This is a genomic window from Saccharibacillus deserti (assembly GCF_013618475.1).
In the GTDB taxonomy this organism is placed as follows: Bacteria; Bacillota; Bacilli; order Paenibacillales; family Paenibacillaceae; genus Saccharibacillus; species Saccharibacillus deserti.
In genome coordinates, this window is record NZ_JABJVN010000001.1 from 461,086 (window position 1) to 518,756 (window position 57,671).

Consider the following 57,671-nt stretch of genomic DNA (forward strand, 5'->3'; position numbering starts at 1 on the left):
AAGGGAGAACGCAATGAATAACCGCCTGGATCAAATCCCGGTAAAAGAAGTCAACGGTGTGGGCGCCCGCAAGGTAGAGGAGCTTCACGCCGTTGGCGTTTTTACCGTCAAGGATCTTATCGAATATTTCCCGTTCCGCTATGAAGATTACCGGCAGAAGCCGCTCGGCGACGTAAAGGACGGAGACAAAGCGACCGTACGGGCGAAGATCGTCGGCATGCCTATCGTGCAGCGGTTCGGCAAGAAAACTAAGCTGAGCTGCAAAGTGCTGGCGGATTATTCGATGTTTACGGCCGTGTGGTTCAACCGGAATTACCTCAAAGACCAGCTGGAGCTGGACCGCGAGATTATTCTGACCGGCAAATGGGACGGACGCCGTCTGCAGATGAATGTCACGCAGTCCGAATTTCCGGATCGGGGCACGATTCGCAGCGGCTCGCTCCAGCCCGTCTACTCGGTCGGCGGCGATCTGACCCAGAACTCGCTGCGCAAAGCCATCGCCAGCGCGCTCGACCAATACGGCGACGCTCTGGAAGAGGTGCTGCCGGAAGATCTGGTATCCAAGTATGACCTGATGCCCCGGCCGCAGGCGATCCGCCTGCTGCACCAGCCCGGCGATCTGGCCGAAGGTCAGGAAGCGCGCAAGCGCATGGTCTACGAAGAACTGTTCCTGTTCCAGCTCAAGCTTCAGGCTTACCGTTCGCTGAACCGCGATCGGCGCGACGGCGTGCTGCATACGACGCCCAACGCCGTTATTCGGGAATTCGTGCGCAGCCTGCCGTTCGAGCTGACCGACGCGCAGAAGAACGTTGAACTGGAGATTCTCAAAGACATGCGTTCGGAAGCATGCATGAACCGTCTGCTGCAGGGAGACGTCGGTTCGGGCAAAACGGCTGTCGCCGCGATTGCCCTGTTCACTACCGTACGTTCCGGTTTCCAGGGAGCGCTTATGGTTCCGACCGAAATTCTGGCGGAGCAGCATTCGCGCTCGCTGACCAAGATGTTCGAGCCGTTCGGCATGACCGTCGGACTGCTGACCAGCAGCGTAACCGGACGCAAACGCAAAGACCTGCTTGCCGGCCTTCAGATGGGATTGATCGATATTCTGGTCGGCACGCACGCGCTTATCCAGGATGAAGTCAATTTCCGTTCGCTTGGCCTCGTCGTGACCGACGAGCAGCATCGCTTCGGCGTCAATCAGCGCAGCGTGCTGCGCCGCAAAGGCTATAACCCGGACGTGCTGACCATGACCGCAACGCCGATTCCGCGTACGCTTGCGATCACGGCGTTCGGCGATATGGATGTATCGACGATTGCCGAGCGGCCCAAAGGCCGGGTGCCGATCGAAACGTATTGGGTCAAGCACGAGATGATGGAGCGAGTGCTCGGCTTCATTCGCCGCGAGGTAAGTCAGGGCCGCCAGGCCTACATGATCTGTCCTCTGATCGAAGAATCCGAGAAGCTCGACGTGCAGAATGCGATCGATCTGCATATGCAGATGAGCCAGGCGCTGCCTGAGTATAAGGTAGGGCTGCTGCACGGACGGATGACCGCGGCGGAGAAAGAAGAGATGATGCGCCAGTTCTATGCCGGCGAGACGCATCTGCTCGTATCGACGACCGTCGTCGAAGTCGGCGTCGATGTGCCGAATGCCACGCTTATGGTGATTATGGACGCGGACCGCTTCGGTCTGTCGCAGCTGCATCAGCTGCGCGGCCGCGTCGGCCGGGGCGAACATGCGTCGTACTGCGTACTGATCGCCGATCCCAAATCGGAGCTCGGCCGTCAGCGCATGGGCGTCATGACCGATACGAACGACGGTTTTGAAGTGTCCCGTCGGGATCTCGAGCTGCGGGGACCGGGTGACTTTTTCGGTACCAAGCAGAGCGGCCTGCCGGAGTTCAAAGTCGCGGATATGGTCGCCGATTTCAAAGTGCTGGAGCAGGCGCGCGACGACGCGGCGAAGCTGGTCGAAGATCCGTTCTTCTGGACTTCGCCGAGCTACGAGAGTCTGCGCAGCGGCCTGGAGAAAGAAGAAACGTTCCGCGGCGAATTGATCGACTAGCATGTTTGCCGAAGGTTCGGGTTTCGATAACGGGACGAATTCGATCGGCGCAGGGAAGGACAGCTGTCCGCCCGGGACGGATTCGTTTGAAACAGCGGGCTTATGGATGGCCCGGCCGTCGGCGATTATGCCGGCGGTTTTCTTTTTGCATACAACGGATAGGCTTGACCGGTAACGGTATGGCGAGAAAGGAGCGAAAGACCCGATGAACCCTTCCCATCCATTGACGATCTTTTTGCAGCTGTTCGAACGAGGTTCGCTGCTGCTGATGTGCCTGTTTGTGCTGACCCGGATTCCGCGTGTCAAAACCGTGTTCCAAAAAGAAGAATATCGGCCGCAGGATCTTATAACCGTCACGGTGATCTTCGGTCTGTTTGCCATTTTCGGCACCTATATGGGCATCAGCGTGGAAGGTTCGCTTGTCAATGTGCGGATCGTGGCGATTATGTCGGGCGGTCTGCTGTTCGGTCCCTGGGTCGGCATCGTGACGGGACTCGTATCCGGCGTTCATCGGTATCTGATCGATATCGGCGGCGTGACGGCGATCCCGTGTCTGATTACGAGTATCGTGGCGGGCATCGTTTCGGGGATGATCCATCTGCGCGTGCCCAAGACCAAACGCTGGTTCTACGGGATCGCGGCCGGTATGCTGTGCGAGGTGCTGACGATGGGACTCATTCTGCTGCTGGCGGAGCCGTATGCACTGGGAGCGGACATTGTCTCCAAGATCGCCGTGCCGATGATCCTGGCGCAGGTGATGATCGGTCTGATTGTCATGCTGGTGCAGAGCGTCGAAGACGAGAAAGAGAACGTTGCAGCCAAGCAGGCCAAGCTCGCGCTCGACATCGCCAACGAAACGCTGCCCTATTTCCGCAAAGTGGACAGCGTGTCGCTGCTGCGCATCTGCGAGATTATCGAAAAGAAAATCGGGGCGGATGCGGTGGCGATTACGGATACGAACCATATTTTGGCCTATTCGGGCTTTGGGCAGGAGCGTTACAATATCGGGCACGAGATCATGACCGAGGAAACGAAAGAAACGATCCGCAGCGGAAATATCACCATTCGCAACAACGACGCCGACCATCGCAACGACTGGATCAAGTCGATGATCATTATTCCGCTGCAGGAAAAAGGAGTCGTCACCGGCGCGCTCAAAATATACTATCTTCATGCCCATCAGATTACGTATTCGCTGCGGGAACTGGCGGTCGGCTTGTCGCAGATCATCTCCACGCTGATGGAAGTGTCACGGGTGGAACAGATCAAGGCGATGGCGGACAAAGCCGAGATCAAGGCGCTTCAGACGAAGATCAGCCCGCATTTCCTGTTCAACGCACTGAATGCAATCGCTTCGTCGATCCGCCTGAATCCCGACAAAGCGCGTGAGCTGATTATCAATTTGTCCGGGTATCTGCGCTACAATCTGGAACTCAACGACGAGCTGATCGATGTGCATCGGGAACTTCAGCAGGTCAAAGACTACGTCGAAATCGAGAAAGCGCGCTTCGGCAGCCGACTGCAGGTGGAATACGAGATCGACGACGAGACGAATGTGAAGATTCCGAGTCTGATTATCCAGCCGCTCGTCGAGAATGCGATCGTGCACGGTATTTTGAAAGAAAAAGGCAAAGGGACCGTAAGCATCCGCGTCAAAAACGAGGGTGACGTCGTACGCTTCGAAATCGCCGATACCGGAGCCGGCATCGACGAATCGATTATCGAGAATATCCGCAGCGGCAGTATGCCTTCGAACAAGATCGGCTTGTCGAATGTGCACGAGCGGCTCAAGCTTATCTACGGACAAGGTCTGGGTATTCGTAGAGCGGACAAAGGGACCGTGATCACGTTCGCGGTCAGAAAGGAGGACCAGGCATGAATATGAAAGGGATTATCGTGGAAGACGAGTTTTTGGCGATGGAGGAACTGGATTATTTGATTGGCAAAAACAGTTCGGTCGAGATCGTCGGCAAATTCGAGGACGGCATCGATGTACTGAAATTTTTGCAGGGCAGCGATGTGGACGTTATTTTTCTCGATATCAATATTCCGTCGCTCGACGGGGTGCTGCTCGCCCAAAGTATCAGCAAGTTCGCGAACAAGCCGTATATCGTGTTTACGACGGCGTACAAGGAACATGCGGCGGAAGCGTTCGAGATCGAGGCTTTCGATTACATTCTCAAGCCTTATCACGAACCGCGGATCGCGGCGATGCTGAACAAACTCGAACGTGCTTTTGCAGCCAAAAAAGAACGGGAAAACGGCGGCACGGGAAATTCCGGAGCGCCGCTGCCGGCAGCCGGGGCAGCCTCTGGGATCTCCGGCGAACCCCCGGGATTTTCTTCGGACAGCAGACCGGTCAACCGCCGGATCAATCTGCACAAGGACGACAAGATCATCGTGGTCGACGCAGACGATATTTATTATGCGTCCGCGCAGGAGAAAACGACGCTCGTCTATACGCGCAAAGACGAATACACGATGCATATGAGCATTTCCGACTTTCAGGCGGGGCTTCCGCCGGAGCGGTTTTTCCGCTGCCATCGTTCGTACGCGGTCAATCTGTCGAAGATCCGCGAGATCGTGCCGTGGTTCAATAACACGTATCTGTTGAGACTGCGCGATATCGATGCCGAGATTCCGGTTAGCCGCAGCAAAGTCAAAGAATTCCGGCAGCTTATGCGGATCTAGAAGATTCCGGCCGAGTCCCAAACGCTCATGGCGGCACGGATGCGTTTCATTCCGCCTGCGCGGCATCTCATTCCAAAAACGCTTTCATAAAGGCTGAAATGCTTATACTGAAGCCATAAGGAAACGAAAACGAATGAGAGAAGGAATCGACATGAAAATCGCACCCGATCAAACCCTGCCGAAAGTGAACCGCCTGTGGATCGTGATCGGCACGGTCATCGTCCAGATGGGCCTCGGCACCATCTATACGTGGAGCCTGTTCAACCAGCCGCTCGCCGACAAATTCGGCTGGGAACTGGGCAGTACCGCGATGACGTTCTCGATCACCAGCTTCGCGCTTGCGTTCGCAACGCTGTTCTCCGGCAAACTGCAGGACAAGTTCGGCATCCGCGGATTGATCGCCGCTTCCGGTATCCTGCTCGGCATCGGGCTCATGCTCTCCTCGCAGGTTACGTCGCTCGGTCTGCTGTATGTGGTGGCCGGCGTTATCGTCGGCTACGCCGACGGTACGGCTTATATGACCTCGCTGTCCAACCTGATCAAATGGTTTCCGAAGCATAAAGGCCTCATGTCCGGCGTCTCGGTCGGCGCTTACGGTACAGGCAGCCTGATCTTTAAGTATATCAACGGTGCCATGATCGAATCGCGCGGCGTCTCGCAGGCTTTCCTGATCTGGGGAATCATCGTACTTGCGATGGTGGTATTCGGCTCGCTGCTGGTCCGCGAAGCTTCGAACACCGCATCGCCGTTATCCGCTTCCGGCGTGCGTGCCAAAGACTACACCGTCAAAGAAATGCTCAAGACCAAGCAGGCTTATCTGCTGTTCGTCGTCTTCTTCACCGCCTGCATGAGCGGGCTGTACCTGATCGGCAGCGTCAAGGATATCGGCGTACGCCTGGCCGGTCTTGATGTCGCCACCGCAGCCAATGCCGTCGCCATGATCGCGATCTTCAACACGGCGGGCCGCCTCATTCTCGGCCCTCTGTCCGACAAGGTCGGACGTCTAAGAGTCGTCTCCGGCGCGCTGTTGGTTACGTTCGCGGCCGTTATGGTGCTCAGCTTCGCGACGCTGACCTATCCGCTGTTCTTCACAAGCGTGGCGGCGATCGCCTTCTGCTTCGGCGGCAACATCACCGTGTTCCCGGCGATCGTCAGCGATTTCTTCGGCCTGAAGAACCAAGGCAAGAATTACGGCGTGATCTATCAGGGCTTCGGCCTCGGCGCTTTGTCTGCTTCGTTTATCGCGGCGCTGCTCGGCGGATTCAAACCGACCTTCCTCGTGATCGGCGCCCTGTGTGTGATCTCGTTCCTGATCGCGGTGCTGGTCAAAGCGCCGAAGGCAGACGTGCAGACCGCGGCGGCGGAAGAATCTTCTGCGGAAGCGATTGCCAGGCAAGAAGCAGCCGGCAAAGAAACGCAGACCAAAGGCCCGCATGGCAAAGACAGCAAGGGCATGCGGCTCAATCCGCAGACCAAAGGGATGTGATTCGGGGCCATGCGGCCGCCATCGGACCTACGGATTCCTGGGTCGTTCAATTCTGGGATCAAAAGACTTCGGCGGTATTTTCGTCGAAGTCTTTTTGGTATGTCTTAACAAACGAATCAGCGAGAATTCCGTAGGAATCCGCCACTGAGAAAGAAATCCCGGCTATGATTGCGAAGTATGGCGGGTACAGCGTAAATTCGAATAGACGGGAAAGCGAGTATATGGACGTCCTCCCTGAGTTTTTCGAGTCGGTGGCAAGAAAGATTCGATGGCGTTCCATTTCTCGTCGGTTAAATCGTATCGTCGTTTCATATCTTTAACTTAACAGATTTGAGCGCATCCTTGAAGTTTGCGTACACGCCCTAGCAAAGATCCAGACAGTGATCACGGAGCGAAAGTCAAAGTCCAAAGACAAGATTAAAAGAAAAAGAACGAAAGAGGCAAAACACATAAAAAGCCGCTGCAGAAGCTGCAGCGGCTGGAAAATGACAATTTGTTTTAGTTAAATGCGACCATGAGGGTGTTATTAACCGGAAGATTAGTTGGCCCGCCCGTAAAGTTGAAGATAGCCAGTAGGAGGCTTGAATAAAACAGCACGCTGCTCGCAAGGAGCAGGGTGCTGAGTCCGACAAGCGTGAACCGTTTCTTTCGTTGTCGGTTTTCGTTCATTATTGAAGACCTCGCAGTACGAGCAGGTCAGTTTCGCTAAACCGTGACCCGCTTGTTGGGGTTTGCAGCGTGATGGTCATATCGAACATACCTTGGACGGTTCCACTTTTTGGTACGATGATCGCAGGTACGTCTCCCACCGCATTGCGATAGATGTCCGATGCTCGATTCAGTTTCCCTGCGGCTTGTGCGGCACCGTCGTTGCTAGTGAATCCACGGACACTGAATTGGGCAAAGGGGCGGTTCAGATATTTGCTTTCATCTTTGTTAAATACTTGTTTACTTTTGAAGTACATGACATAGGTGTTGGTGTTACCTTTGACTGGGATTTTCATCCATGGATTACCGTTGTACCATTTCAGCGTGTTGATATCCCCCAGCAGCGAACGGTTCGGGTCATTCGGGTCGGCCATGTCGATCGCCACAAGGGCGTCAAGCTTGGCTTGATACAGCCCGTCTTTCGACGTGATGGTCATTGCCTTTTCGTTCCACATTTCTTCGACCGACGACTTGCCTTTGTTTTTCCAATCCGACTCTGGCGTCACGAACATTTCCGGCATGACCGTGAAGATGTTGGTTCCGTGCCACAGGATTTCGGCTGCACCCACCGCGTAACGGTCAACAGGCAGGGTTACGCCTGTATTTTTCGACAGGATACGTTCGATGATCACAACGGCCTGCGCGCGTGTGGTCAGTCCTTTTGGTGCGACTTGACCTGCGGCTACGCCTTGGATCAATCCGGACTTTGTAGCAAGGTACATCCACTTGTCATTTTCGGTCGTTTTGTCACCGACCGCGCGGGCGGCGACGCGGGCCATGTCGTCCCGTGTCATGGTTTTGTTCCAAGCGGCTTCCGAATTTGCGAAGTCAGCCGCTGCGTACAGACCTTGATTGACCGCCACGTCTACGTAGGGGCTGTACCAGCGGCCCGCTGCGTCTTTAACATCAAGTTTCATGGCCACCACGACCATTTTGACGAATTCCGCGCGAGTAACGCTTGCTTCGGGTTTAAACGTGCCGTTGGTGTAGCCGTCAACATAGCCCTTAGCTACCGCGTTATGGATGGCACCAGCTGCCCAGTGTGTCGAGGTTACGTCCGAGAATTTGGGAGATGCGGCCGACGCGGTTTGTGTGGTGCTTCCTATCGATCCAAGGGTAAGAGCGGCGGACAGTGCTACACTTGCCCATTTAGTCATGGTTTTCATGTTCAGTTCTCCTTAGTGGTTATAAATGGCCGTTACGCACGATATTGATCGTACGAGTTACACCGATAGATTCACGCAGCAGGTCATTGGATCACGCAGCCTCTTTTTCCTGACGCGATTGATCATAAAGAAATTCGGCATAGGCTGCAAGTTGTTTCGCCATCTGTTCTTTGTCTGTGCGACCGTCGAGCGCTTCGGTTAAGACTTTTCGCAAATACTTAGGTCGGTTTCCGTTGGCTTGATCATCAAAACGTTCCCAGTCTTCATCGGTGAGCGTGAGCGAGACTTTCCGGGTGACGCCGATCGACGGACGTCCAGTGACGCCAAGTTCGTGAATATAAAATACCTGATCAGGGAGCATCATTTGGTAAAGTTTGATCTGGTCTTCAGCTTCCTTGCGAGAGTCGTATTCAAGCTCTTGATCGTTTCGATCGTTCCACATTGTATTCATGAATCGTAATCCGGATTTAGTGCGGATAGTAAACATTGTGTAATATTTCCTTATTTTTAGGTTGCTTTAATTGTATGATAAAAGTAACTCAAAGAAAAGAGGGGAATTATTGTATGCTGGCTGGATCCCGGACGCTCCACTTAAGTATGCTTGTTTCACGTATACAAAAAAAGAACGGCTCGTAGTTGAGCCGTTCTTTTAATCCTGCTTATAACACCAAATATACGGATTGATTTCTTCAGGATCAGTGACTTCAAAATATTTTGGTATATACATAACAAGTGCCTTTTGCAGAATTTTATTAGAGTGTTTTTGTCAGGATCAAGTCTACTTGTTCATCATCGCCCATAAAGAAAGAATGAGAGCCGGTTTGAATAAACCCTTTTTTCCGATAGAAAGAAATGGCGTTTTTATTGTCTTCCCAGACGCCTAACCAAATTTTCTTTTTCTGCTGTTCCAGCGCAATTTCTATTGCTTTGTTTATTAAGAGTTTTCCAAGCCCAAGTTTCTGGAATTTTTTCTTCACATAAATCCGCTCGACTTCAAGCGAGTCATTGTCCATTTTTTCTGACTGGGCCTCATCAGTATTGATTTTCAGATAGCCGGCTAGTTCCTGACTAAAATAAATAAAATAGAATTGCGAACAAGGGTCGGCTATCTCTTGGGTGAGCTGGTTCAGATTGTAGGCTTTTTTTAAGTAGGCATTCAAGTGCTCTGGTGAATTCTGTTCCTGAAAAGTTTCCCGAAAAGTGTCCGTGCTAATTGCTTGCAGGGTCTGTACATCATTTAAAGTACACTTCGTTATCGTTATCGTCATTTGAATAACTTTCTCCTTTTGCTTATTAATAGTTCCGCTTGTTTCCTTTTTTTACGGCTTGCCAATCCTTCTCAACATTTTTTCGAATTCGCTGCAAAAGAGCGAACGCGATTTCCGCTTCTTTTTCGGAAAATCCATCTAGTGCCATAAGATCGGAATGTTGGTTTTCCCTTTTAATAAAAGGGTAAACCATGCTTCCTTTTTCGGTGGGGAAAAGTTTTTTGATCTTCTTATTGTGTAAATCTTCTTTCTTTTCAATAAAGTCATTCATTACTAGTTTTTGAAGGGCACGAGTAGCTGTAGAACGGTCTACTTTGATCATATCCACGAGCTGTTCTTGAATAATTCCAGGGTTCTCGCAAATCCGAACCAAGTACAAATACTGTCCTTTAGTTAAATCAAATTCTTTGAATTCGATATTGCTGATCGAATCCAGGGCCCGCGCAATCATGCCGATTTCCCGTAGAATTTCTTTCATAGCAGCCTCCTCATCAAAAAAATTAGTTGCATACGCAACAATGAAAGTCTATATTCAATATAAAATACGTTTATTGCAAATGCAATAAACGTATCAAAATATATTAACTTAAAAGGACTGAAGAGGATGCATGCCAGCTACATAAGTTAATAGGGGGCCAAATCATATGAAGTATGCTTTCTATATCATCGGAATTTTACTGCTGACCCTTGGAATCTCGCTTACAATCCAATCTGATCTTGGAACGTCGCCTTTTGATGCTATGTTGGTAGGGTTATCAAGAAGCGTAGGGCTTACCGTAGGAAGCTGGGAAATCATACTGGCCGGACTGATGATGGGTTGCAATTCGGTTTTAATCAAAAAAAAGCCCGAAGTGTTGGGGTTGGTAACAGCTATTGTCACGGGAATCGGTATTGATTTATGGCTTTTCCTTTTAGACCGTTTGATTACACCCGAGTTATGGCAAAACAAAGCCGTTTGCTTTTCTATGGGTTTAATCGTTACAGGGATCGGAACAGCCACATATCTCCACACCAATTTTGCGCCAATCCCGGTGGATCGTCTCACATTGATTCTAAAGGAATTAATCGGAACCAATCTATTCTTTTCAAGAACGCTTATTTATCTCTTTTTCTTGATTTTAGCCATAATGCTAAATGGACCTATTGGCATTGGAACTATACTAACCGTTTGTTTAGGAGGCCTAATACTTAATTTCTTCATGCCCCCTCTTGGGAGAGTATTGGACAGTCTAACAATAAATTTAAGTAAATCGCATCATAATCTAAAAAAGTAGAATTAGAAATTATAAGGTAACCTATCATCATGACTAATCAGAATAATGAATCAATTTTATTATCGTAAACAGATAGCTAGGAGGAAATAAAATTGAAATCACCATTTATTGCGTACATAGCTTTATTCGTGGGCGTCTTTGCGTTATCGACTTCAGCCATTTTTGTAAAGGTAGCAAATGCACCTGCGGAAATCACGGCATTTTATCGAATGTTTTTTGCAGCAGCAATGCTTTTGCCTTTCTTAGTGCTTAATAAAAAAAACCGCAAAGAATTACGTTCATTGTCAAAAAAACAATGGGGACTCGGATTATTATCAGGCGTATTTTTAGCCGCTCATTATGTGTTATGGTTTGAATCCTTAAATTACACCTCTGTAGCAAGTTCAACGGTCATCGTTACCTTGCAGCCGCTCTTTTCGGTAGTCGGCGGTTATTTTCTATTCAAAGAACGCTTCAACAAAGGAGCTATAACGGGCTGTCTCGTCGCGATTGCCGGAAGTATTGTCATTGGCTGGCAGGACTTTCAAATCAGCGGCCTAGCGTTATTTGGCGATCTACTAGCTTTTATTGCGGCCGGCATCATAACCGCCTACTTTTTCGTTGGCCAGCATGTTCGGAAAAAACTATCTCTTATCCCCTATGCAGTTATTGGGTATGGGAGCAGTGCAGTGTTTTTAGGGATTTTTTCCTTTAGTCAGCAAACACCCTTCTTCACTTATTCTGCACCCACCTGGTGGTCCTTTATTGGATTAGCGTTTATTGCCACAATTTTAGGGCAAACCGTTTTTAATTATCTTTTGAAATGGTTAAGTACCTCAATTATTTCAATGGCAATATTAGGCGAGATCATTGGAACATGCTTACTCGCGTATTTGATCTTGGATGAAGTCATTTCATTGCAACAAGGTTTGGGCATCGGATTTGTTTTGATTGGATTAACATTATTTTTACTGCAGCAAAGAACTAAGGATCCAGCAGCATAAAGACTGAAGTAACCGTCTATTTAGGAAATTTATCTCTAATACAGATATTCAAAATTAAAATAAGGAGCTGTACGAGTCATGGATTTTTATATTGTAGATGTCTTCGCGGAAGAGAAATATCAAGGCAACCCGTTAGCAGTACTTATTCCTACAAGAGCAATATCTACCGAAGAAATGCAAAAGATTGCGCGCGAGATCAACTTTAGTGAAACCGCCTTTATTCTTTCCGGCAAACAAGACAATGGAGGGTACGATGTCCGGATATTTACTCCGGATGTAGAGATTCCTTTTGCCGGCCACCCCACACTGGGGACAGCATTTATCATTCAGAAAGTTCTAGAAAACAATGAAAGTAAGCAAATAACATTAAACCTTGAAGTCGGACAGATCCCTGTAACCCTTGAAGGCGAACAGTTGATCATGAAGCAAAACCCGCCTGAGTTGGGAGCAGTTCTTCTTAATCAAGATGTTTTTTCCGAAATGTTACAAATTTCAACTAAAGATATAGATTCCCGTTTCCCTATTCAAATCGTATCAACTGGCTTGCCGGCAGTAATAGTTCCACTTCGTTCATTGGAAGCTGTAAATCGCTGCAGGATTCATCATGATCGGTACCGGAATTTCATTAATACCGTTATAAAAGCGAATATTTTGGTCTTTGCCCCTGAAACCGAACGCGAAGAAAATGATTTGAGTGTCAGGGTGTTTTTGGATGACCCGGGATTCCCTGAAGACCCGGCGACTGGGAGTGCAAACGGAAATCTTGCAGGATACCTGGTTACCCATAACTACTTGGATAATAAAAATATAGCCTATAGAGTTGAACAAGGTTTCCAAATGAGAAGGCCGTCTATTTTAACCGTACAAGCCGAACGGCACCAAAATTCCATTAAAATTCTGGTGGGTGGAAAAGTGTTTTTAATCGCAAAAGGAAAATGGTATTGATGGACAGCTGCCGCCACATATTCCGGAAAAATAATATGGCCGTTTTTTGTTTCCGCGGCGGGACTGGCTTATATGGCGCGGAGAAAGGAAGTGCGGAGGGGAAGATGGTGATCCGTAAGAAGAAGGGAGCGGCCCTATAAGCTGTAAGGGCCGCTCTTTTTTGTCTCGTTTGCGCACGTCGATCACGCTTCTTTTCCCGCTATGAAGCTGCCCTTTATGCGACATCAAGCCATACGTTTTCGGTTATCAGGCTCCCACTGACGGAACGTGGCGGCGCTTGGAACCGAAAAAGAAAGTGATTCCGGTCGCCATAGTTCCGCCCTGTTCCTTGCTCGCCCAATAGGCGACAATGGCTTCAGATCCCAAGCAGGGATTCGCGAACGCCTTCCCCATAAGGCCTGGACTTCAATAGGGTCCGGCGGTGCCGGGCGCGCTGCGCCGCGGTATGCCGGAAGAAGCGTTCGTAGAGGCAAACGCGAGTATTCGGGGTTCGAATCCCCACTTGCTTAGGCGCAAGCTCTTGGTAGAGCACTCCGCTTCTAACGGAGCTCCAACAAATCATGATCTTTGGGGAAGGAAGTTCCGGCGGGCCGCCTACTCGGGGCCCGGCGCCCGAACGCGCTTTGCAGATCCGGCGGATTTCGCCGGCCGAAGCCGCGGCGAGCAAGCGAAGAACGACGGAGACAAGATCGGTCCGAAGCCGGGACCGGCCTTGCCCAGCCGCTCGACTCCCGCTTGCCGCGCGCAGCCGAAGCCGGCTCAAGCCGGGCTCCGCGCATACGGGCGTGTGAACTTCCGCCGCAAAGATTCCAAGGAGGAACCATCCATGAATCCAAATTCAAATCAATCGAATATAAACGTACCGCACGGCCGCAAAATTCCGGGGATGCCCGGTTCCAACGTCCGTCCGGGAGAGCTGAAAAACGAACCTCCTTTTATCCCCGGCGTGCTCGAACTCGGTAAGGGTCTGCGCACCGTCGAAGTCCAAGACGGCCAGCGCGCCCTGCTGTTCGAACATACCTGCTACGTCCGTCTGCTGATGCCGGGCCGCCACCGCTTTTGGAGCTGGACGGACCGCGCCCGCAAAGTGGTCTTCAAAAGCCTGGCCGAGCCGTTCGAACATCATCCTACGGACAGTTGGGTGACCGGCTGGCTTACCGCCAACGGTGTTCCCGATATGGACGTGCGCTTGTATGCGGGAGATGCAGAGCTGATGAAGCAGCTCAGCACGGTCGAAGTCGGCGACGGCGAATATGCGCTGCATCTGGAGAACGGACGGTTCAAAAACCTGCTGTCGACCGGACGCTACGCTTACTGGAACGAATCGCGCGAGCATACCTTTATTCGCGTCGATCTTCGTACCCCGGAGATCGGGCCGGAAATGGGACGCGCCATGCTGGAAAAGATCGGGCCGAACCATGTGCAGACGGTCGAAGTGGCGAGCCACGAGACCGGCCTGCTGTACTTCGATAACCGGTTTCAGCGGCAGCTGTCTCCGGGGCGGAGCTTTTTCTGGAACGGTTCGGCTGCCGTGACGGTCAAGAAGTTCGATCTGCGCCGCCAGCAGCTCGATATGACCGGCCAGGAGATTCTGACGGAAGACAAAGTCTCGCTGCGCCTGAACTTCGTCTGCCAGTACCGGATCGTCGATCCGCTGCGGGCGGCGGAGATCAAGAACTTCGAAGATCAGGTGTACGTCCAGCTGCAGCTCCTGCTGCGCGAATACGTCGGCACGCTCAAGCTGGACGATCTGCTGCGCATGAAACAGGAGATCGGCGACTTCGTATTGGGCCGGCTGAAGGCAAGCGGCGCGGACTACGGGGTGGAATTCCTCGCGGCCGGACTCAAAGACGTTATTCTGCCGGGCGAAATCCGCGCCATTCTGAATACGGTGCTGCTGGCCGAGAAGAAAGCGCAGGCCAACATGATTACCCGGCGGGAGGAAACGGCATCGACCCGAAGCCTGATGAACACCGCCAAGCTGATGGACGAGAACGCGACGCTGTACCGGCTTAAGGAACTGGAATTCGTGGAGAAAATCTGCGAAAAGATCGGCACGATCTCGCTCGGCGGAGGCAGCAGTCTGCTCGAGCAGATGAACGGACTGCTGGGACTGCGGCAGGGGGAAGAACGCAGGGAGATCGGCCGGGAATAAACCCGGTCGATGCGCCGTAAGCCGTTTTTTTGGCAAAGTCGAATTTTTTGCGAACAACTTCCGGTTTGGAAACGTCTTTATAGGAGAGCTCTTTTGAAAGGAGAATAACCTATGAAGAAACAGATCCTGATCGCTGCCGCTGCGGCCCTGCTTCTAAGTTCGGGGAGCGCGTATGCCGCAGAAGCGCCGAACGCCGGTGCGCGGCTGTAACCGGTTACGCTGAATCCGGTTGCGGACGCACCGAATATTGTCGTAATCGATGACAGACCCGAAAAAGAAATTCTGGCTGCGCTCAAAAAAGGAGAATGGCCCGACGAATTCGTCATCGTCGGCATGATGCAGACACTCTCCGGCACAAAACTCAAGCCGGGATCGACGCCCATTTTCCTATCGTCCAAGTGGCGGTTGAATTTGTTTCACCAAATGATCGACGGCGGTCAAAAGCGCGGAATCTATAACAACGCCGAACTGCTTCAGGAGATCATCGCGCGCTGGGAAGACGGCGATGATTCCCAGTTGGAGCGCGACAACTGGCTGCTGAAGAAAATGCTCGATCTGCACCACGAATCCTTTTACAATTAGCCCGCGGAACCGCGCATTAAACCGTCTTTTCGAAGACGGTTTTTTGTCGTTGGCTTATAAATAAGACTGCTGCCAACCTGGCCGCGGTGACACTGGTCAAGCTCGTAGGAGTCCTGAATCCTGAATCCTACGTATGGAAACGAGCTAAGGTCTGAGGTATGCCGCAGGTTTTTTCTCGTTGTGCTGCGCCGGCAGATTTTTAAAAAGAGCGTTGACAAAATCGGATATTACCTTTATGGTTAGTTACATGACTAACAAACCAGAAGGGTGGTTGCGATGCCGATTCCATTCGACGAAAACCGGCCTATTTTTCAACAGATTGCAGATCGAATCGAAGACGACATTCTCAACGACACCTATGCGGAGGAAGACCAGATTATCTCGACAACGCAGTTTTCGCGCATGTTCCAGATCAATCCCGCTACGGTCGTCAAAGGATTCGGACTGCTGGTGAATGAAGGCATTATTTACAAAAAGCGAGGGCTTGGCATGTACGTGTCCGCCGGAGCGAAGGAGAAGATCATGGGCAAACGCCGGGAACGGTTTTACAGCGATTTGGTCGTCAAATTGTTGGAGGAAGCGGAGAAGCTGGGCATGACCATGGAAGACGTGATTGAAATGATCAAACGGGAGAAAAGAGGAGATCGTACATGAATTCGGTATTGAAAGTCAATCATTTGAGCAAATCGTACGGCCGCATGGAAGCGGTCGACAGCCTGAGTCTTGAACTGGCCGAGCACACGATCTATGGTCTGCTGGGACGCAACGGCGCGGGCAAAACGACATTGTTGAACATGATCACGGGCGGAATGTTCCCGGACGGCGGCGAAGTCGTCGTACACGGACGCCCGCTTCATAAAGGAGAAGTTCCGACTCAAGTCTGCTACATACGCGAGAAAAACTTTTATCCGAACGGGGCGCGTGTTCGCGATGTGCTGCAGATGGCGTCTGCTTTTCATCCGGATTGGGACTCCGGGCTGGCTTCGAGGCTGCTGGGAACATTCAAGCTGAATCCGCGCAAAAAAATGCGTCAGCTGTCGCGCGGTATGGAATCGATGGTCGGCAATATCATCGGGCTTGCGAGCCGGGCGCCGCTCACGATCTTTGACGAGCCCGTGCTGGGATTGGATGTGCTGATGCGTGAGAAATTTTATCGCACCCTGCTTGAAGATTATACGGAGCATCCGCGTACCATCCTCCTCTCCACCCATTTGATCGACGAGATTGCGACCGTCGTGGAGCAGGTCTTCATCATGGAAAACGGCAGTATCCTGATGAGTGAAGAAGTGGAACAGATTCGCGAACGCGCCTATACGGTCAGCGGCAGCAGCGCTGTAATTGCTTCCTTCGTTGAAGGCCGGCGCGTCATTCACAGTGAAGGCTACGGCCAAGTAGGCGTCGCAGTTCTTTACGGGGTTTTATCGGAACAAGAACGAAGCGAAGCGGAAAGTCGGGGACTTTTGATTGACGGGGTACCGCTGCAGAAATTTTTTGCTTATCTGATCGAGGAGGGACAAGGCAATGAATAAGATGGGAGTTCAAATGCGGGTATCGGTGCTTCGAATGAGATTGGCGATTCTGCTTGTTATCGGGGCAATCGCAGTGTCGACGATTGCAAATTACACCATTAATGCGGCCCTGCAGGGAGATCCTCAGCGCGATGCACAGGAAGTTGCGGCGGCGGTCGGAGAGCTGAATGAACTGGCGGGGAAAGATGCCATTAAGATCGAAGCGCCATCGGAGATCGAGAACATCAACATCTCTTCCGCCAACCTGCTGCTGATCCTGCTCCCGGTGCTGGCAATCATTCTGCCGCTGCGAACATTCCGGACGATGCTGAATTTCGGCGATTCCCGCGGGCGCTATTTTATCGGTCTGCTGCTGATTTATGCCGCTGCCGCGCTGGTGCTGGCTTTGTGCAACAGTCTCTGGTGGCCGTTCGAGCAGGGCGTGATCCGGGAGCACAGCCAGACGATTAACCTGATCGAAGTCTTCGGTTGGGATCGGATGGGCATTATCGGAGCTTTTCTGTATCAGGCGGCGTTCTACTTTTTCGTATTGAGCTTGTTCAATCTGCTGTTCTCCCGAATGAAATCCCCAGTCACATGGATCTTGTGGGCGGTATTGATCGCGGCGATTCCGATCGGGACGTCCATCGCTTCGCTCCGCGTCCATGTAGCCGATTTCTTCCTGGCCCTGCTGTTCAACGACTCGCTGCTTGCGGGGATGGGCCTCAATCTGGCGTTGAGCGCGGTATTCATTGCGGGAGCCTGGCTGTTTACGCGGCATCGGACGATATAAGAGCAGAAGAAGGGAATTGAGAAAAAAAGATCATCTACGCAAAAAAAAGATTAAACCAATCTTTTCGATCATGCGAAGGCCCAGGCCTTCGCATTTTTTCTTGTTCCACCTCCTTTTTCTGCTAAATTTTCTGCCTGTTTTGTCGATAAATATCGAAACAACTCCTCAGTCGACGCATAAGCAGCATTCATAAGCCGTATTCATAAGCCGAAAGCCTGAGATAGGCTGAATTGTTTGACCCCATAAGGAGGGCTTCAAGATGAACCTGAAAATGAAATTGGCCGCACTGCTCGTGATTGTCACTCTTGTCGGTACGGGAAGTATCAGTGTGGCTGCGTTGAGTACGATGAAAACCGATGCGCAGAAGTCCATCGACAGCAAACTGCAGGCAGCCGCGCTCAATACGGCCGAACAAATTGGCGGTTGGGTCGGCAAAAATGCAAAAGTGATCGAAACGACCGCCCAGATAATCGAATCGTCGGTTCCGCTGGACCGGATCGCGGAAAGCCAACTTCAGGCTTATCAGGCCGAATCCAACAAAAACAATCTGTCGGATATCTACGTGGGCATGGACGACGGGCGCATGATCGACGGTTCCGGCTGGGTGCCCGAAGCGGGTTACGATGTCAAAGCCCGCCCTTGGTACACCGAAGGAAAAGCGGCCAACGCGCTGAACTTCAGCAACCCGTATCTCGATCTCATCAGCGGAGAATACGCCGTTTCGATCACTTATCCGCTGCATGAGCAAGACGGGAAATTTGCCGGAGTCGTAGCCGGCGATATGAAACTCTCGACTCTGACCGAGAACATCAACACTATCAAGATTGACGGCGGTTTTGCCTTCATGACCGATAAGACAGGCGTGGTATTGGCTCACCCGGATTCGGATAATGTCAACAAGCCGTTGGGAGAAGTGGCCGATTATACGGGTATTGCCAAAGAGATGCTGGCCAATGAATCAGGCAGTTTCGAATACGAATACAAAGGTGAAAAGCAGCTGCTCTATTACCAAAAAGTCGCAGGCACGGGTTGGATCGTTGCCGCTTCCGTCTCGAAAGATTTCGCGTTTGCGGATTACGTCCGGATGCGCAATATTTTCTTCGTCGGGATCGCGGCTCTGGTGATCGTCCTGACGCTTGTCGCGGTATTCGCCGCCGCCCGCTTGATCAAACCGCTGGTTCTGCTGCAGCAAAGTGCACAGCGGATGTCCGAAGGCGACCTGACGGTGACGGTGGATGTGAAAGGCAAAGACGAAATCGGCAAACTCGGCACGGCGTTCAACGACATGTCCGCCAGTCTGCGCGAACTGATCCATGCGGCGGCCAACTCGGCCGAAGGCGTGGAGAACTCCGCCAAGCATATGAACGGACAGGCCGAAGGCGCGAAGCGTATTTCCGACCAGATCGCGGTCGTGATCGAAGAACTGGCGAGAGGCGCGACGGATCAGGCATCCTCGATTCAGTCGGGCGTCGAGCAGTTGGGCGATATGAACGCTTCGATCGACGCGATCGCAAGCAGCGCGGGGCGGGCTTCCGCCGGTGCGGACGATGTAACGGAAGCGATGAAAGGAGGCCTGCAGGCCGTCGCTTCGCAGGGCAATCTGACCGAAGCGAGCCGCAGTTCGGCGGGACGGGTCGAAGAAGCGAACCGCCGTCTGGGCGATCAGACGGTTAAGATCGGCGAAGCGGTCAGCCTGATCCACACGGTTGCCAAACAGACAAACCTGCTGGCACTGAACGCGGCGATCGAAGCGGCGCGGGCCGGGGAACACGGCAAAGGCTTCAGCGTCGTGGCGGACGAAGTGCGCAAACTCGCCGAACAGACCCGGGCTTCGGCTGCGGATATCGACACGCTGCTGGCGGGCGTCCAGGAAGCGGGACGCCAGAGTATCGACGAGATCCAGGAATTCCAGGCGATGGTCGACAGACAGATCGAAGCGTCGGCCTCCACACGCGGAGCCTTCGACGTGATCCGCAGTTCGGTTGACGGCATCACGAGCCGGATCCGCGAAGTCTCGACCGCGTCTGAAGAACTGAAACACAGTTCGGACCATGTGTCGGCGATCATGACGGATATCGCGGCCGTCGCGGAGCAGAGCGCCGCGAGCACGGAAGAAGCGGCTTCTTCGACGCAGGAGCAGGCGCAGGCGATTGCCAGCATCTCCGATCTGTCGGGCGAAGTGTCGGTCAGCGCGGACGAACTGCGCGCCCGGATCGCCAAGTTCAAGACGCAGTAATCCGGCAGGATTCTCCACTTCTGCCCGGACTCCAAAGCCGGCTATTCCTTTCGAAGGGAAGCCGGCTTTTTGCTCGGGCATTTTCAAAGGAGCTTCCATTCGGGTAAACTAGGAGCATACAGGTAAGCGAAGCTGCGGACGATCCGTTCCGCGTCGAACCAGGGAGAGGAGCACCCACGATGAACGAAGAAGAACCGCGAAGCGGGGAAGCACGGGAGGAGTCGCCGGGCTGGGAAGCCATCGACACCGCATTGAACCGGCTCTATCCGGGAATCGAACCTTTTCATTACGGAACCATGATTCCGTACCGGCTGGGCGGACCCGATCCGCTTGACGGCGTCAGCGTGTACAAGCGGCAGGACCCTGTTCCGCATTGGCATTACGTAACGTACGGATTTACCGAGCTGCACGAAAAAGAATCGGAGAATACGCAGTACAGCGGCTTTGGCTTCGAATTGACGCTGCGGTTAGCTGTCGAAGGAGAAGAAGAGCCGCCGGTATGGGCCATCAACTTTTTGCAGAATCTGGCCCGTTATGTCTTCAGCAGTGGGAATCCGTTTCTGCCCGGTCATCATATGGATGCGAACGGACCGATCGAATCGGACCGGGAAACGGCCATTACGGCGATCGCTTTTGTGGAAGATCCCGAGTTGGGATTGATCGAATCGCCTTTCGGCGAATGCCGCTTCGTTCAGGTTGTCGGGATTACGCAGGATGAACTGGATCTGATCAAAGTATGGAATACGCGCAGTTTTCTTGAACTGGTCAAAGCGCGTCTTCCTCTGTATCTGACGGACTTGAGGCGGGAGTCGCTGCTTGGCGATTCGGAACTGAGGGCTGCCGCCGAACTTGGCGTACGGACGGAAGGGTCGAGTACGGGGCATTTGTATTTCGAAAGTCTGCTCTGGGAAGAACATCGGAATCTGCTGAAAGGCAATTCGTATGTCCTCCAGCTTGGAGCCAAGCAGGCGGAATCGTTGGCGCGGATCGTAACGGGCCGCCTGATGCACGACCGCCCTCTGACCCTGATCGGCCCGGACACGGAAGTGATGCTGCTACCCGATTTGCAGAACCGGGTTGCCGAAATGGAAGAAGGACTCCATCTGTATCTGAACGCGGATGCGGCGGCGGAATTGTCCCGGAGATTGGTGCCTATCGAAAGCGAGTTTCGGCTTGAGACCATGAAGCAGCTGACGATCCGGATCGTCAAGACGCTTATGCGCGACTCCGAAGGCAACATCGTCGAGACGATCGGCTGAAGCCGGCGTCTGCCGCAGACCCCCCGGATGATACATGAACATGAACATGAACCCCAAAAAACCGCCGATATCGGAATACTTCCGATACCGGCGGTTTTTTGGCGGGAATCTTCCAATTTCAATCCGAGGACTCGCAGGATCTGTTTGGTTCATAGAAACGGACGCAGGCCCGGCCTTGCCTTTTGGCTGTGTAAAGGGCGCGGTCCGCATCATCGAGCAGCTGCGCGGGAGTCTGTCCGTGCTGCGGATACAGGGCGATGCCGATCGAGGACGTTGTGGACAGTTCGCGGCCGTCGATCTTCCAGGTCTCGCCGAGAGCGGAGCAGAGACGCTCCGCCATCGAGGCGATCCACTGCGGAGTTTCGGCTTCCGGCAGGATCACCACGAATTCGTCCCCGCCGATCCGGGCCACGATATCTTGTTCCCTCATTTGTCCTTCGATACGCCGGGCGATTTGCAGCAGCAGATCGTCGCCGACCGCATGGCCCATCGTATCGTTGATCTCTTTGAATTTATCCGCATCCAGGTAGAAGAGGGCGAGAGGCATGCCGGTTCTGTCTGCTTTCTCCATCTCCTGCTGCAGCCGGGTCATCAGGTAGCGCCGGTTCGGAATTCCGGTCAGCGAATCCCGGAATGCCATCGACTGCAGCCGCAGTTCGTCGGCTTTCTTGGCACGGATATCGCGGGTGGTCATCAGCACGTATTCCTCATCTTCCCGGCGTACTTTGGACATGACCACTTCGAACCAGCTGTAACCGCCGTTTCGGTGGCGCAGCCGAATATCGCCGCGTCCGTCGATCAAATGTCCGTCGGCCGTCTCCTGTACCAATGCGTTCAGCTTGTCTAGATCTTCCGGATGGGTAATCGGGAATCCCTGAACGCCCTGGAAAGTTTCGGGAGCATGGCCGAGTACCCGTTCGATCGAAGGGGAAAGATACACGGTTTCGCCGCGGCGATTCAGCATCGAGACGATATCCGTCATATGATCGGCAATCAAGCGGTAATGGAATTCTTTCGCTTTGATCGCTTCTTCGTTTGCTTTGCGTTCGGTAATGTTCCGGCTGACGACAATCAGGCACTGGCGCTGCCCGTCGGTATCGAACAAGGGCGTCTTGACGACTTCCCAATACTGCGTCATCCCGTCGATTCCCGTCCATTTTTTCTCGACAGTCAGCGGTGTGCGCATTTCCCATGCGGCCTGGTCCGAGTGCGCATTTTTGCGGAATAAATCTTCAAACTCCGGTTTGAGCGGGATTAACTCGAGATCCGTGCGGTTCAGGCATTCGGATTCGGTTAAGCGGTGGGTCTGGAGAACGAGCTGGTTGGCAAACAGCCACCGCCCGTCTCGATCTTTCAACACGACCAGGTCCGGAATAAGATCGAGAGCTGTCCGCAGTAAGGCTTCGCCATCGCTGCCGGGACCCCGAAAAGCAGCGGCACTGCGGAAGAAATCCGGTAACGGCATAAGCGCCTCCTTATCGTCTGGGTACGGAAGATCCGTAACCCCTATTTATTCTTCTTTCTATATATCGGAGAAAAAGTGGACAAGCAGGAGAGACAGAATTCCTGTTTTCGCCGAAAAGAGAAGATAAATATAGGAGTATAAATAGTCGTTCGCCTGCTAATGTTCCTTTGTCTTCTATCCGATATTCGATTCTATGGAAGAGAAGAAACTTGAAGGATTGAAGGAAATCGCAGCCAAAGCTTCAGAGACCGGGTAAGCGTTATCATGTCTGCGGCAGCAAAGGATAAAGGGTTTTCACATCCGGAAAATTAAAGTGAATTATTTTGAATGATTTAGAAGAAAAGTGATTGTTTTTTTGGAAAACTTACGTTACAATGAATGGCAGATGGAGGAATCGAACATGCTGACAGAAGAAAGATACCGACTTATATTACAGCGCTTACAAGTCTCGGGCATCGTCAAACTTCAGGAATTGGTTGAGCTGCTCGGCACCTCTGAATCGACGGTACGTCGTGATTTGATCGACCTGGAATCGCAGCACCTGCTCAAGCGGGTCCACGGCGGAGCTTCTCTGCTGCACCGCCGGAGCGAAGAACCCGGAATGGAAGAAAAAACGTTCAAAAACGTTCATCAAAAAAATACAGTCGGCCGCGCGGCGGCGATGCAGCTTCGGGATGGGGAATGTATTTACATCGATGCGGGTACGACGACGCTGGCCATGATTCCTTTTATCGAAGCGCAGGACATCACGGTTGTGACCAACGGGTTGTCGCATGTCGAAGCGCTGGTCAGCAAAAATATTCAGGCTTACCTGCTCGGAGGCATGATGAAGAGCCATACCAAAGCGGTCATCGGAAGCATTGCCCTGCAGAACCTGGACAATTTTAGATTTGACAAAGCTTTTATCGGAACGAACGGCGTCAATGCCGAGTTCGGATTTACGACGCCGGATCCCGAAGAAGCGCTAATCAAGCGTCGGGCCCGCCAGCTGTCGGAACGTTCTTACGTACTGGCCGATGCCAGCAAGTTCGGCGAAGTGGCTTTTGCGAAACTGTTCGACCTCAAGGAAGCGACCATCATCACGGATTCGATTCCGGAGCGGTGGAGAAAGCCCATTCTTGAAAAAACCAAAATAATCGAGGGATAAACCATGATCTATACGGTAACGCTCAATCCTTCCATCGATTACATCGTGGAAGTGGAGAATTTGCAGTTGGATGCCTTGAACCGAATGAAGCGCGATCTCAAGCTTCCCGGAGGCAAAGGAATCAACGTATCGCGTATCTTGAGCCGGCTCGGCATCGAAAATACGGCGCTCGGATTCGTCGGCGGATTCACCGGCCGTTTTATCGAAGATGTGCTGAACGCCGAATCGGTCGTCACGGACTTTGTGAACGTGCAGGGCGATACGCGGATCAATATCAAGCTCAAGCACGGCGAAGAGACGGAGATCAACGGACTCGGACCGGAAATAGGAAGCGGCGAAGCCGACAGTCTCGCTGAGAAGCTGAGAACGCTTACCTCAGACGACATCGTCGTCTTGTCCGGCAGCGTACCTCCTTCTCTTGGGGGCGGATACTACGACCGTCTGATCGCGGTGATCAAAGAACGCGGAGCCCGCTTTGTGATCGATACGACCGGCGACGCGCTGTTGAAAGCTCTTCCGCACGGGCCGCTGCTGGTCAAGCCGAATCATCACGAGTTGGCCGAACTGTTCGGTGTCGAAATTCACGAACGCGAAGATCTGATCCAATACGGCCGCAGGCTGCTGGAAATGGGTGCGCAAAACGTACTGATTTCGATGGCGGGCGAAGGAGCTCTTCTGGTTACGCAGGAACAGGTTTACCATGCGAACGTGCCGAGGGGCGAAGTGAAAAACTCGGTCGGCGCCGGCGATTCGATGATTGCCGGATTTGTCGGTACGCTGGCCACGACGGGAGATCCGCTGTCCGCTCTTCGAACCGGTACGGCTTCCGGCAGCGCTACCGCTTTCTCGGACGATCTGGCCGAGAAAGCGAAGATCGAGTCGCTGCTTCCGCAGGTGCAAGTCAATCCCGTATAACGCATGACCCTATAGATCGGTATCTCCCGCAGCCGGCAGAAGCGGTCGGGAACGAATGAACGGTACGCGGAAGCCGCGGACCGACAACACCTCCAGAGGAGTGGAATAAGATGAGAATTACGGATCTGATGATCGAACCGGTCATGATCATGGACCTGCGGTCCAGCACCAAAGAAGCGGTAATCGACGAATTGATCGCATCCCTGAACGCAAGCGGCCGAATCAATGACGCATCCGCGTTCAAACAGGCCATTCTGGCCCGCGAAGCGCAGTCCAGCACAGGAATCGGCGAAGGCATCGCCATGCCGCACGCCAAGACAAGCGCGGTCAACCAGCCGACCATCGTGTTCGGCAAAAGCACCCGGGGCGTCGAATACGAATCGCTCGACGAACAGCCGGCCTACTTCTTCTTCATGATCGCCGTGCCGGAAGGCGAATCGAACCTGCATCTGCAGGCGCTCAAAGTATTGTCCCGCATGCTGCTGGACGCGGACTTCCTGAACCGGCTCCGGGAAGTGAAGACTCCGGGAGAAGTGACTGCGCTCTTCAACGCGGCACAGTCGCAGTCCGAAGCTTCGGAAGCGGCCGAGCAGGCCAAGAGAGCGGAATCCGCCAGACAAGCCGATTCTTCGACAGGCGGCAGCGCTTCCGGCATGGCCGACGTGATCGTCGGCAACCCGAACTCCGATCAGTTTGTCGTGGCAGTTACCGCTTGTCCGACCGGCATCGCGCATACGTTCATGGCGGAAGACGCCCTGAAGAAGAAAGCCAAAGAACTCGGAATCAACATCCGGGTAGAAACGAACGGATCCGAAGGCGTCGGCAACCAGCTGACGGCAGCCGAAATCGCCCGGGCGAATGGCGTCATCATCGCGGCGGACAAAAACGTGGAGATGGCCCGTTTCGACGGCAAACCGGTACTTCAGCGCAAAGTCAGCGACGGTATCCGCAAGCCCGAAGAGCTGATCCGCAAAGCCGTAACCGGCGACGCGCCGATCTACCGCCACGAAGGCGGAGCGGCAGGCGGTTCGAGCTCGGGCGACAAAGTCAGCGTAGGCGGCAAAATCTACAAAGACCTGATGAACGGGATCTCGCATATGCTGCCGTTCGTTGTCGGCGGCGGTATCCTGATCGCGATCTCGTTCCTGTTCGAGCAGTACGGCGGCGGCGGAGCGGAGAACCCGATCTTCAAACTGCTGATGAATATCGGCGGAGAGAGCGCGTTCCATTTCCTGATTCCGATTCTTGCGGGCTTTATCGCAATGAGCATCGGCGACCGTCCGGCTCTTATGCCCGGCGTCGTTGCGGGCTATATGGCTTCCACGTCCGGCGCCGGCTTCCTCGGCGGTCTGGCTGCCGGTTTCTTGGCCGGTTACATCGTTATCGGCCTGCGCAAAGCGTTTAGAGGTCTGCCTAAGAGTCTCGACGGCCTCAAACCGATTCTGATCTATCCGGTTCTCGGCCTGCTCGCAGTCGGTCTGGTCATGTACTACATCATCGATCCGGTCTTCGGCGGTCTGAACACCTGGATTACCAACGTGCTGGAGAATCTCGGCACAGGCAACGCAATCCTGCTCGGCCTGATCCTTGGCGGCATGATGTCCATCGATATGGGCGGACCGTTCAACAAAGCCGCTTACACGTTTGCGATCGGTATCTTCACTTCGACGGGCGACGGCGCCTGGATGGCGGCTGTTATGGCCGGCGGCATGGTTCCTCCGCTGGCGATTGCTTTGGCAACGACGTTCTTCAAGAATAAGTTCACGGAAGAAGAGCGCAAATCCGGCCTGACGAATTACGTGCTCGGCGCAAGCTTCATTACGGAAGGCGCGATTCCGTTCGCGGCAGCCGATCCGCTGCGCGTCCTGACTTCCTGCATCATCGGTTCCGCGATCGCGGGCGGCCTGACGCAGTGGTGGGCGATCAACGTTCCGGCTCCGCACGGCGGCATCTTCGTAGCGGCACTTGCGAACCACGCTTTCTTGTTCCTGCTGACGGTCGTCATCGGTTCGGTGATCTCCGGTCTGATTCTCGGCCTCTGGAAAAAAACGCTGGCCCAGCGTGCAGAAATCACGGCCCGCAAAGCCGCTTAACTCCGGCTCTGCAAGCTTTCTCGGAAGTAATTAGGGCAACCCGCAGCACCCGATCCGTCTTTCCGGCCGCAAGCCGGCAGGACGGGTCTTTTTGTCGTATTCGCTTTCCCAAAAGTCGAATCCGGTCAAGTAAAAGGCTGATTCAATTTTTGCGGCGGCGGGTTATATAAGCCTCATGGCCGGATCTTAAACTTGTACATATTCTTTTTTTTGTATCCAATCCCCAACATACGCTGCACGGATCCGTGCCGAAGCGAAGTTCGACAAGCATCCATACTGTACAGAGAAAAGCCTAGACAGATTCAGTTCAGGGATTGAAAAGGGAGGCTTCAGGAGGGTGAGACCGCTTATCAGCATCATCGTCCCCGTATTTAACGTGGAGAATTTTTTGGACAGATGTCTAAGCAGCCTGACATCGCAGACGTTAAAAGACATTGAGATCGTGGTGGTTAACGACGGTTCGACGGATTCGTCACGGGAGATCGCGCGTGCGCATGCCGAGCAGGATGACCGCATTCGGGTGATCGATCAATCCAATCAAGGGTTGAGCGGCGCAAGAAATACGGGAATCGGCGAGGCGAAAGGCGAGTACCTCGCTTTTGTCGACTCGGACGATTGGGTAGACCCGGAGATGTTTGCAGCGATGTACGCGGAAGCGGTACGTACCCATGCGGACATTTGCGCATGCGACTATACGCTGGCGTACGAACGCGATTCGGTATCGAACGTACTTAAGCTTGAAGCCGAACGAATCGATATCGAAGTATATGGGCTCGATCGGCTGTGGAACAGCAAGAAGTATGCGGTAGTCGTATGGAACAAGATTTACCGAAGAAGCCTTGTCGAAGAGTATAGGCTGCGCTTCGAATCGAACCGGCGCGTATTCAGCGAGGATGTGCTTTTCAACTTGTGCTTCCTGCGCCATGCGTCGGTGTTCGCTTCGGTGCCGGGCGCTTTTTACCACTATTTTCAGCGTCCCGATTCTTTGACGAGCAGTTGGAAACCGGATTATCTCAAGCGGGAGCTGTATCTGGTAGACCGTTTTGCGGATTTCTATGCCGATTACGACAACCGGGAAGTCTATCTCCGGATCTTGAACCGTCTGTTCTTCGAGCGTGTCCAGAACAGCTGCGTGCATGATGTGGAGTTCCGGATCAGTCTGAACGAAGCGAGAAGCGGACTGCTCCAAGCCAGTCTGCATCCGGGTTTCCACGACCAGATGAGAACGGCTTCCCGGGACCCCGAAGTGTGGCGGCCGATGCGTTTGTTTGCGAACCTGTGCGCCCGGCGGCGATATACCTCGGCAATCTTTCTGCTGCGTACGTTGTCCGGCGTTTCGCGGACGCTTCGCAAAGTGCGAAGCGCAGGCCGATTCAAAAAAGCAGCGTCGGTTCAGGTTTCATTTTTTTGAAAATCGAATGTAAAAGGTGAAATTGGAGAAAATCCGCGAAAAAGGATGAGAACTTTATGAATCTGAGCATCGTAATCCCGGCTTATCAAGTGGAACAATATATTGGAACGACGCTTGGCAGCCTGCAGCGCCAGACCGCTGCGGATTTCGAAGTTCTGGTTATCGACGACGGGTCGACCGACGGAAGCGGGGAAGCGGCGGAGCGGCATTTTGCCGGGCTGCCTGCGGCCCGGCTGATCCGTACGGGCAACGGCGGCGTAAGCCGGGCACGCAATGCGGGACTCGCCGAAGCCCGGGGCGATTACGTCCTGTTTCTCGACGGAGACGATTATGTCGACGAACGTCTGGCCGAGAAGATCGTGGAAGCGACAGGGTTCTCCGGCAGCGGGGAGAGACCTCCCGATGCGGTGGTTTGGCGTTTTGTCGAGGTGGCGGAAGACGGAAGCGTGCAGGCGGACTTTTTCCAGGGTAAGCCTCCGCTGCCTAAGCGGCTGAACGGCCCCGACGTGCTGAAGCGAATCTTTTTCGACCGCAATCTGCGGATCCATACGGCGGGAATCGCTTATCGGCGGGAGCTGCTGACCGAGGCCGCTCTGGGATACGAGCCGGGCTGCGTGAACGGGGAAGATCAGGAATTCATTTATAAAGCGCTCTGCCGGGCGGAAGACGTCCGGTTCATCGACGAGTCTCTGCTGTATTATGTGCAGCGCGGCTCGTCGGTGACGTATACATACAATGTGCGCAAGTTCGACTTTGCCGATGCTTTTGCGCGGACCGCGCTCGAGCTGCGGACACGGAATCATCCCGAACTCGATCGGATCGCGGCGGTGCTGGAAGGGCCTTATCTGCTGGAAGATTATCTGTATACGATCCGGACCTGCCTTGAAGGAGGAAACGGCCGAATATCGTCTCTGATGCGCGATATCGAGACGCATTATCCGGGCCTCCACGGACGGATGAAAGAACGTATCCGTACCTGCCGGGCGCAGGGGACGCCGCTGCCGAGGTCGCTGCGTTTATTTGCGGCTTCTCCGGCGGCCTATGCGCTGCTGCTCCGTACGAAACGCTCCGCCGCCCTGCGCGGACGGACTGAACGCTCTGCCGGCGAGCCGATTTCGACCCCGTCCGGCGCAGCGGGGGAGGGACCGCGTTGAAGCTCAAGCGTACGCTGCTTAACGCGCTGACGGGCCTGCTCAGCCAGGTGATTACCATCGGGCTGGCTTTCTTTATTCCGCGGTTGATCATGGTGGGCTACGGTTCGGAGACGAACGGTCTCGTCAATTCCATTTCCCAGATCATCGGTTATCTGGCGCTGCTGGAAGCGGGAGTCGGCGCGGCTTCGCTGCAGGCCCTGTACAAACCGGTAGCGGACGGAGACCGCGGGCGGATCAATTCCATTCTGGCCGCTACCTCCGCCTATTACAAAAAGACGGGCATTTATTATTTTGCGGCCGTGCTCGTATTGGCCGCCGTCTACCCCATGCTGGTCGAGAGCGGATACTCCGCACCGACGGTATTTGCGGTTATCGTATTCACGGGGATGGGCGGAGCGGTCAATTATTATTTCCAGGGCAAGTTCAAGGTGCTGCTGCTGGCCGAAGGCAAAAGTTATATCGAATCGTCGATGCTGACGATCGGCGGAATCGTCAGCAGTCTGGTGCGGATCGTGCTGCTGCTTCAAGGTTTCAGTATCGTGACCGTCCAGCTGTCTTATTTTGTGGTCGTGCTGCTGCAGATCGCGGTCTATCAGATTTATATCCGGCGCCATTACCGCTGGCTGAAGCTGAATGTCCAACCGGATTATCCGGCGATCAGCCAGAAGAACTCGGTAATGGTCCACGAGCTGTCTTATCTCATTTTCCGCAACACAGACGTTTTGATTTTGACGCTGTTCGCGAATCTCAAAGTCGTCAGTGTCTATGTGCTGTACAATATGATCTTCAACGTGGTGGACAGTCTGGTGCAGACATTCGGCGGAAGTATCAAATTCGCGCTCGGGCAGAGCTTTTTTCAGCACCGGGAAAAATTCAACCGGCTGTACAATGCGTACGAAACCTATTTCATCGGATTGGTATTCGCCGTCGTTACGCTGGCCTATCTGCTCGTACTGCCTTTTATGAAGCTGTATACGGCCGGCGTAACGGATGCGGACTATATCGATATCTATCTGCCGCTGCTGTTCGCCGTATCGAAACTGCTGATGAATGCGCGGGCTCCCGCGGATAACGTCATCGATATCGCCGGGCATTTTCGCAGCACACAGACGCGCTCCATTTTGGAGTCCGCGATCAATTTGGCCGTATCGTTGGGTCTTGTCTTTTGGCTGGGGCTCTACGGCGTACTGCTCGGTACGATCGCGGCGCTGCTCTACCGCTCGATCGATATGATCCTGTATGCCAATCTCCGTCTGCTGCAGCGCAACCCGTGGGTGACGCTGAGGAAGTGGGGGGTCTGCGGAGTGCTGTTTGCCGCGGCGGTGGCGCTGGGCGAAGTGTTCGAGCTGCCGATCGGCTCTTATGCCGGATTTTTCGGATGGGCCGCCTTGTTGGGCATTCTCGTCGTTCCGTTTTATATGGCGGTGCTGTCGGTATTTGAACGCGACGATTTTCGTTACGTGCTGTCGTTCGTGAAGCGGCTGGCGAAACGTTCGGACCAAGGGCCGGTCGTCCGGACCTCGGAAGAGAGCTGAGCCGGCGCAAGACGTTCCCGCTTGCTTAAGCGGACGATCTTAAGCGGACGATCAGAAAAAAAGAGCAGGCAGCACGGCAAAAAGCCTCTTTCCGGAAGTTCCGGGAAGAGGCTTTTGCCTTGAAGCAGCGATCAGCTGCCTGCGTTGGCGATCCGCTGCTGTGCTTTTTGCATAACGGCGGCCGTTTCTTCGGTTTGTTTCTTCAGCTTGTTGATATCGTCCTGAAGCTGCGTGTCGTTCTCCTGTTCGCGCTGGAAACGTTCCAGTTCCACTTTGAGGTCGCGGACAGCCGCTTCGATCTCGACTTTCCATTCCATGGCGACTTCGCCGACTTCCTTGCCGAACTCGACCAGTTCGCGGCCTTTTTCGGCCGCGATTTGTCCTTTGACGCGCAGTGCGGCGATCGCGCTTTGGCTTTTGTCTTTGGCGGCGAAGAACGAATTCTGGCTCTTGTCGCGAATTGCGGAAGCCGCGGTGACGCTCTTGTCTTTGAGATCGATCGCTGCGGAGACGCTTTTGTCTTTCAGATCGAGCGCCGTTTCCACGCTTTTGTCTTTGAGATCGACAGCAGCGGCAACGCCTCGGTCCTTGAGAACAAGGCCTTTGTCTTTCAGGTCTACCGCCGTGTCGGCGAGGAGAAGGCGGGTTTCGCTTCCCCGCTGCGGCGCGAGCAGCAGGGCGACAGCTCCGCCTGCGGCGGCTCCGGCTGCCAGCCCGGCAATGAATTTCAGGGTTTGATTCGACATATGTAGGCCTCCTGTCTATAAGGTTCTTCTTTACTATTACCCAGACTCGGGTTTCTGAACAGAGCCAGCCGGCAGTTGTCGCAAAAAAAAGGCGCGCCCGGCTCAGGACGCGTCCTTCGGTACAGGTCGGACCTCGGCTTCTGCCGAATCAACGAAGATCCGGCAGTTTCTGCGGAAACGGGATGATGGCGGAGGCGGCCGCTTCCTTGTCCGATAAGGGAGCCGGCCCCGGGTTCGAAGCCTCCGAAGCTTTGGACTCCGAATCGAGTTCCTGCGTCTCGATCGCTTCTTTCCAATCGTCGTCGCTGGAAACTTCCCGGCTGAGCGAAATCAGATCGCGCGTTTTCTCCGCCGTTTCATGTCCCAACTCCATACCGAGCTCTTTGGTTTGCAGCGCGATATCCCGGATCTTCTGCCGGGTACCGGCACCCAGGCGGGAGGTCAGAAACCAGGCGGCCCCGGCTCCTGCCAGTGTGCCTGCCACAATCCGGGCCGCACGTTTTTTCTTCATCTCATCCATCGGTCATCACGTCTCCTCGTCGGCTGCAGCCATTGACTTTCTTCTTTCCATTACCCTCAATAGGTCAGCTGCCAAACTGTGCTTGGTGCAAACGGCTGTAAATTCCGCCCGCTTCGACAAGTTCCGTATGTTTGCCTTGTTCCGCGATCCCGTCTTTGTTCACGACGATGATCCGGTCGGCATTTTTGATGGTCGCCAGACGGTGGGCGATAACGAGCGTGGTTCGTCCGACCGCAAGTTCGGCCAGCGATTTTTGGATCGCCAGCTCGGTTTCGGTATCGAGTGCGGAAGTCGCTTCGTCCAGGATCAGAATCGGCGGGTTTTTCAGGAACATGCGCGCAATCGCCATCCGCTGTTTCTGGCCGCCCGACAGCTTCACGCCGCGCTCTCCGATCACGGTATCCATCCCTTCCGGCATGTCCCGGATTACGTCGGCCATATGCGCGCGATCGGCGGCTTCCCAGATTTCTTCGATCGTGGCATCCAGTTTGCCGTAAGCGATATTCTCCCGGATCGTGCCCGAGAACAAGAAGACATCCTGCTGCACGATCCCGATCTGTTTGCGCAGCGACTCCAGCGTCAGACCGCGGATATCCATCCCGTCCACGGTAATGCTGCCCGAGTCCACTTCGTAGAAGCGCGGCAGCAGGCTGCAGATGGTCGTCTTGCCCGCGCCCGACGGGCCGACGAAAGCGACCGTTTCGCCCGGATGCACCGAGAGGCTGATGCCGTCCAGAATCGGACGTTCTTTCTCATAGCCGAACGTGACGTTATCGAAACGGATTTCGCCGCTGAGCGAATCGATCGGCTTGGCATCCGGCGCATCCTGGATATCGGGATCGGTGTCCATGATTTCCAAATAGCGGCGGAAGCCGGCGATGCCTTTGGGATAACTCTCGATCACCGCGTTGATCTTCTCGATCGGACGGAAGAAGACGTTCGCAAGCAGTTGAAAAGCGACGAATTCGCCGATCTGAATCTCGCCCCGGATAAAATACAGCGCGCCGAAGATCAGAACGAGCACGCTGATCAGACGCATCATCATGTAGTTGACCGACATGCTGCCGGCCATCGTCTTGTAGGCGAGCAGCTTCGTCTGGCGGAAAGCCTGGTTCTCGACTTCGAACAGGTCGCGTTCATGCTGTTCGTTGGCGAACGATTGAACGACGCGGATCCCGCCGATATTGTCTTCGATCCGGGCGTTGAAGTTGCCTACGTTGCCGAACAGACGGCTGTAGGTACGGGTCATGCGGCGGCCGAAGAAGATAATCATCCAGGCCATGAACGGAATCACGACAAAGGTGATGACCGCAAGTTCCGGACTGATATTGTACATCAGCGCGAATGAACCGATCAGGGTCATAATGGCGATAAACACATCTTCGGGTCCGTGGTGGGCCAGTTCCCCGATATCGTTCAGATCGTTCGTCACCCGCCCGATCAGGTGGCCGGTCTTATGGTTGTCGTAGAAACGGAACGACAGCTTCTGCAGTTTGGCGAACAGGTTCTTGCGCATATCGGTTTCGATATTGATCCCGAGCATATGCCCCCAATAGGTCACGATATACTGCATCCCCGTATTAAGCGCGTAGATGCCGAGCAGCGCGAAGGAGGCGATCAGAATCAAACTCCAATTCTGTCCCGGCAGCAGATCGTCGATAAAGACGTTGACCGCAAGAGGAAAGGTCAGTTCGAGCAGACCGGCAAATACCGCACAGCAAAAATCGAGCAGAAACAGTCCTTTGTAAGGTTTGTAAAAAGCGAAGAAACGTTTCGATATGTTGATGCCAATCCCTCTTTTCTCTATTAATGTACACCTTGTAAAGCCGGCCGGAACAAGTCGGAAAAACTGCCGTACCGCCAATCATTGAGAATCATTCTCTATCATAGCGTGCCGAACAGCAAACGGGCAAGGGAAAATACGGAAAAACGACCGGGCGGATGCCCGGCCGTCCGCTTAGGGTAGGCCGTGAGGTTGACCCGCTTCCGTTCTAACCGGTTTGACCGCCGGATAGATGCTGCACAAGCTTGTCGTAGAAAGCGATCAGTTCGTCTTCCGAGCCGAAAGCCGCCTGGGCGGATGTCTCGCTGCCGCCGCCCCGTCCGCCGAAAGCAGGCAGCATTTCCTTGAATAAAGCGCCGCACGAAATTCCCGCTTCGCCGCTGCGGGCCAGTATCAATTTGCACTCCGGCCGTGAACCGAGCAGAACCGGGCGCGGCGTCTGGGCAGTCAGCAGGGCGGCGAGCTGCCGCACTTCTTTTAACGTCCGATCTTCGAACAGCTTCGCTGCGGCACCTCCGCGGGATTCGGATTCTTCCAGCATTTCCCGCGCAGCGTAGCGGTCGAGCCGCGCGCGCAGCTCATTCAGCTCGGACTGCTTGCGCCGATCTTCCGCGCTCAGCTTCTCCAGCCGTTCGGGCAGTTCTTCCTTCGGCGTGCTCAGCTTGGCGGACAGTGTGCCCAGAATCCGGTGCTGGGCGGCAAACTCGGCAAGCGCGCGCAGTCCGACTTTGAAAGTCAGGCGCAGAGTGCCTTTCTGCTTCTCGGCCCGCAGCAGCTTGAGCAGTCCCAATTCGCCGGTGGTCCGAACGTGGGTGCCGCCGCAGGCATTGTATTCGATTCCCTCGATCTCCACGATCCTCACCCGGCCTTCGACCGAAGGCGCTTTGACCAGCGGCAGCCGGGCGGCTTCTTCCGGTTCGACGAAATAACCGTTGACCGCCAGATTGCGCTGGATCCGCTTGTTGACTTCCTGTTCCAGTCGTTCCAGTTCGGCGTCGGTCCATTCCGCCTTGTCGACATCGATCGTGGCGTAGTCCCGACCCAGATGGAAGCTGAGGGTGGGAGCCCCGAGCAGATCCAGACACACGGCCGAGAGCAGGTGCTGGCCGGTGTGCTGCTGCATATGGTCGAACCGGCGCTCCCAATCGAGCCGGCAGAAGATTTCGTCTCCCGCGGCGCCGGGCTGTTTGTCGACAAGGTGGAGGATGCGGCCGTTCTCGGCGATCGTATCGAATACGCGGGCTTCCCCGATCGTCCCCGTATCGCCCGGCTGACCGCCGCCTTCCGGATAGAAGGCCGTCTCGTCCAGTCGAATATACAGGGTGTCTTCGCGCGAGACGATTTCCGCGATCCGGGTTGTCCATTCGCGGGTATAAGCGGAATCGTAGTACAGGTTGGACATGGTAACGGTCTCCTTTTCGTATCCGGCGGATCGGCTGTATCGGAGTCAGGCTGCGGCTTGGGCCAATCGCCGGAAGAGTCTGTATGAATCGTATCCCAGATGTGGGGTGCGGGCAAACGGTAAATTCAGGTTTTGCGGCCCGGTTTGGCAGGAGACGTAAATTTACGTTCCATTTCTACGCTAATAGCTCCCGATAGCCGGTGCCGACTGCTTTGACCGACTCTTTATTGCCGGATTCTAACTCGTTTCCGTTTGGTTTGGACAAGCGTGCGGATCTCCTCGGTGCCCAGCAGGCGCGAAAGGACTGGAATCCGTTTCCGGCCGCAAAACGATATAAACGTTTCGATTAAATACGGAGGTAAAGAGAATTACGGAATTTGTCGAATTAAAGGAATTTCTATTGCTTTTATCAAAATTTAAACTATCATTAAGTAACCAACAGTAGACGCCGCTACCTGCCAACAGGCACGCAATAAGGAGCCCTCCATGACAAAAGCATCCGCGAAATTCTTCTCCGCCAAAGGCGCCGCCGCTTCGGCTATTGCCGTCAGCGCGCTCGCCTTCCCCTTCTCGGTTCAAGCCGCTTCCGATTCTTCCTATAAGGATCTCAAGACCTCTTCGTGGGCTTCCCCTGCGGCCGAAGCGCTGCGCGCCAAAGGCTGGATGCAGGGAAGCGGCAGCGCTTTCCTGCCGAATGCGCCCGTTACGCAGGAACAGATGGCCGTCGTACTGGCGAAAGCGCTGGATCTGACGAATTCGCCGATCGAAAACGGCGCAGCCGGTCTGCCCGATGCGGAACTCGCTTCGGCAAGCGTCTGGGCCCAAGCGGCACTCAAGCAGTCCGCCAAAGCGGGACTGCTCGGAGGATATACGCAGGGAATCGAGCCGGGCCGCAAGGTCCTGCGCGGAGAAGCCGCCTCGGCGGTGCTGGCCGCTTCGAATTTGCAGCTGCAGGCGATTGAAGCGGTTCAAGACGGAACCGTGAAGATCGGCGGGGTGGCGTACCGGGTTTCGCAAGATCTGGCAGGGCTGTTTACGGCTGCCAATGCGCCTGCGCTGGCCGGAGCCAAAGTCAATCTGACGGTCGCGAACGGAACGGTGACGGCCGTCCGGACTCTGGATCTCAAATCCGCGGGAACCGCAGCGGCCCAGGGACAGCCGGAATTCGGCGGCAATATCGCCCTGAACGGCGGAGGCGCCAAAATTTCGGGTGCGGTAACGGTAAGCGGCGATTTTGTCACGCTGAATGCGCTGGAGATCGGCGGCGATCTGACGATCGCGGCGTCCGTACAGCACGACTTTTCGAGCACGGGTCTGATCGTCAAAGGCACCACGCATGTGCTGGGCGGCGACGATCATACGGTCGTGTTCCGTGCGGCGCAGCTCGAAAGCATGGTTCTGAATAAAGAGCAGGTACGTGTGGAACTGCTCGAGTCTTCGAAACTCAAAGAGATGTCCGTGCAAAAATCGGCCTTGCTTGAAGGCGATTCGAGCGTGCGTATTCCCAAGCTTACGCTCGAACCGGGCGTAGGATTTTTTAATCTTAATGCGCCGGTCATCATGATGCAGACCGATGGTCGTCTGCGCTTGACGCTGGGCCGCCTCGCTTCCATCAACAATCTGTTGGTCACATCGACACTCAATCCGATGTCGTTCATTACGAATTTCGGCGTGATCAGAAATCAGATTTCCTTGTGGAATAACGCTCCATTCCCTGCTGCCTTACCTTCCGTTTCGATTCCGGTCACCGAAACGGTCTATACGGCTCCTGCGGTAGTGGTCCCGCCTGTAGCAACTCCTCCGGTTGTGACTCCTCCTGTAGTCAATCCGCCTGCCGAGCCGGTCGATCTGGCCGGATTGAGACAAGCCCTGGCCGATGCCGAGCTGGCGCTGGAAGAACTGCCGGTCGGAGACCTCGTAGGCCAGTCCTATCCGGAGAAAATTCAATCGGAGTTCAAAGAAGTGCTGATCCGCTCGCAGGCGCTATTGGACGACGCCGACGCGACGCAGAGCGCGGCCAATGAGGCTGCAAGCACCCTGGTCTCGGCGACTCAAGCGCTGCGCGATTCCAAAAACCATACGCGAATTACACGCGCTCTGGATTCTGCCGCCGTGTATGCCGTATACCAAGCCGGAACCGCTCCGAGACAGATTTCGCAGGGCGCTTACGATACGTTCTGGAACGGTTTGGCCGATCTGAAAGTCCGCAATCCGGATCCGGCCCTGATCGATCCCGATACGGAATACATGTTATTAAATGAACTTAATGAGTTGAAACTGGATCTGGAAGAGCAGATTATTGCATGGGATTATGAACCGCTGAAAGACGCTCTTGCGAAAGCCCAATCTGCGCTTATTGATCACGAAGGGATCCCACAAAGTCGTGAAAACTTGCAGGGTACGATCAAGGCAAGCGAGGACCTGCTTCAGCTTTCCCAAACAGAACCTTGAAAGATCTACCAAAAACAACTAGAGGTTCGCATTAAAGATTTGGAAAATCAAACGGCCAATCATCTCAGCAAAAGCAATATGAATATTCCGCCTGCCCTGCTCCCGAATCCGCTGCCGCCTTCTTCGCCTGCAGGGCCGCAGAGCGGCGCTGCACAGGAAAGCGGATCGGCTTCCGAAACATCGAGCGAATCGCCTTCGGGTGAAGCAGTCCCGACCGAAACGGCCGAATAACAAATCCCGTCAGCCGGTTATCCGGATCACTTTGCTGTTCCCGTTATCACTGCCGGCCGCGAGCCGTTGAACAAACGGAAGGAGTTCATCATGATTATCATCAACAAGCTTCCTGCCGAAGCCAAAAGATTCCAAACCTATCTGCCTTCTTTGAGAGACCCGCTGCCGCCCGGCGCAATCGGAATCGAGGCCGAAGTCGACGGTCTATTCGCCGGAACGGCTCTGGTGATCGCGCATCCCCGTTCCGGTACGGGCAGTATCAGTGTGCTGCATACCCAGGAGCTGTTTCGCCACCTGGGTGTCGGAAGTCTTCTGCTTGAAGAAGCCGAACGACAAATCCTCGAATCGGGCTGCCGGATCAGCCGGGTCACGCTGACGCTGCGGCAGGGCAAGCCCGCTCCGGAACTGGAGTTTCTGCATAAACGAGGCTACGAATCCGAGAAATTGTTATACCGGACCTATACGCTGCGTTCTGCAAGCCTTAGGGAAGAAGCGGGGAAGAAGCGGCTTTCGCTGCCGGTCTCCGCGGAACTGCGGCCGCTGCTCGACGCGACGGAAGCCGAGCGGGCCGAACTGTCCGCCATCTCGGCAAATCTGCAGTCCGATCTGAATCCGCTGCAGGAAGAGCGGCTGCTGCATCCGGAATTCAGCATGCTGATGAAGATCGACGGCCGGATCGCGGGTTGGATCGGTATCCAGCAGCTCGCTTCCAATCTGCTTCTGCTGCGCAGCATGTATGTGTGCCCGGAATATCGGATTCACGCGAGCGGAATAGCGCTGTTTCTGGAAATCGCTCGTCGGCACCGGCTGTTTGAACGCTTTGCGTACCAGATGCTCAGCGTCTCGAGTGAGAATCCGGCCATGCTTCGTCTGGCCGACCGCAAGTTCGCTCCGCACGCTTCGAGTATCAAAACGAATATGCGGTTGGAGAAAAGGTTGTAGGGCGGGCTCGATCGGATGCGGAGGCCGCAGGGCCGACGTGTTCGTGTATCCCCTGTTCCAGGTCGGCTCTCGGGCCGACGAATTCGCCGCCGGGCTTCTGCCGGCGGCGTTTTTACATACACGAAAGTGATCGGTAAATTGACGAAACACCTGCAGACTGATAAATTAGGTACAATCTTGCGATGGAGGCGGTCCGGCTATGAACTTTGTTTTCTTCTCTCCCCATTTCCCTGCCAGCAGCGGCGAGTTCGCGATTCGGCTGCATGAGGAAGGCGCGACGGTGCTGGGCATCGGCGACGCCCCGTACGACAGCCTTGATCCCCGGCTCCGGGCGGCGCTGACGGAATATTACCGCGTCGACAATATGGAAAGCGAAGACGAGACGCTGCGTGCGACGGGGTATTTCACCCACAAATACGGCAGAATCGATCGCTTCGAATCCCTGAACGAATACTGGCTGGAGAGCGATGCGCGGATGCGCACCGATTTCAATATCGAGGGTACGAAAGCGGATTTCATAGACAACCTCAAGCACAAATCGAAAATGAAAGACTTTTTCCGCAAAAGCGGCGTGGAAACGGTTCGGTTCCTCAAGAATCCGAATCGGGAAAGCGCGGCGGCCTTTACGGCGGAGAACGGTTTCCCGGTCGTCGTCAAGCCCGATCTGGGATCAGGAGCGAGTCACACGTACAAACTGAGCAATCAGGACGAACTGGATTACTTTTTCCATACTTCGCCTGCGGATACCGAGTTTATTATGGAAGAATTTATCGACGGCATCATTCTTACCTACGACGGTCTGATCGACCGGGACGGCATTGTGCGTTTCCAGGCCAGCCACCGTTTCGAGCAGAGTATCATGAAAGTCGTGAGCGACGACGACCATCTGCGCTATTTCTGCCTAAAGGATGTCGATGCGGAAGTGGAGCAGGCGGGCCGCAGCATTCTGGAGGCTTTCGGTATTCGGGAGCGTTTCTTCCATATCGAGCTGTTCAAGTCGAACAAAGACGGACGGCTGATCGCGCTCGAAGTGAATATGCGTCCTCCGGGTGCCTGGATGACGGACTCGATCAACTATTCGTACGAAGTGGATATTTATACGCTGTGGGCCCGGATGGTCGTCCACGGAGGAAGCGGCGAAGCGCCGTCGGGTCACTATTACACGGGATACGCAAGCCGAAAAGACCGCAAGCATTATCGCCGCGGCCACGAAGAGATTCAGAGCGAACTGGGCGGTGCGCTGGTGCGCTACGATGCGATCGACGAGATTTTCAGCCGGGCCAGCGGCAACCGCGCGTACCAGTTCCGCGGGGATTCGCTGGATCGCGTACGGGAGATTGCGGATTACATTCAGGCGGAGTGGTAAAAAAATAAGCAAAAAACGAACCTTCGGTCCGGCGCTGCCGCTTGGGCCGAACGATTCGTTTCCAGGCAACCGGAGAGGACGGGACGCAGCATGGTTACGGTGCATTATCGAAAGCAGTACAGTCCGGCCCTCGGCCGCGAGATGGAAGTCAAAGTCTACGGCGACCGGGGCAAACCGATGCTGGTTTTTCCGACATCACTCGGACGCTTTTATCAATATGAAGATGCCGGCATGATCGAAGAATTGGCGCCGTGGATCGATGCGGGCAAACTTCAGGTCTGGGCGTGCGATACGCTCGACGAAGAGACGTTCTTCTCGCCGCACTGGAATATCGGGGAGCGGATCGCGCGCCACGAACAGTACGATGCGTATATCATGCAGGAGCTGGTTCCGGAAATCCTGCATGAGAGCCGGCAGAACAATGGCGGAGACGAGCAGAAGATTCTGATCAGCGGATGTTCGATGGGGGCTTATTACAGCGCGAATTTCTTTTTCCGGCATCCGGAGTCTTTCGATACGCTGCTCGCACTGAGCGGCGTGTATTCGGTTAATCATTTCTTCGGCGGATACCGGGAAGGTGCGGTTTATTTCAACTCGCCGCTCGATTATCTGCCGGGGCTTGAAGACGATCATCTGCTGGAGCAGTACCGCCGACGCCGGATCATCATCTGCTGCGGGCAGGGCGCCTGGGAAGACGAGATGCGGGAAGAAACGGCTCGCCTCGCCGAAGTGCTGTTTCACAAAGCCATTCCTGCCCGCGTCGAGTTCTGGGGATATGACTCGGAGCACGATTGGAACTGGTGGCGCAGGCAGATCCGGCAGTATATGAGCGATCTGATGTAAACAGGGAGGGGCCGACAACAATGAGTTTTTTCGCAAAATGGTTTAAAAAAGATCCGGCAAACGAATCGAATAGGGAAGCCGCGGAACGCAGCAGACCGGAGCGGACTTATCGGGAACATAGCGGCGCAAACGGAGACTGGACCACGGTACCGGACGAACGGCCCGATACGGTGACGCTGGAACGGCATATCCTGCTGAAGACGCCGTCGCCCCCGTCTTTGGACGGATGTCTGCCGTTTCTGCGTACGCTGGGACTCGAGGTCGAGGGCGGCGTGCATGAAGGCCAACTGCTGATTCATTACCGCGGCATGACCGTCACGGCCGACTATGTCCCTGCGCCTCTGCCGGACGGCGAAGCCGAGAGCAACGGCAAATACAACCGGCTCTGGCCGGAAGCGGAGCAGGAGATTGCCGGGTATGCCGCGCAGCTGCTCGTCACGCTTCGCAACGCGGCGAACGGGCTGAGCGGACACCGGTTTCTGACCCAGACCCTGGCGGCGCTGCTCGCGGGGAACGCGGAGGCGCTTGCCGTCTATTCGGCGCCGCTGCTCGTCAGCCGGGCCGATTATCTGGCGAGTGCGGAGCTGCTGCAAGAAAAAGAACTGCCCGTGAATCTCTGGGTATTCGTCGGCCTCTACGGCGGCGAATCCGGCGGATCGGCCTATACGCACGGCATGGCGGACTTCGGCTCGGACGAATTCGAACTGCTGAACTCCAAGCGCTCGGGCAACGAGATCTTCGAGCTGACGTTCTCGGTCGTCCATTACGCGGTTGCACGCAACATCCGCTTCCAGGGCGGCGAAGAAATCGCTTTTGCGGGCCGCACGATTACGCTGAACCGCTCGGCGGGCTCGGCTCTGCAGGGAATGACGGTGAAGATCGAGGAAGCTTAGGGAAGCCTAGAGCAGCTTAAGGAATGGGATTAGGCAGGGATGCTGTATAGGAAAAAGGAAAGGAAGGTACCGGCGGATGAAATTCCGTGGGCGCCTTCCTTTTTTGCGTTGTGCAAAGGAGTCTTTTACTACCAAGGAAAATGGAGCTGTACTGCTCAAAGACGATGCACGCAAAGAAGTGTTTGGGGCCTGGCAAAAGCGTAAGCAGGAAGAGATCCCACATCCTTTTCTGGGTGAAAAGATTTCGCCCGAACTTCTGCCTTACGCCTAGGCGCTGCTGCTGGCCCGGCATATTCGCGGAGATCTGCCGGATTATCCGCCGTTTCTGTGGAAGTAGTTAAATATTGCGAAACCCTCGAATGCCTATTGCGTAGTTCCTAAAAAATAGGGAAGGAGGGCGGTCAAGATGACAAAATCCAAAGAAATGGCGGCCGCGGGTATGGCGATTGGAGTCGGCTTGGGCATTGCAAGTGGAGTGGCTCTGCAAAACCCGGCTATGGGACTGGGATTAAGCGTCGTCTATGCGATGGCATTCGGCATGGGTTTTAACGGTCACTATCGATCCAAAGAGAAGAAGTGAAGTTTTCCGGGAGGATCCGGCTGAACGGCGATCGTCCGGCCGAGTCGGGAAAAAGGAGACTTGCGCTATGCTGGTGCTGATTACGTACGATGTGCAGACGACTTCTCCGTAAGGAGCAAAGCGGCTGCATCCTATTTCGAAGATCTGCCAGAATTACGGCCAGCGGGTGCAGAATTCGGTGTTCGAATGCTTGGTCGATCCGGTTCAGATCAAGCAGCTCAAGACGCAGCTTGAAGACGTAATGAATCCGCAGACGGACAGTTTACGGTATTAAATGCTTGGAGCGAATTGGAAGCGTAAAGTGGAGCATGTGGGTGCGAAGGAGGATTATGATCCGGAAGGGTTGCTGCTGCTGTAGGGAATGGTGAGGAGATGAAGAGAAAAGCCCGGGAGGTTGGTTCCGTGGCTTTTCGAGGTGGATTTAATTCGGTGCAGGCGAAGGATCGCCTGCCTGATTTAGGTTCGATTTATGTGCTTGTACTAAGGGTGGTATTGATGTACGCTCTGGGAGATTTTTCGAGTTCAATCCATGCTCCCGCACGTGAAGCGACTGTTCGCCTTATCCGCCCAAGCTCGGCAAAGCTTCGGAACTCCAAAAGTGCGAACCTCCCGGCGATTTCATGGGAGCTTGCGGTTCGCACTTTTGCTCTATGTTTGTCTGTACTTTATAGAAGAAAAGCAGCCGCCCAAGCATCTGGACAAACAGTCTGCCCTGTCCCAAAATTGCAAACCGCTCCGCGTTACTTTACCATGAAAGATAGAAGGCAAACCGGCGGTGCCGGTTCGGCCCGGAATGAAGCCCCCGAAAGGAGCCTCCATCATGACCCTGACGGTCCTGTTTGCGGCCTCGCCGCTTAATCCCAAAGAGGTGGACGAAAGTTACGCGGACGAGTATCGCTGCGCGCGGGCGGCCGGTCTACTCGTCGGTCTGATCGACCTTGACCCGCTGCTGCTCGGCGTAGTCCGCAGCAGGCGGTGAAACGGCTGAGCCGGCCTGACAGCCGCGAACCGGGCCCTGCGCTGTATCGCGGCTGGATGCTGCGCCCCGGCGACTACACGCGGTTGTACGAGGCGCTGCTCGCCCGCAATCTGCGGTTGATCAATTCGCCGCAGCAGTATGTGCATACGCATTATCTGCCGGAGTCGTATCCGAAGATCGAAGGGGTCACGCCGGAGTCGGTCTGGTTCCCCGTGACGGATCGAACCGCCGTCGAAGAAGCCGGATCGCGGGCCGTCGAAGCCGTGCGGCGGTTCGAAGACCGGCCGATCATCGTCAAGGATTACGTGAAATCGCGCAAGCACGAATGGGCGGAAGCCTGTTATATCCCGGATGCTTCGGACCAAGGCCGGGTACGGCAGACGGTGCGGCGGCTGCTGGAACTGCAGGGCGCGGAGTTCAGCGAAGGCTTGGTGTTCCGGGCTTTTGAAGAACTGGAGGCGTTGTCCCTGCACCCGCAGAGCGGCATGCCGCTGTCGCGCGAGATCCGGGTGTTCGTGCTTGACGGCGAGCCGGTATTCGTCTCGACCTATTGGGAAGCCGGCGAAGACGCAGCTTTTAATGAGAGATTGGGCGAATTCGAGAAGATTATCAAGTCGGTACAGAGCCGATTTTTTACGATGGATTTTGCCAAAACGAAAAAAGGGCCATGGATCGTCGTGGAACTTGGCGACGGTCAGGTGGCCGGACTGCCGGACGACACGCCGCCCGAACTCTTTTACGGAAAGCTGGAACAGCAGTGGGATAGAACAGGTAAGCACATGGACGGCTCTTGATTGGCGGGAGCGAAGCGGCTTACGTACAGACCTAGTACCCTTTCAACTCTTAATCCGAGGTTTACGTTTTCCTGAAATAACAATTCCGTCGGAGACTTCGTACACGCTTCAGGTACGAAATCTCAGGGGAGCGTAACCTTACCTTTAGTGTTGACAAGGGACTAGCCTTTCGCTTATCCATGAAAGGAGAATGAAAATGAATCGAAATGATCGGGAAGAACGTCAATCCGACAAGCAAGGCGAAGCGGCGAAAACAAACGACAAGAAATGGATCGGCTTTGGGCTTGCGATCGGAACGTCGTTTGGCATGCTGCTGGGGCTGATGCTTCATAACGTGGCGCTCGGAATGCCGCTCGGAATCGCATTTGGGCTTATTTTCGGCACAGCTCTGCAAAAGCGCAAAGACGAAGAACGAGCTAACCAAGATTAAATCGGCGAAGCAGCCGCAGGATGTACGGGACTCCTTGCAGCTTTTGCCCTCTGCATGCGCAGTCTATAGAGAACAGGAGGGCTTTCGATATGAATGCCGTAAAGGATATGCTGGACAACCATAAGAAAATCGCCCGTTGGGCCGCTCTGCCCGAGCATGCTCCGGCCATCGGCTGGATCGTGCGCGGAGAGAAGTTTTATTGGACGCCGGGCGTGAATACCGGTGCAGGCGAGCCGCAGTACGAGATCGGTTCGATCACCAAGACGATGACTGCTTTTCGTCTGGCACAGGGAGAGCAGGAGGGACTGTGGGAACCTGCGGATACGTTGGCCAAGCTGATTCCGGAATTGGAAAACAGCGATTTTGCCCGTCAGGCCACGCTGCGGCAGTTGGCGACGCATACGTCGGGCTTGACCCGGCTGGCGAAGAACCAGGTCCTGATGTCGATGAAAAAAGACAAAAGCAATCCGTACGCCGCCTATACCGAAGAACATCTGCTCGAGGCCGTGCTGGAAGAGAAGTTCCGCAGCGGGGCCAAGCACGAATATTCGAATTACGGCTACGGTCTGCTCGGATGGGCGCTGGGCCGGATCTCCGGCGTACCGCTGCATGAAGCGCTGCGGCGGGAATTGTTCGATCCGCTCGGCATGAGCGGAACCGTCATGCCGGTATTGGACACGGCCGGCCCCGAACCGGAGGCCGTCGCGGCGGGTACCGTTTCGGCCGAAGCCGGCGCGCGGAAGAAAGTATCGGGCGGCAAGAAATCCGCGGCGTCGGCGTCTACCGTATTGGTTCCCGGCTTCGCTCCCGGCGGACGTCCGGTGCCGCATTGGGATTTCACTTCCGCGATGGCCGGCGCGGGCGCCGTGCGTTCGACGGTTCCCGATATGCTGACGTATCTGGAAGCGCAGCTGGGGCAGCATCCGGCGGCGGCCGGGTTCGAGCCGGCGCTGCTGGCCTGCCAGAACGAACAGGCTTCCGTCGCGCCGTCCAAAGGCGTCGGGATCGGTTATGCCTGGATGCGTTCCATGCGCAAAGACGGTACCGTCACGCATTGGCATAATGGGGGAACCTACGGCGCGAGCAGCTTTGCCGCGTTCAACAGGGACCTGCAGTCCGGATTCGTGATCTTGTCCAATCGGGGCGTCAGCTTCGCCGGCCAGCTCAAACAGATGATCGGCATGGGCGAGCTGAGCACGGACCGGGCTGCGCATCTGGTAGCGGAAGTGCTGTTCAAGAACGGCTAAGGCTCTGCAAACATAAGTGTGCTGCCGATCAAACGGCCGCGCCAGGAAAGGTTTCGTGCAGCAGCGCGGAGCCTTTTTTGCTGTCTTTTTCAAATTAAGCTTGCCTCTCCAAGTAACCTGTGCTATTTTTAAAAACATAAAAACGTTTTTATAAAAGGAAACAAAACCATGGCCAAAATTACGATTCGGGATGTTGCAAGGGAAGCCGGAGTATCGATTTCCACGGTGTCGAACGCGCTCAACGACGTGGATGTCCTCAATCCGGCGACGAAGCGGCATGTGCTTCAGGTCGCGGAGCGGCTCAATTACGTACCGAACCTGAACGGGAAGATGCTGAAGTCGGGCAAGACGATGATGCTGGGCTTTTTCACGACAAGCGTATCCGGTCCTTATTTCTATAAGCTGATCGAGACCATGTCGAGGCAGTGCGAACGCCACGGCTACGGGCTGAACGTTTTCGTCACGAAGGACAAGTCGGTCATTATGAGCAATATCCTCGGCCGGCGCGTGGACGGGGTGATCATTTACGAAGAGCTGAAGATCGACGAACAGGACATCGAGGTCATGCAAAAAGACCGGATCAAAGCCGTTTTCCTGGATCGCGAATTCGGCAACGAGACGATGGGCAGCGTAACGTTCGATTCCTATGCGGCGGGCTATGAAGCGGCCAAATATCTGATCGGACTGGGGCACAAACGCATCGCCTACATATCCGGTGTGGACACGATGTTCGACAGTCTGCAGCGCCGGGAAGGGTATCTGGCCGCGCTGCGCGAGTACGGTCTGGCGTTCGACGAAGATTATATCATTCAGGGATACTTCGAGGAAGACAGCACGTTCAATGCGATCAAAGCTTTTATCCGGATGCACGGAAACAAGCTGCCGAGCGCTTTTCTGGCCGGCAACGACCTCAGTGCGATGGGCTGTATCCAGGCGCTTCAGGCGCACGGCTACGAAGTGCCCGGCGACGTCAGCGTAGTCGGCTTCGACGATGTGGACATCGCCCGGTATTTCTCGCCGCCTCTGACGACCGTCCGCAATCCGATCGCCCGTCAAGCGATCCTGACCGTCGATCATCTGGTTCGCCTGATTCAGGGCAAGGACGAAGGGCAGAGCCAGACGCTGACCGGCGAGCTGGTCGTCCGTGGCTCCAGCCATGTGCCGGTCGACCGCGCGGAGTAGGCCGGGCGTGTACGGGAAAGACCGCGGACGTACACGCCGCAGACCCGCCGGTTCTTTTTTTGAAGAGAAATGTAACCGCTCGCATTAGAGGCAGAAAGAACGAATTTTTTTAAAGAAAAATAAAAACGTTTTAATCACAAGCCGAAAGGAGCTTTTCCAATGGCCAAATCCGCGCTGGCATCGTCCGATCGTCCGTCGAGCGGCAAACCTTCGATGCGGCAGCGAATCAAGAGCTTCGCGATCGACTATGCCCGCCAATGGGAACTTCAGACGATGGTCATTCCCGGTATCCTGTTCATGATCGTATTCTGCTTCGTTCCGATCTACGGCCTGACCATTGCTTTCAAAAGTTATACCGTCATCGATACGCCGAGCAGCGCTCCGTGGGTAGGACTGGAGAACTTCAAGATCATTTTGTCCGACCGGTATTTCTGGGATTCCGTCGTCAACACGCTCGCGATCAGTTTCCTGAAGCTTGCGATCGGATTCGTTCTGCCGATTGTGCTGGCGGTCATGATCTACGAAGTCCGGCACAGCCGTCTCAAGAAGTTCGTGCAGACGGTCTCGTACCTGCCGCACTTTCTGTCCTGGATCGTACTCGGGGGCATGATGATTACGTGGTTCTCGACGACCGGGCTGTTCAATCAGCTGCTGCTGGACCTCGGCCTGATCTCGAACGCGCAGAATATTCTGCTCGACGCGAACAAATACTGGTGGATCGCGACGCTGTCCGATATTTGGAAAGAGTCGGGCTGGGGCACGATTTTGTATCTCGCCATCATGGCCAAGATCGATCCGACGTACTATGAAGCGGCGAAGATCGACGGGGCGGGACGCCTGCGCCAGATCTGGAATATCACGCTGCCCAATATGAAGATGATTATCAGCCTGAATTTGATTCTGACGATCAGCGGCTTGTTCGGATCGAACCTCGACCAGACGCTGGTGCTGATGAACTCGCAGAACCGGGAGAAAGCGGAAGTCATCAACTCGTACGTCTACCGCATGGGCCTTGCCCAGGGCGATTTCTCGTACGCGACGGCTGTCGGACTCGGCGTCTCGATCGTCTCGGTGATTTTGCTGCTTACCGCCAACAAGATCACAAGCAAGCTGAACGACAATCAATCCGTGCTGTAGGGAGGGAAACAAACGGACATGGCCATACTGACAAAGTCAACCAAAATCAAAGGCGGCCTGGACAGCCGGGTGTTCGATACGGTCAACATCACGCTGCTGCTGCTGTTCACGGTAGCGATCGTCGTTCCGCTCTGGAACGTCATCGTCTCTTCGTTCAGCTCCGGGCAATCGCTCGCCAAAGGCGGGTTCGTCTTCTGGCCGTCGGAATTCTCGCTGGAAAATTACCGTGCGGTGTTCCGCGATGCGAATATCTGGCAGGCGTTCTTCATCTCGGTAGCCAAAACGGTCGTCGGCGTCTCGACGCACGTATTCTTCTGCGCCATGGTCGCTTACGGCCTGAGCAAAAAGTACCTGAGAGGACGCAGATTGTATGTGGCGATGGGCGTCATTACGATGTTCTTCTCCGGCGGGATGATCCCGACGTATCTGCTGATCAAGTCGCTTGGCCTGCTCAACAGCTTCTGGGTCTATATTATTCCGGCGCTGTTCAGCTACTACGATGTCGTGATTCTGATGAACTTTTTCCGCAATGTGCCGGATGCTCTGGAAGAATCGGCCAAGATCGACGGAGCGGGCGACTGGCGGGTCTTCCTCAGCCTCTTTATTCCGCTGTCGATGCCGGCCATGGCCACCATCGCCTTGTTCAACGGGGTGGGCCAGTGGAACGATTTCATGACCACCAAGCTGTACATTACCGATCAGGCGCTGTATCCGCTGCAGATGATGCTGTACGAGATCATTGTCCAATCGCAAACGCAGGCTATGCAGAATATCGGCGGTTCGGTGGTAATCGAGACGACGACCAAAGGCGTGCAGCTGGCGACGATCGTCATTACCACACTGCCTATTCTGGCGATTTATCCGCTGCTTCAGCGGTACTTTATCTCGGGCATGATGCTGGGCGCGGTCAAAGAGTAGCCAAGAGTGCAACACCCAACCTTTTCGAAGCGGAGGCAAAAAAGATGCGACAAAATAAAAACGTTTTAAGAAAAACAGGCTGGAAATTGGGTGCGGGCATGCTGACAGCGGCGCTGATGCTGAGCGGCTGCGGCGGCGGGTCGGATAGCAAAGAAGCGGCGCCGATCTCGCTCGAAGGCCGCTACGCGTTGGATCCCGAGACGCCGGCCTGGAAATCGGACAAAAAAGCCGAATCGACTGCTCTTACCTGGTACGTGAACGCGGATTGGTGGAACACGGATTTCGGCAAAGACCTGGTCACGAAAAAAATCAAAGAAGATCTTAACGTCGATATCAAATTCATTACCGGCGACGATACGAAGCTGAATACCTTTTTCGCCGGCGGAGACATGCCCGATCTGATCACCGTATTCGATTCCAACTCCGCCGTCGCACAGAAAGCCGCGACCTGGGCGCTGCCGCTGAACGATCTGGCCGAGCAGTACGATCCGTACTTTAACAAAGTCGCAGCCCAAGATACCCTGAACTGGTTCCAGCTCAAAGACGGAAAGACCTACGGCTACCCGAACTATTCCAACACGCAGGCGGATTACGACAGCGGCGAGATTCCGGCCAAGACGGCGTTTGTAATTCGCAAAGACGTCTACGAAGCACTCGGCAGTCCGGAGATCGGCACTCCTGAACAGTTTGTGAAGGTGATGGGAGAGATCAAGCAGAAATTCCCGGAATTGATCCCGTTCGGTTTCAATTCGATCGGCGAAGGCACCGGATCGCTGGGCGATACGCTGCAGGACTTCCTCGGCGTTCCGCTTCAGACGGAAGACGGCCAGTTCTACGACCGCAATCTGGACGAAGATTATCTCACCTGGGTCAAAACGCTGAACGAAGCCTACCGCGCCGGGGGGTTGAGCGATGACAGTTTTGCCGACGACGGCACGGGCTTCGAAGAGAAAGTAAAGGTTGGCAAATATGCGGCGATGCTGCTTGACGGAACACCGCAGCAGAGCGGAAACCTCCAGATTTTCATGACTGCCAACCCCGACAAAGCGTATATGGCGATCGATGGACCGCAGAGCACGCAGGGCCGTGAGCCGACGCTCAATCAGTCCGGTATTACCGGATGGATGGTGACCTACGTGACCAAGAAAGCGAAAGATCCGGCCAAAGCGATCCAGATCTATACGTATCTGCTGAGCGAAGAAGGCCAGATGCTGATGAACTACGGGATCGAAGGCGAGACGTACAAGAAAACCGCGGACGGCAAAGTCGAACTGCTGCCGGAGATCAAAAAGCTGCAGACGGACGATGCGGATCGCTACAAAAAAGATTACCGCATGGGCGAATTCATGTTCTTCGGCCACGACAAACACAAAGCGCTGAGCGACGATGCCTTCCCTGGATCGGTTAAACAGATGCAGGAGTGGGGCAAAGGGAAACTGGTGCCGCACTTTATTCTGGAAAATATCAACCCGGATCAGGGTACGCCGCAGGCCCGCGGTCTGACCGCGATCAACACCAAATGGAACACGACGCTGGTCAGTCTGATCCGCGCCAAAGACGAAGCGACTTTTGATGCGGTATTAAACGAATACAAAGCGTTCCAGGAGCAGAACGGCTGGGCCGATATCGTGAAGATCCGCAGCGGGAAAATGGCGGCGAACAAAGAAAAGCTGGGCCTTAAATAACGATTGCGGACCGCAGCCTCAGAGTGGAGGAAAGAAGATGACGAAATGGACGATTTACCGTTCGCGGGGCGAACACGACCTGTTCCGGGAGCTGAGTCTTGAGCAGCTAACAAGCGCGGAGGCGATATCGGATAGCGAAACGCCAGACGCACTGCTTAAGGACAAAGCGGCAGGAAGCGCAGAATCAGCGGATCGGGCGGTACACGTCGCTCTGGATATTCGGGAACGCGGTCAGCGTATGGACGGATTCGGGGCTTCGTTTACCGATTCGTCCGCCTATCTGATTCACGGAGTGCTCGGCGAAGCGCAGCGTGAAGAATTGATGGTCAAGCTGTTCGATGCGAATGAAGGCATCGGATTGTCGGTTCTCCGCAATCCGATGGGCGCGTCGGATTACGCCCGCAGCATCTACAGCTACGATGACCTGCCGGAAGGCGCAAGCGACCTTGAACTTGCGAAGTTCAAGGTCGCGCACGACGAAGCCGATATCATCCCGCTGCTCAAGCGGGCGCTAGAATTGAATCCCGACATCAAACTGATGGCGTCTCCGTGGAGTGCGCCGGGCTGGATGAAGACAAGCGGCTCCATGTTGGGCGGGCGTCTCAAGCCGGACTGTTATCGAGTATTCGCGGATTATTTCGTTCGTTATATTCAGGCCTACGGGGAGCACGGGCTGCCGATTTACGCGGTGACACCGCAGAACGAAGCGCTGTATGAGCCGCTGCATTACCCGAGCATGCTGATGCCGGCCAACGTGCAGACTGTCTTTATCCGCGATCATCTCAAGCCGGCGTTCAAGCGCGCGGGAATCGATACAAAAATCTTGTGCTACGACCACAACTGGGACCGGCCGGATTATCCATTGGAAGTGCTGGCAGGCGCGGGAGATTCGGTGGACGGCGTCGCCTGGCATTGGTACGGCGGCGAGGCTTCGGCCCAGTCCGAGGTCTTGCAGGCCATGCCCGGCAAAGAAGTCCATTTCACCGAAGGATCCGGCGGCGAGTGGATTCCTCCGTTCGAACAGGCTTTCTCGAACGTGCTGCGCACCGGGATCGAGATCCTGCGCCACAACAGCCAATCGTTCGTCTTGTGGAATATGGCGCTCGACGAACATAACGGCCCGACCGTGCCGGGCTTCGGGCAGAGCACCTGCCGCGGCATCGTGCAGGTGAATCAGTCGACCGGCGAGCTGACGTATACGCTCGACTATTATGCGCTGGCCCATTTCAGCAGCATTATCCGTCCCGGCGCGGTGCGAATCGGATCATCCTGCGCAGAGCCGGATGTCCGCTCGGCTGCGTTCGAGAACACGGACGGCTCGATCGCCGTCGTTCTGTTCAATGACGCAGAGACGACGCGGCGGATTACCCTGTCGCTGCCGGAGCTTGCGAACGCGGACCCGAATCTTTCCCCGAGCGGGCGGCAGGCGGACCGTACGCTGAATTTTGAATTGGCCGGAAAAAGCGCGCTGTCGCTGCTGTATCGCGCGGACTGACAAGTTCAACGCCGGCGTCAAGTCCTGGATCTTGGGCGGATTCGGACCGCTCCATGCATCGACTTGAATAAAGTACAAAAAGGACCCCGATGATCCGATCGGAGTCCTTTTTTGCGAGGGTCGGCGGTCAGCCTATTCAATCAGCCTTTTACCGCGCCGGCCGTCAGACCGCTCACGATATACTTTTGGCAGAACAGATACAGAATGAACACGGGCAGGGAAGTCAGTACCAGATCGGCGAAGATCAGATTCCAGTCGCGGCTGAACTTTCCGTAGAAATTGTAGACGGAGAGCGGCATGGTCCAGTCGGAGCTGTCGGTCAGGAAATACAGCGGAATCGTGATATCGTTCCAGACGGACATGAACACCATAATCGCGACCGTCGCGTTGACCGGCAGGATCAGCGGAGTAATAATTTTGAAAAAGACGCTTAGCGTACCCGCCCCTTCCAGAAAAGCCACTTCGTCGAGCGCTTTGGGGATCGAACGGATAAAACCGCTGTATAAAAAGACGCTGAAAGCGGTGTTGAGCGAAGCATAAATGAAGATAACGCTTGTGATGCTGCCGTAGAATCCGAAAGCCTGCACGACGCGAATCGTGGTGATGACGGACATCGGCGCAATCAGTCCCATAAAGAAAAACATGTACAGGAAGTTCGACAATTTCGTATCGCGGCGTGTGAGGATAAAGGCGGCGGCCGAAGAAGTCACGATATTCGCCGCGCAGGAGACGCCGGTGATCAGCAGGCCGTTCCAGAACGCTCTCGCCAGGCCGCCTTCTTGGAACACGGTCACATAATTGGAGAAATGCCATTCGCTCGGCAGGCGCAGCGTAAACTTCATGACTTCGATATTGTTCATGAAGCTGCCGAAGATCATGACGAGCATCGGCAGGATGACGATCAGCGAAGCCAGGATCAGAAAGCCTTCGACCAGGACATTGCGCCAGGCCATTTTGCGGGTGTAATTCATTATTCGGATACCTCCTTGCGGCGCATGAAGATCAGCAGCGGAATGGCGATAATCGTCACGGCCGCAAACAGCAGCGTATTGACCGCGGTACCGAGTCCCCAACTGCCTTCGCCGAACGAACGCAGGATAATGGTTCCGACAACCTGCGAGGCGTTGCCCGGACCGCCGCCGGTCAGAACGAACACTTCGGAGAAGACTTTCAGGCCGCCGATCAGCGTCAGCATCAAGTTGATATTGAGGGCGGGGAGGAGGAGCGGCAGCGTGATACTGCGGAAGCTTCTCCATGCGCCGGCGCCGTCGATCGTCGCGGCTTCGTAGTAGTCTTTGGGAATCGACTGCAGGCCGGCCAGGTAGATCGCCATTTGGAATCCGGCGTGCTGCCAGACCGATACGGCGGCGACGGTCCAGATGACGATCTGCGGATCGGTCAGCCAGCTCTGGCTCAAAAAGCCGAGACCGGCCGATTCGAAAATCCGGTTGATCGTGCCTTCCGAGCGCAGCATGGGCGTGAAGACGATGCTGATGACCAGTACGCTTAGAATGGAAGGGGAATAGAAGACCGCCCGTAGAATATTGCGCGTCTTGAGCCGCATGTTCAACGCGATCGCAAGCGCCAGACCGATCAAATTTTTGCCGATCACGGTCGCGACCGCGAAGATCAGCGTGTTCTTGATCGCAAGCAGCAGCGTCTTGTCGGTGAAGATGCGCTCGAAATTGGCCCATCCGATAAACTTGATGCCGACCCGGTCGAGACGCCAGTCCGTGAACGAATAGTACAGACCGGTCAGCGCGGGAACGACGAAGAAGACGCAGTAGATCAGCAGGGCAGGCAGAATCAGATAATACGAATACAGTTTTCTGGATATTTTCATCGTGTCACACTCCGGATCAGAATCCCGCGATTTCTTTGTCTTTCATCAATTGGGCGAATTTCTCGTCCCAAGCCGTCAATACGCCCTCGGCGTCGATGCCGCCGGCGAATTGATCCTGAAGCAGCCGGTAGAGCTCGCTGCGGTCGACCAGCATATGGGCGTCTACCGTCAGAATCGTTTTCTTCGGCGTAATATAGTTGTCGACGATCTCCTGTTTATATTCCGGCAGTTCCGGAGTCGTCACGTCGCTGAAGATCGAGACGTATTTTTGTTTGTCGACGATACCCTGCGCCACGTCTTTGCGGGCTACGTAGTCCAGGAACTTCTTCGCTTCTTCCAGGTGTTTGGCTTTTTTCGGAATAAACAGCTGACCGCCCAGCGGGCTCGCTCCCAGCTTGGCGTCCGCCGTGTAGGGAATCGGGAACAAGCCGAGCTTCATCTCCGGATCGTTCTCGGCGACATTCTGGATCAGCCAGTCGCCCATGAACATCATGGCCACTTCTTTGCCCAGGAATTTGCCTACGGCCATATCGTAGCTGTCGCTCAGTACATCGCCGTTGGTATAGCCTTTTTCATACACTTCGTACTGCTGCTGCAAAATATCCGCGAATGCCGGGACATCGGCCCACTTTTTCTTGCCCGAGTTGATTTCTTCGAACAGGGTCGGGTCATTTTTGTCCGCATAGTCGGCAAAAGCGGCAGCCGGCCAGACGTTGGCGGCCCAGTTGTCTTTGTACGGCATGAAGACCGGCGTGATGCCCGCGGCTTTGATCTTCTCGCAGACGGCGAGGAATTCTTCGAAGTCGGTCGGCACGCTCAAGCCCAGTTCTTCGAAAATATCCTTGTTGTACACCACGCCCTGCATGCCCGTGTCCTGGCTGACGTGGAAGCTGTAGACATGCCCGTAGGCGGACAGCACTTCCTTGTTCTCCAGGCGGCTGACCCAGGGTTGATCGTCCAGAATCTCGAAATTGCGCTCCAGATTCAGATCGGTGGTCGCACTGGCCAGGTTGTACTGCACGATATCCGGCGTCTCGTCGACCGCGAGTTTCGTCTGAAGCACCGTCGCCGTCTGCTCGGCCGGCAGCAGCTGGAGATTGACTTTGATGCCCGTTTCTTTCTCAAAACCATCAAGCAGATCCTGCTGCACGAATGCCGAATCCTGCGAGCTTTTGGAAATGGCCAGTTCGATCGTGGTGCCGCTTCCGCCGCTGCTGCTGCTTGAGCTTCCGCTGCCTCCGGCCGCCGTCGAACCGCCAGGTGAAGCATTCCCTCCGCCGCATGCCGCCAGCGATACCGCCATCAGTCCTCCGAGCAGTCCCGCCGCGATTTTTTTTGTTTTTTGATTCATGTTAGCGCCCCCTTGTAAATGATCGATCTTCTTCCTGCCGCCGAGTGAGACTTTGCGATCCACGACTGAATCCGCTTACAAATATGAATTATAGAGGGCGGAAGGGCGGCGGTACATGGCTGGGCTTTACTCTTTGGGTGTAATATCCTGAACAAAGCCCGAAAGACCAAGAAGCGGATGGACCATCCGTTCCTCAGTCTTTCGGGCGCCCAACGAAGAGCAAGCGAAGATCAAAAGGTGTAAGAGGAGCCATCCTCGACCTTTTGATCCCAACAAGCTTGCTCTTCGTTCTTTTAATCTTTTCAAGCTTTTCATGCCTTTGAAATCTTTCAAGTCTCTCATTCCCTTCAATCTTTGCGATTTCTCTACTCTCTCCAAGCTCTTCGATTTCCCAAGCCCGTACGCTGCCCCCGGGCCAAATAAAGGTCGTCACACCGTTATTCCGCCGCAGCGGGACTTCGCCCGAAAAAACGTCTCGTCCCGCGCCTCAACCTCCTTGTCCATTTCCGGGTTTGTATTGTACAGTATGATCATCAACACGGCATGGGAGGTTCCGCGGTGCTTTTGCAAAAAATCAAAATCGGCGGCGGACAGGCCAGTCTCCAGACCAAGTTTCTGCTGGCTTTCGCCGTGCTCCTGATGATCGTGATGGGCAGCTTCGGCGTGTACGTCAACCAGGTTGTGGTCCGCCCGCTGCGGGCAACGACAGAGAACGAAATGAGCTTGAATGCTGCCAAGATCGGCGATCAGCTGAATCTGTATATCGACGGGCAGAACCAGCTGTCGCAGCGGATCCTGTCCAGCCAGGAGATCTTTACGCTCATGCCTTCCGGCAGCGACTCGCGTCTGACGGTGGAAGGATTGGCGCGCAGCCGCAAATTGAGGGAGATCATGTTTCAGGCGATCGGCCCGAGTATGAATATCGAAGACGTGGCGCTTTACGATCTGCGCGGCAGTCTGCTGACCACTTTTATCGGCGCGCCGGGCAATCCCTCGTCGCTCCTGCCTTTTCTCGAAGAAAGCGGCCGCTACGCGAGTTGGGATGAAAACGGTTACGCGCTGTATCGCCAGAGTCCGACCCGCGTCTTTTTTGTCCGGGCGATACTGAATCAGAACGGCAAAGTCTTCGGGTATATGGCGATTCAGCTTCGGCAGGAAATGCTGCGCCGTTCGGCGGCGGCCGGCACTTCGGGCAGCGATGTGATCGTGCTGGATGCCGACCGGAAACGGATCTACGCATCCGACGAGCAGGCCGGGGAAGATCTGTCCGCGCTGATTCCGCCGGGCGGCGAATCCAGCGGTGTCTACCTGGATACGAACGGCGATTATATCGCGTTCTCGCAGTCGGGCGAGACCGGCTGGACTACTTACACCGTAACGCCGAAGCGGGTGGTGCTGGGACCGGTCAATTCCGTGACGACGGTCTCGATGCTGCTGATCGCGTCGCTGTTTCTTTTTTCGGCCGCGTATATGTATTTCTCCGCCCGGAACTTTCTGCTGCCGATCCGCAAACTGCGCAATCAGATCCTGCGGATCAATTACAGCAATATGGATACGCGGGTGGTGACACCGTCTTCGAACAACGAACTGCTGATGCTCAGCGAATCGTTCCAGGGTCTGCTGAACCGGCTGCAGATCTCGATCGAGCGGGAAAAGCTGGCCGTACACGAGGAAGCGGCAGCACGCAACTCGGCGCTCCAGGCCCAGATTGCGCCGCATTTTATTCATAATACGCTTTATCTGATCAGTATCGCCGCGCAGGAAGGCAAGAACGAAGTCGTCTCGGACATGTGCAAACATCTGTCGGACAGTCTGCGCTATATCGTGTCCTCGCCGTATCAGCATGTCAGCTTGACCCAGGAACTGGAGCATGCGGGTCACTATCTTGCGCTGCTGCGCCACAATTACGAAGACGATCTGGAATGGAGCATTGACGGGGACAAAGCGTTCGACAATATCCGTCTGCCGCGTCTCGTGATCCAGCCTTTCGTAGAGAATTGTATCGAACATGCGT

The 57,671-nt window shown here is 54.9% G+C and carries 50 protein-coding genes and 2 pseudogenes (2 of these 52 only partly in view); 40 read left to right on the forward strand and 12 right to left on the reverse strand.

What is annotated here, in order from left to right; all coding sequences use genetic code 11:
* The 5 genes from HOP44_RS02065 to HOP44_RS02085 all read left to right on the forward strand — a co-directional run.
* Nucleotides 1-2, forward strand: a 2-nt sliver of a protein-coding gene (locus tag HOP44_RS02065) for a DegV family protein (protein WP_172250097.1). Its footprint begins 862 nt before the window's first position; only 2 of the gene's 864 nt are visible here; its start codon lies beyond the left edge, outside the window; the stop codon is cut by the window's left edge — 2 of its three bases fall inside, at nucleotides 1-2.
* An 11-nt stretch (nucleotides 3-13) separates the two neighbouring features.
* Complete coding sequence (gene recG / locus HOP44_RS02070) at nucleotides 14-2,065, forward strand: ATP-dependent DNA helicase RecG (protein WP_172250099.1); 2,052 nt, start codon at nucleotides 14-16, stop codon at nucleotides 2,063-2,065.
* Between the two features lie 205 nt (nucleotides 2,066-2,270).
* Complete coding sequence (locus tag HOP44_RS02075) at nucleotides 2,271-3,944, forward strand: sensor histidine kinase (RefSeq protein WP_172250101.1); 1,674 nt, start codon at nucleotides 2,271-2,273, stop codon at nucleotides 3,942-3,944.
* Nucleotides 3,945-3,946: 2 nt separating this feature from the next.
* Entirely contained in the window at nucleotides 3,947-4,756 is an 810-nt protein-coding gene (locus tag HOP44_RS02080; RefSeq protein WP_172251513.1) for a LytR/AlgR family response regulator transcription factor, read from the forward strand.
* 133 nt (nucleotides 4,757-4,889) lie between these two features.
* A complete protein-coding gene (locus HOP44_RS02085) occupies nucleotides 4,890-6,242 on the forward strand; it encodes an L-lactate MFS transporter (RefSeq protein WP_425501785.1) in 1,353 nt (450 codons plus the stop codon).
* A 668-nt stretch (nucleotides 6,243-6,910) separates the two neighbouring features.
* Here HOP44_RS02085 and HOP44_RS02090 read toward each other — a convergent pair.
* From HOP44_RS02090 to HOP44_RS02105, 4 genes are all read right to left on the reverse strand, one after another.
* Nucleotides 6,911-8,116, reverse strand: coding sequence for an S-layer homology domain-containing protein (locus HOP44_RS02090; protein WP_172250103.1), 1,206 nt, complete (start codon nucleotides 8,114-8,116; stop codon nucleotides 6,911-6,913).
* Nucleotides 8,117-8,207: 91 nt separating this feature from the next.
* Complete coding sequence (locus HOP44_RS02095; RefSeq protein WP_172250105.1) at nucleotides 8,208-8,567, reverse strand: DUF2239 family protein; 360 nt, start codon at nucleotides 8,565-8,567, stop codon at nucleotides 8,208-8,210.
* Nucleotides 8,568-8,868: 301 nt separating this feature from the next.
* On the reverse strand, nucleotides 8,869-9,384 hold the full coding sequence (gene paiA, locus HOP44_RS02100; protein WP_172250107.1) for a spermidine/spermine N(1)-acetyltransferase: 516 nt from the start codon (nucleotides 9,382-9,384) through the stop codon (nucleotides 8,869-8,871).
* A 25-nt stretch (nucleotides 9,385-9,409) separates the two neighbouring features.
* Entirely contained in the window at nucleotides 9,410-9,862 is a 453-nt protein-coding gene (locus HOP44_RS02105; protein WP_172250109.1) for a MarR family winged helix-turn-helix transcriptional regulator, read from the reverse strand.
* Nucleotides 9,863-10,028: 166 nt separating this feature from the next.
* Between HOP44_RS02105 and HOP44_RS02110 the strand changes: the two genes are divergently transcribed.
* From HOP44_RS02110 to HOP44_RS02155, 10 genes are all read left to right on the forward strand, one after another.
* A complete protein-coding gene (locus HOP44_RS02110) occupies nucleotides 10,029-10,658 on the forward strand; it encodes a YczE/YyaS/YitT family protein (RefSeq protein WP_172250111.1) in 630 nt (209 codons plus the stop codon).
* Nucleotides 10,659-10,750: 92 nt separating this feature from the next.
* On the forward strand, nucleotides 10,751-11,641 hold the full coding sequence (locus tag HOP44_RS02115; RefSeq protein WP_172250113.1) for a DMT family transporter: 891 nt from the start codon (nucleotides 10,751-10,753) through the stop codon (nucleotides 11,639-11,641).
* 78 nt (nucleotides 11,642-11,719) lie between these two features.
* Nucleotides 11,720-12,586 carry a PhzF family phenazine biosynthesis protein gene (locus tag HOP44_RS02120; protein WP_172250115.1) on the forward strand — a complete coding sequence of 289 codons (867 nt, stop codon included), beginning with the start codon at nucleotides 11,720-11,722 and terminating at the stop codon, nucleotides 12,584-12,586.
* An 826-nt stretch (nucleotides 12,587-13,412) separates the two neighbouring features.
* Nucleotides 13,413-14,741, forward strand: a complete 1,329-nt coding sequence (locus tag HOP44_RS02125) for a slipin family protein (protein WP_172250117.1) — start codon at nucleotides 13,413-13,415, stop codon at nucleotides 14,739-14,741.
* A gap of 411 nt (nucleotides 14,742-15,152) precedes the next feature.
* Nucleotides 15,153-15,323: a hypothetical protein gene (locus HOP44_RS02130; protein WP_172250119.1), complete on the forward strand. Its 171-nt coding sequence runs from the start codon at nucleotides 15,153-15,155 to the stop codon at nucleotides 15,321-15,323.
* A gap of 276 nt (nucleotides 15,324-15,599) precedes the next feature.
* Complete coding sequence (locus HOP44_RS02135) at nucleotides 15,600-15,977, forward strand: GntR family transcriptional regulator (RefSeq protein ID WP_172250121.1); 378 nt, start codon at nucleotides 15,600-15,602, stop codon at nucleotides 15,975-15,977.
* Nucleotides 15,974-16,852, forward strand: coding sequence for an ATP-binding cassette domain-containing protein (locus HOP44_RS02140; protein ID WP_172250123.1), 879 nt, complete (start codon nucleotides 15,974-15,976; stop codon nucleotides 16,850-16,852). The genes HOP44_RS02135 and HOP44_RS02140 overlap by 4 nt, the downstream gene beginning before the upstream one ends.
* A complete protein-coding gene (locus tag HOP44_RS02145; protein WP_172250125.1) occupies nucleotides 16,845-17,624 on the forward strand; it encodes a hypothetical protein in 780 nt (259 codons plus the stop codon). Before HOP44_RS02140 ends, HOP44_RS02145 begins: the two co-directional genes overlap by 8 nt.
* Before the next feature lie 259 nt (nucleotides 17,625-17,883).
* On the forward strand, nucleotides 17,884-19,860 hold the full coding sequence (locus HOP44_RS02150) for a methyl-accepting chemotaxis protein (protein ID WP_172250127.1): 1,977 nt from the start codon (nucleotides 17,884-17,886) through the stop codon (nucleotides 19,858-19,860).
* Between the two features lie 179 nt (nucleotides 19,861-20,039).
* Nucleotides 20,040-21,119: a suppressor of fused domain protein gene (locus tag HOP44_RS02155; protein ID WP_172250129.1), complete on the forward strand. Its 1,080-nt coding sequence runs from the start codon at nucleotides 20,040-20,042 to the stop codon at nucleotides 21,117-21,119.
* A gap of 118 nt (nucleotides 21,120-21,237) precedes the next feature.
* Here HOP44_RS02155 and HOP44_RS02160 read toward each other — a convergent pair whose 3' ends face one another.
* Entirely contained in the window at nucleotides 21,238-22,584 is a 1,347-nt protein-coding gene (locus tag HOP44_RS02160) for a diguanylate cyclase domain-containing protein (RefSeq protein WP_172250131.1), read from the reverse strand.
* Between the two features lie 400 nt (nucleotides 22,585-22,984).
* Here HOP44_RS02160 and HOP44_RS02165 point away from each other — a divergent pair, with 400 nt between their 5' ends.
* The 6 genes from HOP44_RS02165 (at nucleotide 22,985) to HOP44_RS02190 (ending at nucleotide 30,839) form a co-directional block, all read left to right on the forward strand.
* Nucleotides 22,985-23,731, forward strand: coding sequence for a DeoR/GlpR family DNA-binding transcription regulator (locus HOP44_RS02165; RefSeq protein WP_172250133.1), 747 nt, complete (start codon nucleotides 22,985-22,987; stop codon nucleotides 23,729-23,731).
* 3 nt (nucleotides 23,732-23,734) lie between these two features.
* Entirely contained in the window at nucleotides 23,735-24,646 is a 912-nt protein-coding gene (pfkB, locus tag HOP44_RS02170) for a 1-phosphofructokinase (protein WP_172250135.1), read from the forward strand.
* 110 nt (nucleotides 24,647-24,756) lie between these two features.
* On the forward strand, nucleotides 24,757-26,739 hold the full coding sequence (locus HOP44_RS02175) for a PTS fructose transporter subunit IIABC (RefSeq protein WP_172250137.1): 1,983 nt from the start codon (nucleotides 24,757-24,759) through the stop codon (nucleotides 26,737-26,739).
* Nucleotides 26,740-27,076: 337 nt separating this feature from the next.
* Nucleotides 27,077-28,150, forward strand: a complete 1,074-nt coding sequence (locus HOP44_RS02180; protein WP_172250139.1) for a glycosyltransferase — start codon at nucleotides 27,077-27,079, stop codon at nucleotides 28,148-28,150.
* Nucleotides 28,151-28,206: 56 nt separating this feature from the next.
* Entirely contained in the window at nucleotides 28,207-29,304 is a 1,098-nt protein-coding gene (locus tag HOP44_RS02185) for a glycosyltransferase family 2 protein (protein WP_172250141.1), read from the forward strand.
* Nucleotides 29,301-30,839, forward strand: coding sequence for a lipopolysaccharide biosynthesis protein (locus tag HOP44_RS02190; protein WP_172250144.1), 1,539 nt, complete (start codon nucleotides 29,301-29,303; stop codon nucleotides 30,837-30,839). Before HOP44_RS02185 ends, HOP44_RS02190 begins: the two co-directional genes overlap by 4 nt.
* 131 nt (nucleotides 30,840-30,970) lie before the next feature.
* Here the strand turns inward: HOP44_RS02190 and HOP44_RS02195 are convergent, their stop codons facing one another.
* From HOP44_RS02195 to HOP44_RS02210, 4 genes are all read right to left on the reverse strand, one after another.
* Nucleotides 30,971-31,585: a hypothetical protein gene (locus HOP44_RS02195; RefSeq protein WP_172250146.1), complete on the reverse strand. Its 615-nt coding sequence runs from the start codon at nucleotides 31,583-31,585 to the stop codon at nucleotides 30,971-30,973.
* 148 nt (nucleotides 31,586-31,733) lie between these two features.
* Nucleotides 31,734-32,105 (reverse strand): YtxH domain-containing protein, encoded by a 372-nt coding sequence (locus HOP44_RS02200; RefSeq protein ID WP_172250148.1) that lies wholly within the window; start codon nucleotides 32,103-32,105, stop codon nucleotides 31,734-31,736.
* A gap of 64 nt (nucleotides 32,106-32,169) precedes the next feature.
* Nucleotides 32,170-33,885 (reverse strand): ABC transporter transmembrane domain-containing protein, encoded by a 1,716-nt coding sequence (locus HOP44_RS02205; RefSeq protein ID WP_172251517.1) that lies wholly within the window; start codon nucleotides 33,883-33,885, stop codon nucleotides 32,170-32,172.
* A 211-nt stretch (nucleotides 33,886-34,096) separates the two neighbouring features.
* The gene (locus tag HOP44_RS02210; RefSeq protein WP_172250150.1) at nucleotides 34,097-35,290 is read right to left on the reverse strand and encodes an alanyl-tRNA editing protein; all 1,194 of its coding nucleotides are present in this window, start codon (nucleotides 35,288-35,290) and stop codon (nucleotides 34,097-34,099) included.
* A gap of 486 nt (nucleotides 35,291-35,776) precedes the next feature.
* Between HOP44_RS02210 and HOP44_RS02215 the strand changes: the two genes are divergently transcribed.
* The 18 genes and pseudogenes from HOP44_RS02215 to HOP44_RS02295 all read left to right on the forward strand — a co-directional run bounded on the left by HOP44_RS02215 (nucleotide 35,777) and on the right by HOP44_RS02295 (nucleotide 52,463).
* On the forward strand, nucleotides 35,777-37,741 hold the full coding sequence (locus HOP44_RS02215; RefSeq protein WP_172250152.1) for an S-layer homology domain-containing protein: 1,965 nt from the start codon (nucleotides 35,777-35,779) through the stop codon (nucleotides 37,739-37,741).
* A gap of 39 nt (nucleotides 37,742-37,780) precedes the next feature.
* Nucleotides 37,781-37,972, forward strand: a complete 192-nt coding sequence (locus tag HOP44_RS02220; RefSeq protein WP_172250154.1) for a hypothetical protein — start codon at nucleotides 37,781-37,783, stop codon at nucleotides 37,970-37,972.
* A gap of 90 nt (nucleotides 37,973-38,062) precedes the next feature.
* On the forward strand, nucleotides 38,063-38,914 hold the full coding sequence (locus HOP44_RS02225) for a GNAT family N-acetyltransferase (protein WP_172250156.1): 852 nt from the start codon (nucleotides 38,063-38,065) through the stop codon (nucleotides 38,912-38,914).
* A gap of 199 nt (nucleotides 38,915-39,113) precedes the next feature.
* Nucleotides 39,114-40,280, forward strand: a complete 1,167-nt coding sequence (locus HOP44_RS02230; protein ID WP_172250158.1) for an ATP-grasp domain-containing protein — start codon at nucleotides 39,114-39,116, stop codon at nucleotides 40,278-40,280.
* Between the two features lie 90 nt (nucleotides 40,281-40,370).
* Nucleotides 40,371-41,123 (forward strand): esterase family protein, encoded by a 753-nt coding sequence (locus HOP44_RS02235; RefSeq protein WP_172250160.1) that lies wholly within the window; start codon nucleotides 40,371-40,373, stop codon nucleotides 41,121-41,123.
* 20 nt (nucleotides 41,124-41,143) lie between these two features.
* On the forward strand, nucleotides 41,144-42,016 hold the full coding sequence (locus tag HOP44_RS02240) for a DUF4261 domain-containing protein (RefSeq protein ID WP_172250162.1): 873 nt from the start codon (nucleotides 41,144-41,146) through the stop codon (nucleotides 42,014-42,016).
* 124 nt (nucleotides 42,017-42,140) lie between these two features.
* Nucleotides 42,141-42,353 (forward strand): annotated as a pseudogene (locus HOP44_RS02245) (subtype I-C CRISPR-associated endonuclease Cas1); the annotation flags it as partial.
* 69 nt (nucleotides 42,354-42,422) lie between these two features.
* Nucleotides 42,423-42,596 carry a hypothetical protein gene (locus tag HOP44_RS02250; RefSeq protein ID WP_172250164.1) on the forward strand — a complete coding sequence of 58 codons (174 nt, stop codon included), beginning with the start codon at nucleotides 42,423-42,425 and terminating at the stop codon, nucleotides 42,594-42,596.
* Between the two features lie 124 nt (nucleotides 42,597-42,720).
* Nucleotides 42,721-42,954: pseudogene (cas2, locus tag HOP44_RS22675) on the forward strand (CRISPR-associated endonuclease Cas2).
* A gap of 462 nt (nucleotides 42,955-43,416) precedes the next feature.
* Nucleotides 43,417-43,575 (forward strand): hypothetical protein, encoded by a 159-nt coding sequence (locus HOP44_RS22680; protein ID WP_246369547.1) that lies wholly within the window; start codon nucleotides 43,417-43,419, stop codon nucleotides 43,573-43,575.
* Nucleotides 43,572-44,369 carry an ATP-grasp domain-containing protein gene (locus HOP44_RS02260; protein WP_343059708.1) on the forward strand — a complete coding sequence of 266 codons (798 nt, stop codon included), beginning with the start codon at nucleotides 43,572-43,574 and terminating at the stop codon, nucleotides 44,367-44,369. Before HOP44_RS22680 ends, HOP44_RS02260 begins: the two co-directional genes overlap by 4 nt.
* Nucleotides 44,370-44,565: 196 nt before the next feature.
* Nucleotides 44,566-44,799 (forward strand): glycine zipper domain-containing protein, encoded by a 234-nt coding sequence (locus tag HOP44_RS02265; RefSeq protein WP_172249458.1) that lies wholly within the window; start codon nucleotides 44,566-44,568, stop codon nucleotides 44,797-44,799.
* A gap of 89 nt (nucleotides 44,800-44,888) precedes the next feature.
* Nucleotides 44,889-46,046 carry a serine hydrolase domain-containing protein gene (locus HOP44_RS02270; RefSeq protein ID WP_172250166.1) on the forward strand — a complete coding sequence of 386 codons (1,158 nt, stop codon included), beginning with the start codon at nucleotides 44,889-44,891 and terminating at the stop codon, nucleotides 46,044-46,046.
* 168 nt (nucleotides 46,047-46,214) lie between these two features.
* On the forward strand, nucleotides 46,215-47,228 hold the full coding sequence (locus HOP44_RS02275) for a LacI family DNA-binding transcriptional regulator (RefSeq protein WP_172250168.1): 1,014 nt from the start codon (nucleotides 46,215-46,217) through the stop codon (nucleotides 47,226-47,228).
* 159 nt (nucleotides 47,229-47,387) lie between these two features.
* Nucleotides 47,388-48,365: an ABC transporter permease gene (locus tag HOP44_RS02280; RefSeq protein WP_172250170.1), complete on the forward strand. Its 978-nt coding sequence runs from the start codon at nucleotides 47,388-47,390 to the stop codon at nucleotides 48,363-48,365.
* Nucleotides 48,366-48,383: 18 nt separating this feature from the next.
* A complete protein-coding gene (locus HOP44_RS02285; RefSeq protein WP_172250172.1) occupies nucleotides 48,384-49,283 on the forward strand; it encodes a carbohydrate ABC transporter permease in 900 nt (299 codons plus the stop codon).
* Between the two features lie 44 nt (nucleotides 49,284-49,327).
* Nucleotides 49,328-50,968 carry a type 2 periplasmic-binding domain-containing protein gene (locus HOP44_RS02290; RefSeq protein WP_172250174.1) on the forward strand — a complete coding sequence of 547 codons (1,641 nt, stop codon included), beginning with the start codon at nucleotides 49,328-49,330 and terminating at the stop codon, nucleotides 50,966-50,968.
* Between the two features lie 37 nt (nucleotides 50,969-51,005).
* A complete protein-coding gene (locus HOP44_RS02295; RefSeq protein ID WP_172250176.1) occupies nucleotides 51,006-52,463 on the forward strand; it encodes a glycoside hydrolase family 30 protein in 1,458 nt (485 codons plus the stop codon).
* Between the two features lie 140 nt (nucleotides 52,464-52,603).
* Here the strand turns inward: HOP44_RS02295 and HOP44_RS02300 are convergent, their stop codons facing one another.
* From HOP44_RS02300 to HOP44_RS02310, 3 genes are read right to left on the reverse strand one after another with little or no spacing between them, the layout of a single operon-like run.
* Nucleotides 52,604-53,434, reverse strand: a complete 831-nt coding sequence (locus tag HOP44_RS02300; protein ID WP_172250178.1) for a carbohydrate ABC transporter permease — start codon at nucleotides 53,432-53,434, stop codon at nucleotides 52,604-52,606.
* Nucleotides 53,434-54,306 (reverse strand): carbohydrate ABC transporter permease, encoded by an 873-nt coding sequence (locus HOP44_RS02305; RefSeq protein ID WP_172250180.1) that lies wholly within the window; start codon nucleotides 54,304-54,306, stop codon nucleotides 53,434-53,436. The genes HOP44_RS02300 and HOP44_RS02305 overlap by 1 nt, the downstream gene beginning before the upstream one ends.
* 16 nt (nucleotides 54,307-54,322) lie before the next feature.
* A complete protein-coding gene (locus HOP44_RS02310) occupies nucleotides 54,323-55,657 on the reverse strand; it encodes an ABC transporter substrate-binding protein (RefSeq protein ID WP_172250182.1) in 1,335 nt (444 codons plus the stop codon).
* A gap of 558 nt (nucleotides 55,658-56,215) precedes the next feature.
* Between HOP44_RS02310 and HOP44_RS02315 the strand changes: the two genes are divergently transcribed.
* Nucleotides 56,216-57,671: the 5' portion of a cache domain-containing sensor histidine kinase gene (locus tag HOP44_RS02315; RefSeq protein WP_343059711.1), read on the forward strand. It continues 374 nt past the right edge of the window; only the first 1,456 of its 1,830 coding nucleotides appear in the window; its start codon is at nucleotides 56,216-56,218; the stop codon falls past the right edge of the window.

What these genes read in the sequence shown, in the direction of transcription:
- HOP44_RS02085 (WP_425501785.1), top strand. Translation starts at nt 4,890, where the DNA reads ATGAGAGAAGGAATCGACATGAAAATCGCACCCGATCAAACCCTGCCG.
- HOP44_RS02200 (WP_172250148.1), bottom strand. Translation starts at nt 32,105, where the DNA reads ATGGATGAGATGAAGAAAAAACGTGCGGCCCGGATTGTGGCAGGCACA.
- HOP44_RS02165 (WP_172250133.1), top strand. Translation starts at nt 22,985, where the DNA reads ATGCTGACAGAAGAAAGATACCGACTTATATTACAGCGCTTACAAGTC.
- HOP44_RS02135 (WP_172250121.1), top strand. Translation starts at nt 15,600, where the DNA reads ATGCCGATTCCATTCGACGAAAACCGGCCTATTTTTCAACAGATTGCA.
- HOP44_RS02275 (WP_172250168.1), top strand. Translation starts at nt 46,215, where the DNA reads ATGGCCAAAATTACGATTCGGGATGTTGCAAGGGAAGCCGGAGTATCG.
- HOP44_RS02105 (WP_172250109.1), bottom strand. Translation starts at nt 9,862, where the DNA reads ATGAAAGAAATTCTACGGGAAATCGGCATGATTGCGCGGGCCCTGGAT.
- HOP44_RS02250 (WP_172250164.1), top strand. Translation starts at nt 42,423, where the DNA reads ATGACAAAATCCAAAGAAATGGCGGCCGCGGGTATGGCGATTGGAGTC.
- HOP44_RS02095 (WP_172250105.1), bottom strand. Translation starts at nt 8,567, where the DNA reads ATGAATACAATGTGGAACGATCGAAACGATCAAGAGCTTGAATACGAC.
- HOP44_RS02175 (WP_172250137.1), top strand. Translation starts at nt 24,757, where the DNA reads ATGAGAATTACGGATCTGATGATCGAACCGGTCATGATCATGGACCTG.
- HOP44_RS02215 (WP_172250152.1), top strand. Translation starts at nt 35,777, where the DNA reads ATGACAAAAGCATCCGCGAAATTCTTCTCCGCCAAAGGCGCCGCCGCT.
- HOP44_RS02230 (WP_172250158.1), top strand. Translation starts at nt 39,114, where the DNA reads ATGAACTTTGTTTTCTTCTCTCCCCATTTCCCTGCCAGCAGCGGCGAG.
- HOP44_RS02150 (WP_172250127.1), top strand. Translation starts at nt 17,884, where the DNA reads ATGAACCTGAAAATGAAATTGGCCGCACTGCTCGTGATTGTCACTCTT.
- HOP44_RS02265 (WP_172249458.1), top strand. Translation starts at nt 44,566, where the DNA reads ATGAATCGAAATGATCGGGAAGAACGTCAATCCGACAAGCAAGGCGAA.
- HOP44_RS02160 (WP_172250131.1), bottom strand. Translation starts at nt 22,584, where the DNA reads ATGCCGTTACCGGATTTCTTCCGCAGTGCCGCTGCTTTTCGGGGTCCC.
- HOP44_RS02270 (WP_172250166.1), top strand. Translation starts at nt 44,889, where the DNA reads ATGAATGCCGTAAAGGATATGCTGGACAACCATAAGAAAATCGCCCGT.
- HOP44_RS02075 (WP_172250101.1), top strand. Translation starts at nt 2,271, where the DNA reads ATGAACCCTTCCCATCCATTGACGATCTTTTTGCAGCTGTTCGAACGA.
- HOP44_RS02195 (WP_172250146.1), bottom strand. Translation starts at nt 31,585, where the DNA reads ATGTCGAATCAAACCCTGAAATTCATTGCCGGGCTGGCAGCCGGAGCC.
- HOP44_RS02090 (WP_172250103.1), bottom strand. Translation starts at nt 8,116, where the DNA reads ATGAAAACCATGACTAAATGGGCAAGTGTAGCACTGTCCGCCGCTCTT.
- HOP44_RS02185 (WP_172250141.1), top strand. Translation starts at nt 28,207, where the DNA reads ATGAATCTGAGCATCGTAATCCCGGCTTATCAAGTGGAACAATATATT.
- HOP44_RS02310 (WP_172250182.1), bottom strand. Translation starts at nt 55,657, where the DNA reads ATGAATCAAAAAACAAAAAAAATCGCGGCGGGACTGCTCGGAGGACTG.
- HOP44_RS02120 (WP_172250115.1), top strand. Translation starts at nt 11,720, where the DNA reads ATGGATTTTTATATTGTAGATGTCTTCGCGGAAGAGAAATATCAAGGC.
- recG (WP_172250099.1), top strand. Translation starts at nt 14, where the DNA reads ATGAATAACCGCCTGGATCAAATCCCGGTAAAAGAAGTCAACGGTGTG.
- HOP44_RS02210 (WP_172250150.1), bottom strand. Translation starts at nt 35,290, where the DNA reads ATGTCCAACCTGTACTACGATTCCGCTTATACCCGCGAATGGACAACC.
- paiA (WP_172250107.1), bottom strand. Translation starts at nt 9,384, where the DNA reads ATGACGATAACGATAACGAAGTGTACTTTAAATGATGTACAGACCCTG.
- HOP44_RS02295 (WP_172250176.1), top strand. Translation starts at nt 51,006, where the DNA reads ATGACGAAATGGACGATTTACCGTTCGCGGGGCGAACACGACCTGTTC.
- HOP44_RS02240 (WP_172250162.1), top strand. Translation starts at nt 41,144, where the DNA reads ATGAGTTTTTTCGCAAAATGGTTTAAAAAAGATCCGGCAAACGAATCG.
- HOP44_RS02155 (WP_172250129.1), top strand. Translation starts at nt 20,040, where the DNA reads ATGAACGAAGAAGAACCGCGAAGCGGGGAAGCACGGGAGGAGTCGCCG.
- HOP44_RS02225 (WP_172250156.1), top strand. Translation starts at nt 38,063, where the DNA reads ATGATTATCATCAACAAGCTTCCTGCCGAAGCCAAAAGATTCCAAACC.
- HOP44_RS02110 (WP_172250111.1), top strand. Translation starts at nt 10,029, where the DNA reads ATGAAGTATGCTTTCTATATCATCGGAATTTTACTGCTGACCCTTGGA.
- pfkB (WP_172250135.1), top strand. Translation starts at nt 23,735, where the DNA reads ATGATCTATACGGTAACGCTCAATCCTTCCATCGATTACATCGTGGAA.
- HOP44_RS02145 (WP_172250125.1), top strand. Translation starts at nt 16,845, where the DNA reads ATGAATAAGATGGGAGTTCAAATGCGGGTATCGGTGCTTCGAATGAGA.
- HOP44_RS02140 (WP_172250123.1), top strand. Translation starts at nt 15,974, where the DNA reads ATGAATTCGGTATTGAAAGTCAATCATTTGAGCAAATCGTACGGCCGC.
- HOP44_RS02285 (WP_172250172.1), top strand. Translation starts at nt 48,384, where the DNA reads ATGGCCATACTGACAAAGTCAACCAAAATCAAAGGCGGCCTGGACAGC.
- HOP44_RS02305 (WP_172250180.1), bottom strand. Translation starts at nt 54,306, where the DNA reads ATGAAAATATCCAGAAAACTGTATTCGTATTATCTGATTCTGCCTGCC.
- HOP44_RS02280 (WP_172250170.1), top strand. Translation starts at nt 47,388, where the DNA reads ATGGCCAAATCCGCGCTGGCATCGTCCGATCGTCCGTCGAGCGGCAAA.
- HOP44_RS02125 (WP_172250117.1), top strand. Translation starts at nt 13,413, where the DNA reads ATGAATCCAAATTCAAATCAATCGAATATAAACGTACCGCACGGCCGC.
- HOP44_RS02300 (WP_172250178.1), bottom strand. Translation starts at nt 53,434, where the DNA reads ATGAATTACACCCGCAAAATGGCCTGGCGCAATGTCCTGGTCGAAGGC.
- HOP44_RS02290 (WP_172250174.1), top strand. Translation starts at nt 49,328, where the DNA reads ATGCGACAAAATAAAAACGTTTTAAGAAAAACAGGCTGGAAATTGGGT.
- HOP44_RS02235 (WP_172250160.1), top strand. Translation starts at nt 40,371, where the DNA reads ATGGTTACGGTGCATTATCGAAAGCAGTACAGTCCGGCCCTCGGCCGC.
- HOP44_RS02080 (WP_172251513.1), top strand. Translation starts at nt 3,947, where the DNA reads ATGAAAGGGATTATCGTGGAAGACGAGTTTTTGGCGATGGAGGAACTG.
- HOP44_RS22680 (WP_246369547.1), top strand. Translation starts at nt 43,417, where the DNA reads ATGACCCTGACGGTCCTGTTTGCGGCCTCGCCGCTTAATCCCAAAGAG.